The organism is Pseudomonas sp. 44 R 15, assembly GCF_900004965.1.
Taxonomy (GTDB): domain Bacteria; phylum Pseudomonadota; class Gammaproteobacteria; order Pseudomonadales; family Pseudomonadaceae; genus Aquipseudomonas; species Aquipseudomonas orientalis_A.
On the sequence record NZ_CVTU01000034.1, the window covers coordinates 1 to 47,652 of the forward strand.

The following is a 47,652-nucleotide window of genomic DNA, read 5'->3' on the forward strand; positions in this document are numbered from 1 at the left end:
GCTTACTTTTGCGCTTTTCAAAAGTGAGCCGCCGTCAGGGCGGAACCCTAAGCAGCCGTTACCGCAGAAACGGATATGTACTCAGTCTGATCCAACATCCTGGTCGGCCCAGAGGCCGCCATCGGGGGCAAGCCCCCTCCCACATTTTTGATCAGTTGCGGTCTGGGAAATCGGTGTGCAGCTTGTCCAGCAAGGCATCCTTGTCTTCCCACAGCTGGTTGATCCAGCCCTGGAACGCCAACCGATACTCCCCATCCTGCTCATAATTGCTGCCAATAAACTCGGCCGGAATCCGCACTTCTTCGAACTGCACCACCACGTCCTTCACATTCCCGCACAGCAAATCCCAATACCCCGGTCGCCCGGCCGGATAGTGGATAGTCACATTCACCAGTGACTTCAATTGCTCACCCATGGCATCCAGCACAAACGCGATTCCGCCGGCCTTGGGCTTGAGCAGATAGCGAAACGGTGACTTCTGTTGCGCGTGCTTGCCTGGCGTAAACCGCGTGCCCTCGGCGAAGTTGAAGATGCCCACCGGGTTGTCGCGAAACTTCGCACAGGTTTTGCGCGTGGTTTCCAGGTCCTTGCCTTTCTTTTCCGGGTGTTTTTCCAGGTAAGCCTTGCTGTAGCGCTTCATGAATGGAAAGCCCAGGGCCCACCACGCCAGGCCAATCACCGGGACCCAGATCAGTTCCTGCTTGAGAAAGAACTTCAGCGGGCGAATCCGTCGATTGAGCACGTATTGCAGCACCATGATGTCGACCCAGCTCTGATGGTTGCTGGTGACCAGATACGAATGCTGGTAATCCAGGCCTTCGAGGCCGCTCAGGTGCCAGCGCGTGCGCCGCACCAGGTTCATCCAGCCCTTGTTGTTCGTGACCCAGGCTTCGTGGGTGTGATTCATCAACCATTCGCTGAAGCGCTTGGCGAAGGGCAGCGCCTTGAACAGCGCGACGATAAACAGGAACGAGCACAGCAGGATCGTGTTCAGTGCCAGCAGCAGGGACGCGATCACCCCACGTACGGCGGCAGGTAGAAAATCCAGCATTTAGATATCCATAGGTCGGTTGGCGGCTTGGATCGCGGTGAGGGCGATGGTGTATACGATGTCGTCCACCTGGGCGCCGCGTGGCAGGTCGTTGACCGGTTTGCGCAGGCCCTGGAGCATCGGCCCCAGGCTCACGCAATCGGCGCTGCGCTGCACGGCTTTGTAGGTGGTGTTGCCGGTGTTCAGGTCGGGGAACACGAATACCGTGGCCTTGCCGGCGACCTGGCTGTTGGGCGCCAATTGCCGGGCCACGCTTTCGTTGGCGGCGGCGTCGTATTGCAGCGGGCCGTCGATCAGCAGTGAGCTTTGCTGTTCGTGGGCGAGCAGGGTGGCCTCGCGGACTTTTTCGACTTCCTCGCCGCTGGCCGAATCGCCGCTGGAATAACTGATCATCGCCACGCGCGGGGCGATGCCGAACGCGGCCGCCGAGTCGGCGCTTTGCAAGGCAATTTCAGCCAGCTCCGCAGCGCTGGGGTGCGGGTTCATTACACAGTCGCCGTACACCAGCACCTGCTCGGGGAACAGCATGAAGAACACCGACGACACCAGGGTGCAGCCCGGCGCTGTTTTAATCAGCTGCAGGGCAGGGCGGATGGTATTGGCGGTGGAGTGGATGACGCCGGAGACCAGGCCGTCCACTTCGTCCAGGGCGAGCATCATGGTGGCGATCACCACGGTGTCTTCCAACTGCTGCTCGGCCATCGGTGCGTTCAAACTCTTGCTCTTGCGCAGTGCCACCATGGGCTCGACGTAGCGCTGGCGGATCAGGTCCGGGTCGAGAATCTCCAGGCCTTCGGGCAAATCGATGCCGTGGGCGCGAGCGACGGCTTCCACGTCCGCCGGCTTGGCCAGCAGCACGCAGCGCGCGATGCCCCGCGCCTGGCAGATCGCAGCGGCTTGCACAGTCAGCGGCTCGCTGCCTTCGGGCAACACGATGCGCTTGTTGGCGGCCTGGGCGCGCTGGATCAACTGGTAGCGGAATACCGCAGGGGACAGGCGCATTTCCCGGGGCGTGCCGCAGCGTTGGTGCAGCCAGCGTGCATCGAGGTGGCTGGCGACGAAGTCGGTGATGATCTCCGCGCGCTCGCGGTCATCGATGGGGATTTCCTTGTTGAGGCTATTAAGCTGGTTGGCGGTGTCGTAGGAACCGGTGCTCACCGACAGCACCGGCAACCCGGCCTGGAATGCACCGCGGCACAGCTCCATGATGCGCGGGTCGGGCAGGGTATCGCTGGTCAGCAGCAGGCCGGCCAGCGGCACGCCGTTGATCGCGGCCAGGCTGACGGCGAGGATGATGTCGTCGCGATCGCCGGGTGTTACGACCAGTACGCCGGGCTTGAGCAGCTCCACGGTGTTGCGCATGGTGCGCGCGCAAATGATGATCTTGGTCATGCGCCGGGTTTCGTAGTCACCGGCATTGAGGATCTGCGCACCCATCAGGTCGGCCACGTCGCGGGTGCGCGGCGCGTTGAGTTCGGGCTGGTAGGGAATGCAGCCCAGCAGGCGGAAATCACCGCTGCGCAACAACGGCGAGTGCTCCTTGAGACGCGCCGAGAACGCCTCCATGCTTTCGTCGGTGCGCACCTTGTTAAGGATCACGCCGAGTACTTTCGGGTCTTTCGGACCGCCGAACAATTGCGCCTGCAGTTCCACGCGACCGGACAGTTCGGTGAGCACTTCGTTTTCCGGGGCCGAGACCAGGATCACTTCCGCATCCAGGCTCTTGGCCAAGTGCAGGTTGACCCGGGCCGCGTAACTGGCGCTGCGGGTCGGCACCATGCCTTCGACGATCAGCACGTCCTTGCCCACGGCGGCTTGCTGGTACAGCGTGATGATTTCTTCGAGCAACTCATCCAGCTGGCCGTCGCCGAGCATGCGCTCGACATGGGCCAGGCCCAGGGGTTGGGGCGGTTTCAGGCCGTGGGTGCGCGCCACCAGTTCGGTGGAACGCTCGGGGCCGGTATCGCCAGGGTGTGGCTGGGCAATCGGTTTGAAAAAACCGACTTTCAGCCCGGCTCGTTCCAGGGTACGCACCAGCCCAAGGCTGATGGAGGTCAGGCCCACACCAAAATCGGTGGGCGCGATAAAAAAAGTCTGCATGCGAATTCTCTGGAGGTGCATGGCTGGGGTGGCGCTCTATGCTTGAGCACCTACCGCGAATCAGGCGCCAAGGTTATCGTTATTCGTGCTGTTGCGCACACCAGCCGCAGGCAAAGGGTTGGCCTATTTTTTCAAGGCGTTGCGCGGGGTCGAGCACCCAGGCGCGCGACTGCCACGGCGGCTGGTGGCGCAGATGCTGGGTGTGGCCGCAGGACAGCTCGGCGACCCAGTGCAGGTCGTCGTCCTGGTGGAATCCGGTTATCGTCGAGACCGTTGGTCGGCCCCGTCCGTCCGGGTTCTGTTCGCTTTCGGACAAATCCTTGTTTAGACTTGTCCGTTCTTCATTCTTATGCAAAAGGTCTCGCCCCATGACGATCGCCGCTAACAAGGCTGTCTCCATCGACTATACCCTGACCAACGACGCTGGTGAGGTCATCGACAGCTCCGCCGGCGGCGCGCCGCTGGTCTACCTGCAAGGTGCGGGTAACATCATCCCTGGCCTGGAAAAGGCGCTGGAAGGCAAGGCAGTCGGTGATGAACTGACCGTTGCCGTCGAGCCTGAAGATGCCTACGGCGAATACTCCGCCGAACTGGTCAGCACCTTGAGCCGCAGCATGTTCGAAGGTGTTGATGAACTGGAAGTCGGCATGCAGTTCCACGCTTCCGCGCCGGACGGCCAAATGCAGATCGTGACCATCCGCGACCTGGACGGCGACGACGTGACCGTCGACGGCAACCACCCCCTGGCTGGCCAGCGCCTGAACTTCCAGGTGAAGATCGTTGCCATTCGCGACGCTTCTCAGGAAGAAGTGGCTCACGGTCACGTCCACGGTGAAGGCGGTCATCACCATTGATTGTGGTTTGATCAATCGGTAGCAAAAACGCCCCGACTGGTTCGGGGCGTTTTTTTTGTGCTTGAAAATATCTACCTGACACTCATGGGGTCAATGTGGGAGGGGGCTTGCCCCCGATAGCGGTGTGTCAGTCAAAGTATTTCTTACTGATACACCGCCATCGAGGGCAAGCCCCCTCCCACATTTGGATAGGTGTGCATTCCAGAAAACAAAAATGCCCCGGACCTTTCGGTACGGGGCATTTCTTAACTGTTACGCAACCTGAGGTCACGTGGCAGTTGTTACCACTTAGGCTGCAGCAGCAACGTTCAGAGCCTTGATGTGGCCATTCAGGCGGCTCTTATGACGAGCGGCCTTGTTCTTGTGGATGATGCCTTTATCGGCCATACGGTCGATAACTGGCACGGCCAGAACGTAAGCAGCTTGGGCTTTTTCAGCGTCTTTGGTGTCGATGGCTTTAACTACATTCTTGATGTAGGTACGAACCATGGAACGCAGGCTGGCGTTGTGGCTGCGACGCTTCTCAGCCTGTTTTGCACGTTTTTTGGCGGAAGGTGTGTTGGCCACCGTCGAGCTCCTCGAAAGACTTTTTAGGAAATAGCAAACAAAATAGGCCGCGAATCATGCCGATGACTTGATGGGTTGTCAAGAGCGGCTGATGCGAACTGCTGAGTGGTCGATCTGAAGAGGCGGGTGATTTATTTCCGGCGCTTGACCTGTAAACTCGCGAGCTTTGGCGCTGTGCTGTTGCAGGCGCGCAGTATCGCATAAGTAGGCGCTTTGTTCGCCTGCTCTTTATCTATAGGCGCAAACTCTTTCAATGAATCTGCTCAAATCGTTGGCTGCCGTCAGCTCTATCACGATGATCTCCCGGGTTTTGGGGTTTGTGCGTGACACCCTGCTGGCCCGCATTTTTGGCGCCAGCATGGCCACGGACGCCTTCTTCATTGCCTTTAAACTGCCCAACCTGTTGCGCCGGATTTTCGCCGAAGGCGCGTTCTCCCAGGCCTTCGTGCCGATCCTGGCCGAATACAAGACTCAACAGGGGGAGGAGGCGACCCGCACCTTTATCGCGTATGTCTCGGGCCTTCTGACACTGGTGTTGATGCTGGTGACCGTGCTCGGCATGCTCGCCGCGCCCTGGGTGATCTGGGCCACGGCTCCCGGCTTTGCCAATACCCCGGAAAAGTTCGCACTGACCACTGATCTGCTGCGCGTGACCTTTCCTTATATATTGCTGATCTCGCTGTCATCGCTTGCCGGGGCGATTCTCAATACCTGGAACCGTTTCTCGGTGCCGGCCTTCGTGCCGACGCTGCTTAACGTCAGCATGATTATCTTCGCGCTGTTCCTCACGCCGTACTTCGATCCGCCGGTGATGGCTCTGGGTTGGGCCGTCCTGGCCGGCGGCCTGGCACAACTGCTCTACCAACTGCCGCATTTGAAAAAGATCGGCATGCTGGTGCTGCCGCGCCTGAACCTCAAGGACACCGGCGTCTGGCGCGTGATGCGCAATATGTTGCCGGCGATCCTTGGTGTGTCCGTCAGTCAGATTTCCCTGATTATCAATACGGCGTTCGCGTCGTTGCTGGTATCCGGTTCGGTGTCGTGGATGTACTACGCCGACCGCCTGATGGAATTGCCGTCCGGCGTGCTCGGGGTGGCCTTGGGCACCATTTTGCTGCCGACCCTGGCGCGCACCTATGCGAGCAAGGACCGCCAGGAATACTCGCGCATCCTCGACTGGGGCCTGCGCCTGTGCTTCCTGCTGGTGCTGCCGTGCTCCCTGGCCCTGGGAATCCTGGCCGAACCCTTGACGGTCTCGCTGTTTCAATACGGGCAATTCGACGCGCACGACGCCCTGATGACCCAGCATGCGCTGGTGGCGTACTCCGTGGGGTTGCTCGGCATTATCGTGATCAAGGTGCTGGCGCCGGGTTTCTATGCCCAGCAGAACATCCGCACACCGGTGAAGATCGCGATCTTCACTCTGGTCGTCACGCAATTGCTCAACCTGGTGTTTATCGGCCCGCTGGCCCATGCCGGCCTGGCGCTCGCGATCAGTGCCGGTGCCTGTATCAATGCCGGCCTGCTGTTTTATCAACTGCGCAAGCAGCAGATGTACCAACCGCAGCCCGGCTGGGGCGCCTTTACCCTCAAGTTGCTCGTGGCGGTCGCGGCGATGTCGGCCGTGCTGTTTGGGCTGATGCACGTGATGCCGGCCTGGGACCAGGGCCATATGCTGGAGCGCTTCATGCGCCTGGGCGTGCTGGTAGTGGCTGGCGTGGTGGTGTACTTCGGGATGTTGCTGCTGCAGGGTTTCCGCCTGCGCGATTTCAATCGCAAGTCGCTGGGGTAGAGAGTTTGCCGCGATAAAACGGCTGTTTTATCGAATCGATCCATTTGGCCTGCGCTGTTGCCTGTCGTCCGGGGCCGGGTGTGGTTATAATCGACCACTTTATGAGCAAGAAGCGCGTTATGCAGCTGGTTCGAGGTCTCCACAACCTGCGCCCCGAGCACCGGGGCTGCGTCGCCACCATTGGCAACTTTGACGGTGTTCACCGTGGCCACCAGGCTATCCTGGCCAGGCTGCGCGAGCGTGCGGTCGAGTTGGGCGTGCCCAGCTGCGTGGTGATTTTTGAGCCACAGCCGCGGGAGTTCTTCACCCCGGAAACGGCGCCGGCCCGTCTGGCCCGCCTGCGAGACAAACTGCAACTGTTGGCTGAAGAAGGCGTGGACCGCGTCCTCTGCCTGGCTTTCAACCAGCGCCTGCAAAGCCTCAGCGCCGCCGAGTTTGTCGACCGCATCCTCGTCGATGGTCTCGGCGTGCAGCATTTGGAGGTCGGCGACGACTTCCGTTTTGGTTGCGACCGGGTCGGCGATTTCGATTTCCTGCAACACGCCGGCGTCAACCAGGGTTTTACCGTCGAAGCCGCGCAAACCGTCGAACTGGACGGCCTGCGCGTGAGCAGTACCCAGGTGCGTAACGCCCTGGCGGCTGCCGACTTCGCCTTGGCCGAGCGTTTGCTCGGTCGCCCGTTCCGCATCGCCGGGCGGGTACTGCACGGCCAGAAGCTGGCGCGCCAACTGGGCACGCCAACCGCCAACGTGCAACTCAAGCGCCGTCGTGTGCCGCTGACCGGGGTTTACCTGGTGAGTGTCGACATCGACGGCCAATCGTGGCCGGGAGTCGCCAACATAGGCGTCAGGCCCACGGTTGCAGGTGATGGCAAGGCCCACCTGGAAGTTCACCTTTTGGATTTTGCCGGTGACTTGTATGACCGGCGTTTAACGGTGGTTTTCCACCAGAAGCTGCGTGAAGAGCAGCGTTTCGCCTCCCTTGAGGCGTTGAAAACGGCGATCAATGCGGATGTCGCCGCCGCCCGTGCACTAGCCGCACCTAGCGCCCATCGCTAACCGAAGAGCCTTAAATGACCGACTATAAAGCCACGCTAAACCTTCCGGACACCGCCTTCCCAATGAAGGCCGGCCTGCCACAGCGCGAACCGCAGATCCTGCAGCGCTGGGACAGTATTGGCCTGTACGGAAAGTTGCGCGAAATTGGCAAGGATCGTCCGAAATTCGTCCTGCACGACGGCCCTCCTTATGCCAACGGCACCATTCACATCGGTCACGCGCTGAACAAGATTCTCAAGGACATGATCCTGCGTTCGAAGACCCTGTCGGGCTTCGACGCGCCGTATGTCCCGGGTTGGGATTGCCACGGCCTGCCGATCGAACACAAAGTCGAAGTGACCTACGGCAAGAACCTGGGCGCGGATAAAACCCGCGAACTGTGCCGTGCCTACGCCACCGAGCAGATCGAAGGGCAGAAGTCCGAATTCATCCGCCTGGGTGTCCTGGGCGAGTGGGACAACCCTTACAAAACCATGAATTTCAAGAACGAGGCCGGTGAAATCCGCGCCCTGGCCGAAATCGTCAAGGGCGGTTTCGTGTTCAAGGGCCTCAAGCCCGTGAACTGGTGCTTCGACTGCGGCTCGGCCTTGGCCGAGGCGGAAGTCGAGTACGAAGACAAGAAGTCCTCGACCATCGATGTGGCCTTCCCGATTGCCGATGAGGCCAGGCTGGCCGAGGCCTTTGGCCTGGCATCGCTGGCCAAGCCGGCGGCCATCGTGATCTGGACCACCACGCCATGGACCATCCCTGCCAACCAGGCGCTGAACGTGCACCCCGAGTTCACCTACGCGCTGGTGGACGTTGGCGATCGCCTGCTGGTGCTGGCCGAAGAAATGGTCGAGCCGTGCCTGGCGCGTTACGAGCTGCAAGGTTCGGTGATCGCCACCACCACCGGCTCCGCGCTGGAACTGATCAACTTCCGTCATCCGTTCTACGACCGCCTGTCGCCGGTGTACCTGGCTGACTACGTCGAACTGGGTTCGGGTACTGGCATCGTTCACTGCTCGCCTGCCTACGGCGTGGACGACTTCGTGATCTGCAAGAAATACGGGCTGGTCAACGATGACATCATCAACCCGGTGCAGAGCAACGGCGTGTACGTGCCGTCGCTGGAGTTCTTCGGCGGCCAGTTCATCTTCAAGGCCGACCCTGCAATCATCGAAAAGCTGCGTGAAGTCGGTGCGCTGATGCAAACCGCCACCATCCAGCACAGCTACATGCACTGCTGGCGCCACAAGACCCCGTTGATCTACCGCGCGACCGCGCAGTGGTTTATCGGCATGGACAAAGAGCCGACCCGCGGCGAAACCCTGCGCATACGCTCGCTCAAGGCCGTCGAAGGCACCAAGTTCGTCCCGGCCTGGGGCCAGGCGCGCCTGCACTCGATGATCGCCAACCGTCCGGACTGGTGCATCTCCCGCCAGCGTAACTGGGGCGTGCCGATCCCGTTCTTCCTGAACAAGGAAAGCGGCGAACTGCACCCACGTACCGTCGAGCTCATGGAGCTCGTGGCCCAGCGCGTTGAACAGGAAGGCATCGAAGCCTGGTTCAAGATGGACGCTGCCGAGTTGCTCGGTGATGAAGCGCCGCAGTACGACAAGATCAGCGACACCCTCGACGTATGGTTCGACTCGGGCACCACCCACTGGCACGTGCTGCGCGGTTCGCACCCGATGGGCCACGAGACCGGCCCGCGTGCCGACCTGTACCTGGAAGGTTCGGACCAGCACCGTGGCTGGTTCCACTCGTCGCTGCTGACCGGTTGCGCCATCGACAACCACGCGCCGTACCGGGAGCTGTTGACCCACGGCTTCACCGTCGACGAAAACGGCCGCAAGATGTCCAAGTCGTTGAAGAATGTGATCGAGCCGAAAAAGATCAACGACACCCTGGGCGCCGACATCATGCGTCTGTGGGTCGCCTCGACCGATTACTCGGGCGAGATCGCCGTCTCCGACCAGATCCTGGCCCGCAGCGCCGATGCCTACCGTCGCATCCGTAATACCGCGCGCTTCCTGCTGTCGAACCTGACCGGTTTCAACCCGGCCACCGACATCCTGCCGGCAGAGGACATGCTCGCCCTCGACCGTTGGGCCGTGGACCGCGCCCTGTTGCTGCAGCGCGAGTTGCAGGAACACTACGGCGAGTATCGCTTCTGGAATGTCTATTCCAAGATCCACAACTTCTGCGTGCAGGAGCTCGGTGGTTTCTACCTCGACATCATCAAGGACCGCCAGTACACCACCGGTGCCAACAGCAAGGCGCGCCGTTCGGCGCAGACCGCGCTGTACCACATCAGCGAAGCGCTGGTGCGCTGGATCGCACCGATCCTGGCGTTCACCGCCGACGAATTGTGGGAGTACCTGCCGGGCGAGCGTAACGAGTCCGTCATGCTCAACACCTGGTATGAAGGCTTGACCGAACTGCCTGCCGACTTCGAACTGGGCCGCGAGTATTGGGAAGGCGTGATGGCCGTGAAGGTTGCGGTGAACAAGGAGCTGGAAGTGCAGCGCGCGGCCAAGGCCGTGGGTGGCAACCTGCAAGCCGAAGTCACCCTGTTTGCCGAGGACGGCCTGACCGCCGATCTCGCCAAGCTGAGCAACGAACTGCGCTTTGTGTTGATCACCTCCACCGCAAGCCTGGCGCCTTTCGCCCAGGCTCCGGCAGATGCCGTGGCCACCGATGTGCCGGGCCTGAAGCTCAAGGTGGTCAAGTCGGCCTTCCCTAAATGCGCCCGTTGCTGGCACTGCCGTGAAGATGTCGGCGTGAACCCCGAGCATCCGGAAATCTGCGGTCGTTGCGTCGATAACATCAGCGGTGAAGGCGAGGTTCGTCACTATGCCTAACTCTGCCAGTCGTTTCGGACGCCTGGGCTGGCTCGTATTGAGCGTGCTGGTGCTGGTCATCGACCAGGTCAGCAAGGCTCATTTCGAAGGCACCCTGGAAATGTTCCAGCAGATCGTGGTGATCCCGGATTACTTCAGCTGGACCCTGGCCTACAACACCGGTGCGGCCTTCAGCTTTCTCGCTGATGGCGGTGGCTGGCAGCGCTGGTTGTTCGCGGTGATCGCCGTGGTGGTCAGTGCGGTGCTGGTGGTCTGGCTCAAGCGCCTGGGCCGGGACGACACCTGGCTGGCCATCGCGCTGGCCCTGGTGCTGGGCGGCGCGCTGGGTAACCTGTACGACCGCGTTGCCCTGGGCCACGTGATCGATTTCATCCTGGTGCATTGGCAGAACCGCCATTATTTCCCGGCGTTCAACTTTGCCGACAGCGCTATCACCGTCGGCGCAATCATGCTGGCGCTGGACATGTTCAAGAGCAAGAAAACCGGAGAGACCGTCAATGACTGATCAGGTATTGGCTGAGCAACGCATCGGCCAGAACACGGAAGTCACTTTGCATTTCGCATTGCGCCTGGAGAATGGCGACACGGTCGACAGCACCTTCGACAAAGCCCCGGCGACCTTCAAGGTCGGTGACGGTAATCTGCTGCCCGGTTTTGAAGCGGCTTTGTTCGGCTTCAAGGCCGGCGACAAGCGCAACCTGCAGATCCTGCCGGAAAACGCCTTTGGCCAGCCCAACCCGCAAAACGTGCAGATCATCCCGCGTTCGCAGTTCGAAGGCATGGAGCTGTCGGAAGGCCTGCTGGTGATCTTCAATGACGCGGCGAATACGGAATTGCCCGGCGTGGTCAAAGCCTTCGATGACACGCAAGTGACCATCGACTTCAACCACCCGTTGTCCGGCAAGACACTGACCTTTGACGTCGAGATCATCAACGTCAAGGCGCTGGTCTAAAATGTGGGAGGGGGCTTGCTCCCCTCCCACCTTTGATCTCCATTATCTGTTGAGTCAGCGTTAATATTGACTCAATGTGGCTGCAAGACACGAGGCACAGCATGCAAATCAAACTCGCCAACCCCCGTGGCTTCTGTGCCGGTGTGGACCGGGCGATCGAAATCGTCAACCGCGCCCTGGAAGTCTTCGGCCCGCCGATCTACGTGCGGCATGAAGTCGTCCACAACAAGTTCGTGGTTGAAGATCTGCGTGCTCGCGGCGCCATCTTCGTCGAAGAACTCGACCAGGTGCCTGACGATGTCATCGTTATCTTCAGCGCCCACGGCGTTTCCCAGGCCGTGCGCACCGAAGCGTCCGGCCGTGGCCTGAAAGTATTCGATGCCACATGCCCGCTGGTGACCAAGGTGCACATCGAGGTGGCGCGCTACAGCCGTGATGGCCGTGAATGCATCCTGATCGGCCACGCCGGTCATCCGGAAGTCGAAGGCACCATGGGCCAGTACGACGCCAGCAATGGCGGCGCCATCTACCTGGTGGAAGACGAGAAAGACGTCGCCAACCTGCAAGTGCAGAACCCGGAGCGCTTGGCGTTCGTTACCCAGACCACCTTGTCCATGGACGACACCAGCCGCGTTATCGATGCCCTGCGCACGCGATTCCCGGCCATTGGCGGCCCACGCAAGGACGACATCTGCTACGCCACGCAAAACCGCCAGGACGCGGTCAAGCAACTGGCCGATGAGTGCGATGTGGTGCTGGTGGTCGGCAGCCCGAACAGCTCCAACTCCAATCGCTTGCGTGAGCTGGCCGAGCGCATGGCGACACCGGCGTACCTGATCGACGGCGCCGAGGATATGCAGCGTAGCTGGTTCGACGGTGTCGAGCGCATCGGCATCACGGCGGGCGCCTCGGCTCCGGAAGTCCTGGTGCGTGGCGTCATCCAGCAATTGCACGCCTGGGGGGCCACCGGCGCCGATGAGTTGGCGGGACGCGAAGAAAACATTACGTTTTCGATGCCCAAGGAACTGCGGGTGCGCTCGCTGCTCTGAACCCGGCTCGCTCAACCACGGCATAACGCCTGCTCGGTTTTGTCACTGCGCAGGCTGACGCGCCCACTTGGCGCCAGCACTATCTGATACAGGCTTTGTGCCAGCGTCGTGTCGCACACATGCACGGTGCCGGCACGAAACCCGCCGCCCGCAAACACCGGCTCCCCCAACGCGCTGAAACGTACCTGGCTGCTGACCGGGCCGTTACCGGCTACCGGTACGCGCCCGCTGTCCTGTCGCTCCAGCAGCACCGGATTCTCGTCATCCAGATGGCCGCGACCACTGATATCCAGGATCACCCGCCAGCCCTGGCTCCAGTCTTGCTCCCTTGCATGGATGACCACTGCACGACTGCGTGCGATCGCCTCCGTGCGCGCATAACGCAGCCCGTCGGCCAGTGACCGGGCCACGCTTTGTTGCTGCTGCGATTCCAGCAAACCCTTGAAGCCGGGTATGGCCAGTTGCGCCAGAACGCCCGTGACGATCAGCCCCAGCAGTAATTCGATCAAGGTGAACCCTCGTTGTGTCATGTGCGTCCCATCCGTGGATGCGGTTGATCTTTAAGTGACAGGCATAGGTATAGCGGTTGCTCCCTGATGCTGAATGATGGCCTTTACGTCCAATGTATTTCCCTTTGTTCCGATAGCAGCAGCCGCCAAAAACCGGCGCTAGTCTTGGGGCGTACAGCAGGGTTCTGCTGTTTTTCTACGGCCCTCGACATGGACGACGACGGTAATGCCTTTGTGCAGCAACACCTTATTTCTACGCGCAGTTCATCGACCTCAAGCCGGCATGACCCTGATCGAGGTACTGGTAGCGGTGCTGGTCCTGGCTATCGGACTGCTGGGGGCCGCGGCTCTCCAGCTCAACGCGCTCAAATACACCGACAATGCACGGATGACCAGCCAGGCCAGTTTCATTGCCTACGATATGCTCGATCGAATTCGCGCCAATGCCGGGGTCGATTACGCCTGGGCCCAAGCCGAGCGCGCGCCGCCGAGCACCTCGACCGCCAGCGTGCGTGACCTGGACTTGCACGATTTCGAAGCCAATATCGTAGGTTTTGCCGGCGAAGACGCCAAAGGTGCCGTGGCGGTCAGCGGCAATGAAGTCACTATCAGCATCACGTGGGAAGACGTCAGGTTGGAGAGCAGCCTGGGTGCGCGGCAAACCTTCACCCTGAGCAGCCGTATCGCCAGTGGGCAAGGCCGATCGCAATGAACCGTCCCGCACGTGGTTTCGGGCTGGTGGAGTTGCTGCTGGCGCTGGCCGTCGGGCTGGTGCTGATCCTTGGCGCGAGCCAGGTGCTGATCGGTACGCGGCTGACCCAGGCCAGCCAGCAGGCCGCTACGGTGCTGCAGGATGATGCGCGATTCGTGCTGAACAAGCTGGTCCAGGATATTCGCCAGGCAGGCATGCTGGGATGTTTGGCCCCGGCGTTTATCGACAACGCCCCGGCGGCCTTTGATCGGCCGATTGGCTGGCAAATGTCGGCAAGCGCAACGTCACTGACGCTGGTGACCGCCAATACCGGCGACGGTGCCGGCAAGCCAGACTGGACCGTAGTGTCCGACTGCAGGGATGCGGCACAGGCTTACGCCGGCACGCCGCCTGTGATCGCGCCCGGCCAGATTCGGTTTGCCATACGAGAACTCACCTACACCCATGAGGCGGGGCAGTTGAAAATCAGTACGCCGTCGGCACCGGCCAAGGCGGTGCTGATAGATAACGTACGGGCCTTCGAGATCAGTTTCGGGGTAGCGGCCAGGCCTGAATCGACGGACGTGGCGCGCTACGACAGCCACCCGGCCGACGCATCGTTGATCCGAAGCGTGCGCATCCGCATGACCCTGCAGGACCCGACCGGGCGCGTGAAGGATCAGGCCTATAGCGTCGTGGCCGCACTGCGCAACCGGCTGGAGTAGGGCGATGATCCTGAGTGGGGGGAGCCCTGTGCGCCAGGCGGGAATGGTATTGCTGATCAGCCTGGTCTTTCTGCTGTTGCTGTCACTGGTGGGGTTGTCATCCATGCAGGCCGCGATCTCTCAGCAGAAGGTCGCCGGTAGCCTGTGGCAACGTAATCAATCGTTCCAGACGGCCGAAAGTGGCCTGCGGCTGGGGGAGTCGGCAGTGCGCAGGGGCGGACCTGCGCTGCCACTTTGCCACTCGATCATCCACTGCGCGCCGCCCGCGGAGGCATTTTCGGTGGTTGGCCCTGGGCCAAATCCGGTCTCTGCGGTGAATTGGGTGGCGTTCAAGGACGGGGTATATGGCATTCAATCCCTGGGCGTGGGGATGGGCCAGGCGCATTTACCGCCGCTTATCCCGGCCGCGCTCTTTCGGGTGACGGCCGTGGGGCTGGGTGGCCAGTCGCGCACGGTGCTTGAGACGGTGTATGCGCGGGTGGGGGAGGGCGACGGCGCGCGGTTTCGGCGAGTCTTATGGCGGCAACTTCAATAAGGAGCAATTCAATGGGCATGGATAGCCAGGGCTTTACCCTGATCGAGCTGTTGATCGCGGTGGCGATCATCGCGTTGCTGGCCGGGATCGCTTACCCCGGATACACCGGCCAGGTAAAAAAGGTGTATCGGGTGCAAGTCGTCGCGCTGCTGAGCGAGCAGGCTCAACATCTGCAGCGTTTTTACACGCGCAACGGCACTTTTATTGATGCAGGCGGCGTCAGTACAGGCAATGATCACTATAGAATCAGCGCCGTATTGAACCCTCATGATTTTGTCTTGCTCGCCACGCCTGCCCCGCACTCAGTCATGGCGGACGACGCCTGCGGCCAATTCAGCTTGACCAGCACCGGTATGCGCAGCAATCCGGGAGCGGTGCCGCAAATGCCGCTCAAGGCATGCTGGGGGCAGTGATGAGAGTGCTGGATGAATGGGCGCCGGGCGCGCTTTTCCCTTTTTATCGGCTGGATCAAATGATGGCTAAGCAACAGCGAGTAGTGATTGTCGGCGGCGGCGTGATTGGTTTGTTGACGGCATACAACCTGGCGAACCGGGGGCAGGCCGTCATATTGCTGGAGCGCGGTGGGCTTGGGCAGGAGTCCTCATGGGCTGGCGGCGGGATTGTTTCGCCGTTGTATCCATGGCGCTATAGCCCGGCGGTGACCGCCTTGGCCCATTGGTCCCAGGATTTCTACCCGCAACTGGCACAACGGCTGTTCGCTGCGACCGGCGTCGATCCCGAGGTTCACACCACAGGTCTGTATTGGCTCGACCTGGATGACGAAGCCGATGCCCTGGCCTGGGCTGCGCGTGAGGGCAGGCCCTTGAGCAAAGTGGACGTATCGGCGGCCCATGATGCCGTTCCGGCGCTGGGCGGCGGATATTCGCAGGCGATCTTCATGGCCGATGTGGCCAATGTGCGCAACCCGCGCCTGGTCAAATCCCTCAAGGCGGCGTTGTCGGCGCTGCCCGATGTGACGATTTACGAGCAGTGCGAAGTCGATGGCTTTATTTTGCAGGGCGACACCGTGGTCGGCGTGAATACGAGCGCTGGCGCCATGACGGGTGATCAGGTCGTGCTCGCAGCGGGTGCCTGGAGCGGGGATTTGCTGGGAAAACTGGGCTTGGCACTGCCTGTTGAGCCGGTCAAGGGCCAGATGATCCTCTACAAATGCGCGTCTGACTTCTTGTCGAGCATGGTCCTGGCTAAAGGGCGCTATGCGATCCCGCGGCGGGATGGGCATATTTTGATTGGCAGCACCCTGGAGCATGAGGGATTCGACAAAACGCCGACGATAAGCGCGCTGGAAAGTCTCAAGGCCTCGGCGGTGGAACTGCTTCCCGCCCTGGCGGACGCCGAGGTGGTGGGGCACTGGGCGGGGTTGCGGCCCGGCTCGCCGGAAGGTATCCCGTATATCGGCGAGGTACCCGGCTTCAACGGCTTGTGGCTCAATTGCGGGCATTACCGCAATGGCCTGGTGCTTGCCCCGGCGTCCTGCCAGCTATTTGCCGACTTGCTGCTGGGGCATGCGCCGATCATCGACCCTGCACCTTACGCGCCCGCCGGTCGAGTCAGCGCTGGATAGACTTCGGCCCCTGCTGCAGATGCGCCTGGGTGCAATACCATTGCTGGCCCGAGCTCAGCGCCCGATCCTGCGGCACGTGCACGCCGCAATGGGCGCAACGCACCATCAAGGCGGCATTGGGTTCGCCGGTGCGCGGTTGCCTGGCGGCAGGGTTTTTGAATTTGCGCCAGAGCCATACCGCGGCGGCAATGACGGCGATCCAGAACAATAGACGAAGCATGATGGGCAGTTTCTCGATAAGGAATGCGCCAGTTTAGCCAAGGTGGCCATGGGCGCACAGCGCAATAAATACTCGCCCATGAAAAAGGGAGCTCCTGAGAGCTCCCTTTTTGCGTTGCGTCGAACGGTCAGTCGAACACGCCGAAGGTCATGTAGCTGAACCACGAGCGGTCCTGGTTGTTACCCAGGGCTTGCGGCTCTTCTTCTTCGATCACGTCGCCGTTCTCGTCGTGCGGCTTGAGGTCCGAAGGAATCGCGTCCTTGGCATCCTGGTACTGCTTGATCACGTCCTGGTTGGCGCGTGTTTCGCCTGGCGGCAGCGGCGGACGGGACTCGATCAGGCCCAGGGTGTACTTGCTCAGCCACGAACGGTTGTCGGCTTCGTCAACCTGAGGCACGAACTGGCCGTCTTTCAGGCTCGGGTGGTCCGGGTAGTTGAGCTTCAGGGTTTCCAGGCTGGTGGTCGCCAGCTGATCCAGGTGCAAGCGCTGGTAAGCCTCGGTCATCACGGCCAGGCCGTCACCCACGGAAGGGGTCTCCTGGAAGTTCTCCACCACATAGCGGCCACGGTTGGCAGCGGCCACGTACGCCTGACGGGTCAGGTAGTAATGGGCCACGTGGATCTCGTAGGAAGCCAGCAGGTTGCGCAGGTAGATCATGCGCTGCTTGGCGTCCGGCGAGTAGCGGCTGTTCGGGTAGCGGCTGGTCAGCTGGGCGAACTCGTTGTAGGAGTCGCGTGCCGCGCCCGGGTCGCGCTTGGTCATGTCCAGCGGCAGGAAGCGCGCCAGCAGGCCAACGTCCTGGTCGAACGAGGTCAGGCCCTTCATGTAGTAGGCGTAGTCCACGTTCGGATGCTGCGGATGCAGGCGGATAAAACGCTCGGCAGCGGACTTGGCAGCTTCCGGCTCGGCGTTCTTATAGTTGGCGTAGATCAGCTCGAGCTGGGCCTGATCGGCATAGCGTCCGAACGGATACCGCGACTCCAGTGCCTTGAGCTTAGCGGTGGCGCTGGTGTAGCTATTGTTATCCAGGTCTGTCTGAGCTTGCTGGTAAAGCTCGACTTCGCTCAGGTTTTCGTCGACGACGTCCTTGGTTGACGAGCAAGCAGCAGTCATGGCGAGGATGGCGATCAGCAGCAGGTGTTTCACTTGCATGGCGGCTTGCGTCCCTATGACGGCCGCTGTCTTGGGCGGGGCCGTCCTGTTATGATGAGCGCCCCGTTGAAAGCCTCGGGGCAAAAGACGCCGTATTTAACCACAAGCGCGCAGCCGAAACCAAAGGCTGTGCCACGCCTAGTCTGAGCATGTCCGATAAAATTGAACTTCGCGCAGAGGTGCCGTCCGAATTGGGCGGCCAACGCCTCGATCAAGTCGCCGCACAATTATTCGCTGAGCACTCGCGCTCGCGCCTTTCCGCCTGGATCAAAGACGGCCGCCTGACTGTGGATGGAGCGGTTATCCGCCCGCGAGACACAGTGCATGGCGGTGCGATTCTTGAGCTGACTGCCGAGCAGGAAGCCCAGGGAGAATGGGTCGCCCAGGACATCGAGCTGGATATCGTCTATGAAGACGATGACATCCTGGTCATCAACAAACCCGCAGGCCTGGTGGTTCACCCGGCGGCCGGGCACGCTGATGGCACCTTGCTCAATGCCCTGTTGCACCACGTGCCGGACATCATCAACGTGCCGCGCTGCGGCATCGTGCACCGTCTGGACAAGGACACCACCGGCTTGATGGTGGTGGCCAAGACCATTCAGGCGCAGACGCAACTTGTTACTCAATTGCAGAGTCGCAGCGTCAGCCGGATCTACGAATGCATCGTGATCGGCGTCGTGGTGGCCGGTGGCAAGATCAATGCACCCATTGGTCGCCACGGCCAGCAGCGCCAGCGCATGGCGGTGATGGAGGGCGGCAAGCAGGCCGTCAGCCACTATCGCGTGCTGGAGCGTTTCCGTTCCCACACCCATGTGCGGGTCAAGCTGGAAACCGGTCGAACTCACCAGATCCGCGTGCACATGGCCCACATCAACTTCCCGTTGGTCGGCGATCCGGCCTACGGTGGTCGCTTCCGCATTCCGCCTGCGGCCAGCCAGACCATGGTCGAATCGCTCAAGACGTTCCCGCGCCAGGCACTGCATGCACGCTTCCTGGAGCTGGATCATCCGACGAGCGGTCAGCGCATGAGCTGGGAATCGCCGCTTCCGGACGATCTGGTCTGGCTGTTGTCGCTGCTCAAGCAGGATCGCGAGGCGTTTGTCGGATGAGTGACTGGCTGATTCCTGACTGGCCTGCGCCGTCTCAGGTCAAAGCCTGCGTCACCACCCGTGCGGGCGGCGTCAGTGTGGCGCCGTTCGACAGCCTCAACCTGGGCGACCATGTGGAGGACAGCCTTGAGGCCGTCCTGGAAAATCGTCGTCGCCTTACCGCAGCGTTCGATATCCAGCCGGCCTGGTTGCGCCAGGTCCACGGCACCACGGTGGTCGAGGCCGATCCGGGCCGGATCGCCGAAGCCGATGGCAGTTGGACCAGCACACCGGGCATCGCCTGCACCGCCATGACGGCCGATTGCCTGCCTGCATTGTTCTGCAATCGAGCAGGCACCCGTGTTGCGGCGGCTCATGCCGGTTGGCGTGGGTTGGCGGCAGGGGTGCTGGAGGCGGCGTTCGAAAGCCTTGAGAGCCCGCCCGCCGACGTTCTGGTCTGGCTCGGTCCGGCCATCGGCCCGCAGGCCTTTGAAGTCGGTCCCGAGGTGCGTGAAGCGTTCATGCAGCAACTGCCGGCAACTGCCCAAGCCTTTGTTCCCAGCCGTAATCCCGGCAAGTTCATGGCCGACATCTATCAACTTGCACGCCTGCGCCTCGCCGCGCAGGGTGTTACCGCTGTCTACGGTGGCGGCTACTGCACCGTGACCGACCCGCGTTTCTTTTCCTATCGACGCAGCCCGCGTACGGGCCGATTCGCCTCCCTTGTCTGGCTTGACCGCTAGACTGTCCTGATCTGTATCAACCATCCACTGCTTGAATCCCGCAGAATCCACCCCATCTATAGGGGTATCTGGCAGGTTTCTTCATTCAGGATGTGTTTGTTCATAGCTCCGGCCTGCTCAAAAGGAAGGTGACTAATGCGTATTGATCGTTTAACCAGCAAATTGCAGTTGGCCTTATCGGACTCCCAGTCCCTGGCCGTCGGTCTCGACCACCCGGCGATTGAACCGGCGCACTTGATGCAGGCGCTCCTCGAGCAGCAAGGTGGTTCTATCAAACCCTTGTTGATGCAGGTGGGCTTTGACGTCAACAGCCTGCGCAAGGAGTTGAGCAAAGAGCTCGACCAACTGCCGAAAATCCAGAATCCCACCGGCGACGTGAATATGTCGCAGGACCTGGCGCGGCTGCTGAATCAGGCCGACCGCCTGGCCCAGCAAAAAGGTGACCAGTTCATCTCCAGCGAACTGGTGCTGCTCGCCGCCATGGACGACAACAGCAAGCTCGGCAAGTTGTTGCTGGGCCAGGGCGTAAGCAAGAAAGCCCTGGAAAACGCCATCAACAACCTGCGTGGCGGCGAGGCAGTGAATGACCCCAATCATGAGGAGTCGCGCCAGGCCCTGGATAAATACACCGTTGACCTGACCAAGCGCGCCGAAGAGGGCAAGCTTGACCCGGTCATCGGCCGTGACGACGAAATCCGTCGCACTATCCAAGTGCTGCAGCGTCGCACCAAGAACAACCCGGTGCTGATCGGTGAGCCTGGCGTGGGTAAAACCGCCATCGCCGAGGGCCTGGCCCAGCGCATTATCAATGGTGAAGTGCCGGACGGGCTCAAGGGCAAGCGCCTGCTGTCCCTGGACATGGGCTCGTTGATCGCCGGCGCCAAGTTCCGTGGCGAGTTCGAAGAGCGCCTGAAATCCCTGCTTAATGAATTGTCCAAGCAGGAAGGGCAGATCATTCTGTTTATCGACGAACTGCACACCATGGTCGGCGCGGGCAAGGGCGAGGGCTCCATGGATGCCGGCAACATGCTCAAGCCTGCCCTGGCGCGAGGCGAGTTGCATTGCGTCGGTGCGACCACGCTTAACGAGTACCGCCAGTACATAGAAAAGGATGCGGCGCTTGAGCGACGTTTCCAGAAGGTCCTGGTGGAAGAGCCCAGCGAAGAAGACACTATCGCCATCCTGCGTGGCCTGAAAGAGCGCTATGAAGTTCACCATAAAGTCGCGATTACCGACGGTGCAATCATTGCGGCGGCCAAGCTGAGCCATCGCTATATCACTGATCGCCAGTTGCCCGACAAGGCCATCGACCTGATCGACGAAGCGGCCAGCCGCATCCGTATGGAGATCGATTCCAAGCCGGAAGTGCTCGACCGCCTGGACCGCCGCCTGATTCAACTGAAGGTCGAATCCCAGGCGTTGAAAAAAGAAGAGGATGACGCGGCGAAGAAACGCCTGGAGAAACTCCAGGAAGAAATCGTGCGTCTGGAACGCGAGTATTCGGACCTCGAGGAAATCTGGACCTCGGAAAAAGCCGAGGTGCAGGGCTCTGCGCAAATCCAGCAGAAGATCGAGCAATCGCGCCAGGAACTGGAGGCCGCGCGCCGTAAAGGCGACCTGAACCGCATGGCCGAGTTGCAGTACGGGGTAATCCCGGACCTGGAACGCAGCCTGCAGATGGTCGACCAGCATGGACACAGCGAGAATCAGTTGCTGCGCAGCAAGGTGACCGAGGAAGAAATTGCCGAGGTGGTCTCCAAGTGGACCGGTATTCCGGTGTCGAAGATGCTTGAAGGCGAACGCGACAAGCTGCTGAAGATGGAAAGCCTGCTGCATCAGCGTGTGATCGGTCAGGAAGAGGCCGTGGTGGCGGTGTCCAACGCGGTGCGGCGTTCCCGCGCCGGGTTGTCCGACCCGAATCGCCCGAGTGGTTCGTTCATGTTCCTTGGGCCTACCGGCGTGGGTAAGACCGAGCTGTGCAAAGCCCTGGCTGAATTTCTGTTCGATACCGAAGAGGCCATGGTGCGCATCGACATGTCCGAGTTCATGGAGAAACACTCGGTGGCTCGCCTGATCGGCGCCCCACCAGGCTACGTGGGCTATGAGGAGGGCGGTTACCTGACCGAAGCCGTACGGCGCAAGCCCTACTCGGTGATCCTGCTGGATGAGGTCGAGAAGGCGCACCCGGATGTGTTCAACATCCTGCTGCAAGTGCTGGAGGATGGTCGCCTGACCGACAGCCACGGACGCACGGTGGATTTTCGCAACACGGTGATCGTGATGACCTCCAACCTGGGCTCGTCGCAGATCCAGGAGCTGGTGGGCGATCGCGAGGCACAGCGGGCCGCTGTCATGGACGCGCTGACCACCCACTTCCGGCCGGAATTTATCAACCGGGTGGACGAAGTGGTGATCTTCGAGCCGTTGGCGCGGGATCAGATAGCCGGCATTACCGAGATCCAGTTGGGACGCCTGCGTGCACGTCTGGCCGAGCGCGAGCTGGCCCTGGAGCTGAGCAGCGAGGCGTTGGACAAGCTGATTGCGGTGGGCTACGACCCGGTATACGGCGCGCGGCCGTTGAAGCGTGCGATCCAGCGCTGGATCGAGAACCCGCTGGCACAGCTGATCCTGTCGGGCAGCTTTATGCCGGGCACCAGCGTCGAGGCGACGGTGGAGAACGACGAAATCGTCTTCCATTAAGCCCTGCGGCCAGTGCGATAAGAGGAGGCCCCGCATTGCGGGGCCTTTTTTTTCGATAGGGCGTTGAACTGTAAGGCAAAGGCTTGTAAAGTGCGCCCCGCAGCAACGTCAGCCCACGGGTTTCTTCTCCCCAAGAAGAAATCAGAAAGAAGCGCAAATCATTGTCTTAAAAGCAATTTAAAGGGTTGACAGGGGTTTTTAAGATTGTAGAATAGCGCGCCTCAGAGACGCTAACGTAGCGATACGGACAGGGTCGAAGAGAAGCTACACAGCGGTAAATGTTGTAGTTTGAAATATGTTGTACTTTGAAATATTTAGTTCCGTGATAGCTCAGTCGGTAGAGCAAATGACTGTTAATCATTGGGTCCCAGGTTCGAGTCCTGGTCACGGAGCCAATTTCAAACCGGGGTATAGCGCAGTCCGGTAGCGCGCCTGCTTTGGGAGCAGGATGTCGGGAGTTCGAATCCCCCTACCCCGACCATATTTGGGTCGTTAGCTCAGTTGGTAGAGCAGTTGGCTTTTAACCAATTGGTCGTAGGTTCGAATCCCACACGACCCACCATTTTTGAGACCAGTTTACGCTGGAATCAGATCTTAAGATCAGAGGCCAAAAGCGCTGATCGAAGAAGGCGACTGAAAGGTCGCCTTTTTATTACCGGGGTATAGCGCAGTCCGGTAGCGCGCCTGCTTTGGGAGCAGGATGTCGGGAGTTCGAATCCCCCTACCCCGACCATATTAAAAATCCTCGTATCGAAAGATACGGGGATTTTTTTTGCCTGCGCGAAACTCAGGACCGATTGAAACACTGTGGGAGGGGCGATGCGACGATTCGACTCGCCCCCGATTACGCCAGGAGAACTACCTGTGATGCTTGCTCGCCAAACGCTATCGCAGCAGCCCCGATAGCAAGATACGAAAGCTGGCGATTGCCTGTGTCGATGCCTTGTGTGGATCCGCCGCGCCAGCGATCCACAGAGAAGCGTTCAACGCTGCACCATTGACCAGATAGGCAGTCGCCTGTGCATCTACCGGTTTGACGACGTTCTGGTCGATCAACGCTTGAATGCTACGCATAGTGCTGGCCAGGCAGGCGCTCTGGCTGGCCGTCCGCGCCGGATCGCCAAGAACCGCAGGGCCATCCAGCAGAACGATACGTTGAATTTCCGGGTTAAGTGCCAGCTTGATCCATTCGACACTTTCCTCGACGAACCCCTCCCAAGGCGTACTGGCCTGTTCTACAACTGCACGCAGGTGCGCAGAGGACTCTTCGTCTATCTGGGCAATAACGGCTTCCAGCAGGCCTTTCTTACCGCCGAAGTGGTGGTAGAGCGCACCGCGTGTCAGTTCGGCATCCGCTGTCAGATCCTCCATGGCGGTCTCGGCGTAGCCCTTTTCTGCAAAGGCTTTGCGGGCTGCAGCGATCAACTTGCTGCGTGTTGACGCAATCATCTCCGCACGTTTTTGTCGCGCCATCAGGCTCTCCTTATCAATCACGGGTACATTGACATGCAGTGTGTATGTTAATACATTAATCACATACATTATGTATGTGAGTGCGGCGAAAGCTGCCCACCGGATCATTTGGTCAACCTGAGCGGGAGAAATGTAATGACAACGCTATCGAATCAGCAGGTCGTGCTGGCGGCGCGCCCGGATGGGGACCTGAAGCCATCCGACCTTCGCCTTGAAGATGTCGCAGTACCCATACCAGGCGAGCGCGAAGTTCTGCTGGAGACCATTTACCTCTCCATTGACCCCTATATGCGCTGGTGGATGAGGGCGGAAAAATCCTATAACGAGCCTATCGAGATCGACCAGGTCATCGTCGGCGCCACGGTGTCCCGGGTGAGGGAGTCCCATCATCCCGATTGGCCAGTCGGTGCGTGGGTATTGGCTTTTTCCGGGTGGAAACGCTTTGCCATTTCAGATGGCAGCGACCTGCGTCAACTTGATCCAGACCTGGCACCGCCTTCCACCGCATTGGGCGTACTGGGAATGACAGGTTTCACGGCCTATGCGGGTTTGCGCAACATTGGCAAGCCCAATCCAGGTGAAACCGTAGTGGTTGCTGCTGCGAGCGGCGCGGTTGGCTCTATGGTCGGACAAATCGCCCGCCTGCGTGGCGCTCGAGCGGTAGGCATTACTACCGGTGCGAAAAAGCTCGCCTACTTGAAGGACGAGCTGCATTTCGATGCAGTCGCCGATTACAACGCGCCGGACTTTGCAGAACAACTGGCCAACGCCTGCCCGGACGGCATTGATGTGTACTTTGAAAGCGTCGGCGGAAAAATCTGGGATGCTGTACTGCCGCTCTTGAATACTTACGCTCGCGTTCCTGTCTGCGGGATTATTTCTCAATACGAGAAACCGTCCGGCGCTCAGGAAAGCATTGATCGTCTATCCAATACGATGGCGCAGATAATGAGCAAGAGCCTTACCCTGCGCGGTTTCATCCAGACGGAATACGCTGAAGAGCAAATGGCAGATTTTCTCGAGGAGGCGGTCCAGTGGATCACCGACGGCAAGTTGAGTTATCGCGAGCAGATTACCCATGGGTTGCATACAGCGCCGCAAGCCTTGGTTGACCAACTCAAGGGACGTAATTTTGGTAAAACGATTGTTCAGCTAGGCGAGCCATGACTTGCCCGCCAATGGAGTGATGGGCTGCGTAATTCTTTTTCAAAGCGTCCAGTGTTTTGAAGGGAAGCATCCAGGGTGGGAAGTTGCAGATAACAGCTTGGCGGTATAGAGCGCCTTAAGGACAGCGATATGATCCGGTTAGCCGAAGCAAGTGATGAGTTCGAGATCAGACATTGCGCTGAACAAGCCTACGCGCGTTATGTGCCCGTGATCGGGCGCAAGCCAGCCCCGATGATCGCCGATTTCATCACGCAGATAGTGTCCGGATTGGTCTATGTTGCGCTTGACGATCAAGCCAGATTTCAGGGCTTTATTGTGTTCTACGTCAAGGACGGATATTGCCTATTGGAAAACGTGGCAGTCCTCCCGAGCGCAGCCGGGCGGGGGGTTGGAAGGGCGCTGATCAGCTTTTGTGAAAAAGCCGCCAGCGCGCGCGGTGTGAACGCCGTTCATCTCTATACCAATGCGAAGATGGCAGACAACCTCTTGATATATCCCAAGCTTGGTTATGTAAAAGTAGCTGAGCGCACGGAGTATGGTTTCGATCGCGTTTACTTCGAAAAAAGCCTTACATAACCAGGCGCGTCTTGCCAGAGGCTGGTCCGGATGGCGATTTTGCGCGAGGTAGGTGGGGGCTTCACCGCCGTCTGTAGGAGCGAGCTTGCTCGCGAAAAACTCACAGGCACCGCGTTCATTCAGGAAACACGCGTTATCGTTGACGTTTTTCGCGAGCAAGCTCGCTCCTACCCCATTGTTTTATCTTGTCAGTGCAGTTTCAGGCGCGGCTCAGTCCCGCGTCCGATCTTGCTGCCCAGCATCAGCATCGCCGTGCGGAAAAAGCCATACAGCGCCATCTGGTGCATACGGTACAGCGACACGTAGAACATCCGCGCCAGCCAGCCCTCGAGCATCACACTGCCGGTCAGGTTACCCATCAAGTTACCCACGGCGGAAAAGCGCGACAGCGAGATCAGCGAGCCGTAGTCGGTGTATGTGTAGGTCGGCAGCTCCTTGCCTTCAATCCGCAGCTTCAGCGACTTGGCGAGCAATGAAGCCTGTTGGTGAGCGGCTTGCGCGCGTGGCGGCACATTGCGGTCGGTGCCTGGTTGCGGGCAGGCGGCGCAATCGCCAAAGGCAAAGATGTTTTCGTCGCGGGTGGTCTGCAGCGTCGGCAACACCTGCAGCTGGTTGATGCGGTTGGTCTCCAGGCCATCGATGTCCTTGAGAAAACCCGGTGCGCGGATCCCGGCAGCCCAGACTTTGAGGCTGGCCGGAATCACCTGGCCGCTGCTGGTGATCAGCGCGTCGGCGGTCACTTCGCTGACGGCCGAGTTGGTCAGCACGGTCACTCCGAGTTTCTCCAGAGTCTTGTGCACCGGCCCGCCAATCCGCTCCGGCAGCGCGGGCAATACCCGTGGGCCGGCTTCGATCAGGGTGATGTGCATGTTTTCCGGCTTGATGCGGTCCAGGCCATACGCCGCCAGCTCATGGGCGGCGTTATGCAGTTCGGCGGCCAGTTCAACACCGGTGGCGCCGGCGCCGACGATGGCGACGCTGATTTGTTCGACCGTGTCGGTCTGCCCGGCGTGGGCGCGCAGGTAATGGTTGAGCAACTGCTGATGAAAGCGCTCGGCCTGTTTACGGGTGTCGAGGAACAGGCAATGTTGCGCGGCGCCCTCGGTGCCGAAATCGTTCGTGGTGCTGCCCACTGCAATGACCAGGCTGTCGTAGCCCAGGACGCGCGCAGGCACCAGTTCCCGGCCTTCTTCGTCGAGGGTGGCGGCCAGTTGGATTTTCTTTTGTTCGCGGTCAAGCCCGCTCATACGCCCCAGTTGAAACTCGAAGTGGTTCCATTTTGCCTGGGCGACGTAATTGAGTTCGTCTTCCGAAGAGTTCAGCGAGCCGGCCGCCACTTCGTGCAGCAACGGCTTCCAGATATGCGTCAGGTTGGCGTCCACCAGCGTGATGCTGGCTTTGCCGCGTTTGCCCAGGGTCTTACCCAGGCGGGTCGCCAGCTCCAGGCCGCCGGCACCGCCGCCGACGACAATAATACGATGGGTCATGGGGATATCTCGCAAGGCTAAAAGAAATCGGAGCAGTTACCCCCGCGAGCGCCAGGCAGCTCATAGCGTCAGGTAACTCAAAAGGCGGCTCAGCAAACCGAGCCCGATCACCACCACCAGCACCACACCAAGGAGCAGCCACGGCCTGAAAGGCTTGCGCTCGACTCTGTGCTGGGAGAGTTGCAGGTACTCTTCGACATGCTGTTGGTCATCGGGTTTCAGGCGGCTGCTCATAAAGGCCTCGTCAGGTAGACGTTGCAAAAGGGCGTCACGTTACAGCCTGTGGATCAAAGGCTGATGCCCACATCGAACACTATGCTGCGGCCCAGGTTGTTGCGCAAGAAATCCGGCGCGTCCGGATGAGCGAACAGCACCCGCGCAAAGGTCGGCCCCACCAGTGACAGGGAGCGCCAGCCCTGGCGCAGATATTCGGTGGGCGGCGGAAAGTGGCTGTTGAGGTCCAGCACTTCGCGCTTGAGGCTGGCGAAGGCGATGAGGTCCAGCTCCCCCAGGTCCATGCCGCGTTCCTTGTAGTTGTGCGCTTTCTTGCGCAGTGTCGGTGCCAGGCGCAACAGGAACTCATGGGCGGGAATGCGTCTTGGCTTGGCTTCGCGACGCACCAGTTGGCTTAAGGAGAAAGCGCTGCGCCTGCGCAGCAATTCGTCGCGCCATTCGTCGTTCAGGCGGCGGCCTTCGTCCAATACAAAGAACACTTCAAAACTGGCGTCGCGAAACAGCACGTCCGGCGGCTCGGTGCCTGCGGCGTGGAATTCTTCGGCGCGATAGGGCACGTTCAAGCCTTGCAGCAGGCGCTGGCAGACCCAACGCTCACGCTCCCATTTGCGGGCATTGGACAGGAATGCGTTGGCTTGTTCGGCTGCTACGGTGAGCAAGCGCAAATAATCTGAGTCATCCATCTGCCTAGCTTAGCGTTCAAATGATGACCGCAGGAAGACTCGCTACGACACTGGAGACGTCTGGGAGGCGATGTCCCAGCTGCGCGGCGATGGTGCGGCGCATTGGCGCAAGTTTTCAGGCGTTACATCATGCACTTAAACAGTGCGCTAAGTTGCATGAGAGATAAAAGACTGCCACGAATATCGCATAACGGCTTCCAGGCGTTTGCTATCAAGTGAATTTGGGTAAGTCTAGGCAACACAGGCGGCTTGGGTTAGAGTCGAAACAGTGAATTTTCTATGGATAGATAAGAAGCGCCCCATGAAGACCCCGCCACTTAATGCTGTAAAAGCGTTTGAAGCAGTCTCCCGGCATTTAAGTGTAACTAAGGCCGCAGTGGAGCTGTGCGTCACTCAAGGGGCCGCCAGCCAGCAGATCAAGAACCTTGAAAACTACGTAAACTGCCCACTGTTCATTAGGGATGCCAAGGGCCTGACGCTGACTGACGCCGGACAGCGGCTCGCTGGCGTTGCGCAGAAAGCACTGGGCGAATTGGCCGCTGTCGCCGAAGAAATTATCGGGACTCAAAGGACCACTCTTTCTATCTCCGCCCCGCCTTCATTTGCCGTTAAGTGGCTCATTCCAAATTTAAACAAGTTTTACGAACAACATGTGGATCTCAATGTTGTGATTGATGCGTCTTGCGAAGTGAGGAGTTTTCGCAGCGATGGTATCGATGCGTCCATCAGGTTCGGCAAGGGTGAGAATCCTCCACCCAACAGCACGGTGCTCGGCTGTTCGGATATTATTATTGTTGGAAGCCCTGCCTATATAAATAAATCACCGGCGATCAATCATTACGCCGATCTGTATGATCACAAGTTAATCAGTTACGAATCAAAAACTGAAGACCACAGGAAACTTCATAAAAGCTGGAGGGGCGTCTTCAGTGAGCTAGGTTTATCCCTGGACCTCAGCAAGACTGCGTTGATCTTTACCGAGGGGCATATGGCGTTAACGGCGGCCATTCATGGACAAGGATTGGCGTTAATAGAATCCATCCTGGTCGAACATGAGTTACGCAGCGGTCAGTTGGAAAAAGTCTTGGGCACTCGCTTTTCCGGCGATAATTGCTATACCTTTCTGAAACCTGAGTACTCTCAGAAAATGCAGGCACTGGACAAGTTTGAAGCCTGGTTGACCCATTCACTCGCCGGTTCGCTAAGAAGCTTGTAAAACTTGGGCCGCAGCGCAGACTATTAGCCACCCGGTTCGCTGCTGTTTGCCCTTTAGTAAATCTAATACCCCCTGAAGAAATACTCCATCGACTCTGTTCCAAGAGTCTCGTATTTTTTGAAACAGACGTAGGCTTGATTAAATAGCCTTTGACTCATCTCCGTGATCGCCCGAAGCAAATTGTGTCAACAGTGTGCGGGTATTCATGCCGTACACGCACATTCCTCTATTTAAAAATAACGTTCGGCGGTTTCGTCGAATCAATAAATAAACAGCATTTGGCGCCCGCCTGATTCTGAATCAACTTTCCAAACCTATAGGAGCGACACCGTGGCACAACGAGCAACCATTATCCTCTCGGAGGAAAATATCGGTCAAATCGCCGCCGCAGTCGGCCTCGACACCTTAATGGACGAAACGATTGCCAGGTTACGTCAGGCGCTTACGCTTTTTGGCAATGGTGAAGTGGAGATCCAGCCGCGTACCGGGTTTGTCTATGAAACGCCGGAAATGGGCCTGATTGAATTCATGCCTGCTTACCGACGCGATAAGAACGTTGCGCTCAAAGTGGTTGGCTACCACCCGGGCAATCCCTTCAATCGTGGCATGCCGACGGTCATGGCGACCAACTCCTTATACGACGTCAGGGACGGTCACCTTATCGCTGTAGTTGACGGCGTATTCGCGACAGCGGTGCGGACGGGTGCGTCATCGGCCGTTGCGTCAAAATTGCTGGCTCACCCTGAAAGTAAAACTCTGGGGCTGATTGGCGCAGGCGCCATGGCCGTGACCCAGGCCCATGCGCTGAGTCGAATCTATGATTTTGATGCGGTCTTGGTACACGACATAGATCCGAACGTAGAGGCTACGTTCGCCAAGCGCGTCGCCGCCTTGGGCATCACCCCGACCATTGTTTCCAAGGAAAGGGTTCTGGCCGAGTCCGACATCATTTGCGTGGCGACCTCCATCGGGCTTGATGCCGGGCCGGTTGTCCACGCGGGCGGCATGAAGCCGCATGTGCATATCAATGCCGTAGGGGCCGACACACCCAGAAAATATGAGCTATCGACGCAATTGCTGAAAAGCTCGTTCCTGGTGCCTGATTATCTGGAACAGGCGTTGAACGAGGGTGAGTGTCAGCAATTGACTGAAGAGGAATACGGTTGCATCGGTCCTGAATTACACAGGATCGTCAAAGCGCCGCAGGACTATGCGCATTACCAGATGAAGCCAACCATTTTCGACAGCACCGGCGTTTCGTTGGCGGATCAGATCATGACTGAAGTCTTGATCGACCAGGCGCAGGCGCTCGGACTGGGCCAACGCATTCTGATTGAAGCCGGATGTGATGACCCGATGAACCCTTACCGCTTTTCGAATTTCACCCACGGTCTGCATGTGGTTGAAAGCGCAGCACCCGATCGTTCCATAAAGTCAGCGTGAGTGAGAAAGGACAGGCCATGAGCAGCGTGCATGCAGTCGATCGAAAAACACTTTACGTCGCCGTCTGCTTTGGGCTCCTGTCAGCGCTCATCTGGGGCGCCTGGCCTGTCCTTTCCCGTTTTGGTGTGCAAAAAACGCTGTCGGCTTATGACATAGCCGCCCTGCGTTTCATGGTGGCCGGGCTGATCCTGCTGCCTTTTGTCCTGAAAAAAGGAACCGGGACCCTCGGTTTGCCGAAGACGCTGGTTCTTACGGTGGGCCAGGGTATTCCCCACGTACTGCTTGGCATCATCGGACTGGCTTATGCGCCCGCCGGACATGCCGGTGTGCTTATTCCCAGTGCGATGATTGCGGTTTCCACTCTCGGAGGCTGGTTCATACTGCGCGACCGCCCAGCGAAAGCCGTTCTCATCGGAATTCTGGTGGTCATGGCGGGGGCAATGCTCTCGGGCTGGCGGAGTATGACGGACAGTGGAGGGCAGGTCTGGCTGGGGGATCTGTTGTTTATTGCAGCCGGCGCGTTATGGGGGGTTTATACCATTGCTTCGCGCGCGTGGGATGTCGATGCCTTTCAGGCGACAGCGCTGGTATCCGTAGTATCCATGCTGCTGTACCTGCCTCTGTATGTTCTTTGGGGAACACCGGGCATTCTTGCTGCTCCGTTGTCCGAAATCGTGTTCCAGGGACTGTTTCAAGGCGTGTTTGCCGCCATTGTCGCGCTGCTGTTCTATACCAAGGCGGTGACCGTGCTGGGGGCGACACGCGGCTCCATTTTCGGTGGGCTGGTCCCGTGCATCGCCAGTGTGCTGGGAATCTTCGTCCTTTGCGAAGTGCCCAGCACACTTGAAGTCGTCGGCGTAATCCTGGCGAGCGCAGGGATGATCTATGTCTTCGGATATCGAAAATAACCTGTGCTTGAAGCAACGCCGTCAGCCATGGCGGACGGTCATTGACCGGCGCGGTTGAATGGCTTGAGCTCGCCGGACATGACCTTGCGATAAAACGTCCAATAATCCGGCTCGATCACCTCCATGCTGGCACGAGAGCAGTCATGTAGCGTCTGGCAACGCCCCATGGGTACGCTCGCCAGACTGTGGTGGGCGGTGTGCAGGTTGTTTGCGTTTGTATACCAACGGGCCAGCCAGGATGCCTCGATGCTTCGGGTGTTCCTGTTGAAGTTCGGTTCGGTGTAGGCATCCAGGCCGAAATGCTCCGGTAGTTCGATCAGGTAGTGGGCGGGCTCGGCGATCAGCACCATTGGGATGAGCCAGGCCAGTACCAAAAACCATGAGCCGGTCAATAAAGTGAAAGCGACCGCCGCAGCGACGATGAACAAATACGCACAATATTCCTGTCTCGTCTGCTTTTGCGCTTTGCTGTCTTCTATATCCTGCAGTGTTGCTCCGGTGATGCTTTTAAACATGAGCGCGCCCACGCGCATGAATCTGCCTGGATTGATGGCGGCACTTGCCAACTTCCAGGGGCTGTCCATGCCTTTTTCCGGGTAATTGAAAAACTCACTGTTTTGTGGAGTGCCCCAGATGCCGGTGATGGCGAAGATGATGATATTTATAGTGGGAAAAAGAGTTGAGCATGAACAGGCCACAGATAAATCCCAATCCCCGGTTCAATTGTTGTGATTTAAAGGCGTGCCCATGCAGCAGTTCATGTTGCAGCTCGGTAAAGTGAGCGTAAACCAATCCCAGGATGATCATGCTTAAGGCTTTGGCGTACCAGGGCAGATCAACCGCGCCATTTTCTTCGAGCAGCAGTGCGGTCATGGCGAGTGCAATAATCAATGCCGCGTTGATATAAATGAGCGAGGTGCGTACCGGTGTTCGTCTCATCAGTGTGTTTTTTAAAGTCGTATCAAGTTTCGGTGCGCCGCGGTCACTCGCTAGCACGTGCTTATCGATCAAAAGCGGGTAAGTAATGCTGTCTGTCATAGATGCGCCCAGTACTCACAAGAGGTCTTGTTTTCCTGCTCCTTCGATTGGTTTAAAAGACCTCAAGGTTTTATTTGAAGGGGACAGCGGCTGCAATGCAGTAATACTACGGCTGGTATTAGTTTCTCTATCGATCAACAGCGCACTGCAGTGCCTGTTTTTTCCGTGCCAGCTTCTAAACGGTTTACTCGGCAACCCGAACGTTGGCGATGTAGACTGACTATCCGGCAATGACTCTGGACACAAGACGTTTATGCGCAGGATCGACGCAGCCAGGCCCATGAAAGGTCGCGAGTCGCTGAGGCAGGTGAAACGGTGATCGCCTCGACGGTACTGGCGCCGCAAACGCTCGGCATCGGCTGGTTGTTGTATGCCCCGCTGGTGATCTGGGCGATTGTGCGTACGCCCTGGGTCGAACTGTTTGCCGACCGACGTCGCCAGCATTTGCTGTTCGGCACGGTGTTCGCGCTGTTCATGTTGTGGCTGGTGCGGCGGGATTTCGATACGGGCGTGTCGTACCACTTTATTGGCATGACCGCGGTGACCCTGTTGCTGGATTGGCCGCTCGCAATCGTCGGTGGGGTGGCCGCGCAGTTGGGGTTGGTATGGCTGGGGCGTCAGGACCTCGCCGCTGTCGGCGTCAATGGCCTGTTGTTGATTGGCCTTCCGGTATTCATCACTGAGCTTTGCGCGCTGCTCGTGGAGCGGGCGCAATCGCGAAACCCCTTTGTGTATATCTTCTGTTCCGGCTTTTTCGCTGCGGCGCTGTCGGCGTTGCTTTGTCTGTTGGTCGGCCTGGGGTTGCTGTGGTTCGATGGTCGATTTGCGATGCCGCAATGGCTGGAGGATTTCGTCGGCTACCTGTGGCTGATCATCTTTCCCGAAGCCTTTATCAACGGCATGGTGATCAGTGCCCTGGTGGTGTTTTGCCCGGAATGGCTTGAGACTTTCAACCGCACCCGCTACCTCTCGGCGCCGTGGAAGGATGACGATTCAGCGCGTTGATCCAGATCAAAAAGGCGCCGAGCGCACAGGCCCATGCTCTGCGAAGTTTCAGGAGCACCAATCATGAGTGTGTACGAATGGGCACGGCAGGAACTGCGCAGAAGCCAGGATGCCGCGCAGGAAATCGGTTTTGATCCAGGCCTGACCCTGCGCGCCATGCTCAGCGCGGTGGTGCAGCAGAGCAAGGGCGTTCGCAGCTTTGAAGACTTGGCCGACGAGTTGCAATACCTTGCGGAAAACCTCGACGACCAGCAGGAATATGCCTTTATGCGGCCTTAGTGGCGCGGCGGCAGGTCTTCGGAAAACAACTCGTCTTCGGCGTCCGGGGCTACCGGGATCTTGTGTTCTTCAGCGGCCCAGGCACCCAGGTCGATGAGTTTGCAACGGTCCGAGCAGAACGGCCGGTTGAGGTTGTCGGGTTTCCATTCCACGGGTGCACCGCAGGTTGGGCAATCGACGGTCAAGGGTTGGCTCATGATCGGCCTCCACGCAAAGTAAGGTAAAAGTGGTGCAGTCGCTCGACCTCACCGTGCAGCCAGGCAAGGTCCTGGTCATTGACCAGTACGTCATCGGCATGGTTCAGGCGGTCTTCGCGGCTCGACTGGGCCTTGAGAATCGCCTGCACCTGTTGCTCGCTGATGCCGTCGCGCTGCAGGGTACGCTGAATCTGCAGGGATTGCGGCACGTCGATCACCAGGATGCGCTGGGTCATGCGGTATTGGCCGGACTCGATCAGCAGCGGTGACACCAGGATCGAGTAGGGCGACCGGGCGCGTGCCAGGTGATCGCGAATCTCGTCAGCGATCAGCGGGTGCAACAGGCCCTCGAGCCAGCGACGTTCTTCGGGTACTTCAAAAATCAATGTTCGCAATGCGGCGCGGTCCAGTTGGCCGTCCGCCTGCAGCACAGCGCTGCCGAAATGCTCGGCTATGCGCGCCAGCGCCGGCCGGCCGGGCTCGACCACCCAGCGGGCGGCATGATCGGCATCGACCAGGTCGACACCCAGCGTGGTGAAGTGCTCGGCCGCAGCGCTTTTACCGCTGCCGATACCGCCTGTGAGGCCGAGAATCCAGGGTGTTGCAACAGGAGTGGTCATGTGAAACCGACAGACTGCAGATAGAAGTCGGTTATTTGACCACCCCAGAGCAATGCAATCCAGCCGGCAATTGCCAGGCAGGGTCCAAATGGCATGGGTGCCGACACGTGCGTCTTGCGCCAGCGCATCAGCAGCAACCCGGCAAACACGCCGAGCAGTGACGCCATCAGCAGCGTCATCGGCAGTATCTGCCAGCCGCCCCAGGCACCGAACAGCGCCAACAGCTTGAAGTCGCCATGGCCCATGCCATCCTTGCCGGTCACCAGCTTGAACAGCCAGAACACGCTCCACAGGCTCATGTAGCCCAGCACCGCGCCCCATAACGCATCGGGCAATGTTGCGAACAGGCCCAGACTGTTAAGGATAAGCCCCAGCCATAGCAGCGGCAGCACGAGGGCATCCGGCAGCAGTTGGTGATCTACATCGATCAGGCTCATGCCCAGCAACCCCCAACTCAGCAGCATCACCGCGCCCGCCTGCCAGCCAAAGCCGAAGTGCCAGGCTACGGTGGCGGATATCAGCGCACAGGCCAGTTCGGTGAGCGGATAGCGTGCGCTGATGGATGCACGGCAATGGCTGCAGCGGCCCTTGAGCATCAGGTAGCTGAGCAGGGGGATATTTTCCCAGGGGCGAATCGGCTGGTCGCAGTGTGGACAGCAGGAATTCGGGCGCATCAGGTTATAGACCGGCCCCGCCGGCGCGTCGGGCAGGCCGAGGATCTCACGGGCCTGGGCGCGCCATTCGCGCTCGAGCATCTTGGGCAGGCGCCACACCAGCACATTGAGAAAGCTGCCAACGATCAGCCCCAGCACCAGCGCCATGCCGACAAACGCCCAGGGCTGCTCGCCCGACAACGCGCTCAAAATGTCGAACCCAGTTGAAACACCGGCAGGTACATCGCAATCACCAACGCGCCGACGATGCTCCCCAGTACCACCATGATCAGCGGTTCCATCAAGCTTGTGAGGTTATCGACGAGGCTCTCTACGTCGGCCTCGTAATGGTTTGCGACCCTTTCCAGCATGTGGTCCAGGGTGCCGGACTCTTCGCCGATGGCCGTCATCTGGATCGCCATGCCTGGAAACAGGCCGCTGGCGGCCATGGACTGATTCAACTGCATGCCTGTGGATACATCGTGGCGCATATGTTCGATTGCCTGTTTGAAAGGGCCATTGCCGACGGCGCCGGCCACTGAGCCGAGCGCCTGCACCAGGGGAACACCTGCCGCAAAGGTGGTTGCAAGCGTGCGGGCGTAGCGGGCGACGGCAGCTTTGTTCAACAGTTTGCCTGCCAGGGGGACTTTCAACAAACCCGCCTCCAGCCGGTAGCGAAAACGCGCAGAACTACGGTAGGCGTGGCGCAGCCCGCCGATGAGCGTGCCCAGGCCCAGCGCCAGTATCCACCAGGCCTGTTGCAGAAAGTCGGAGAGGGCGATGACCCCCAGGGTGAAGCCGGGCAATTGGCTGTCGACTCCGGCAAACAGGTGCTGGAACTGCGGCACCACCTGTATCAACAGCACGGCGCTGACGAGGCCGGCCACCACCAGCACGGCAAGCGGGTAGGTCATGGCTTTCTTGATTCTGGTCTTGAGCCGTTGGCTTTTTTCCAGATGAATGGCCACGCGCTCCAGCAGCGTTTCCAGGGCTCCGGCCTGTTCGCCGGCGGCAATCAGGTGGCAGTACAGGTCATCGAAATAACGCGGATATTGGCGCAGCGTGCCAGTCAGGCTGTTACCAGCGGCGACGTGTTGCTTCATACCCTTGACCAGCTCGCGCAGTGTGCGGTTTTCGACGCCCTCGCCGATAATGTCGAAGGCTTGTAACAGCGGGATACCGGCCTTCAACAGCGTCGCCAGTTGGCGGGTGAAAAGGGCGATGTCAGCCGGCAGTATCGGCGCCGTCAGGCGTGGCAGGCCTGACGATCGCTTGCGCACATGTTCGGGGCAGATTCCCTGCTGGCGCAGTCGTGTCTTGACCCACGCAGGGTCATGCCCCGAAATTTTCCCGCACACCCTGCGGCCGTTGCGGTTGATGCCCTGCCAGGCGTAGATCGTCGAGGTGTCGTTCATGTCGCGTTCGCACATGCAGATTAAGAATTTACAGCTTAGCCAGCGGGCGGATACAGGCAGGCTGGCGTTGGCCGATAAAATGTCAGATTGTGCTTCTGGTATGCGATTGGCCGCGCAGGGATGAGTACACTGGCGCCGCTGCACAATACGGGGCGCAGGATGCGCCTTGTCATGGTTCTATTCTGGAGAGTGAAAGTGATGCATCAGAAAGGCTTTACCTTGATCGAGTTGTTGATCGTCGTGGCAATCATCGGCATTTTGGCCACGATTGGCTTGCCCATGTACACCAAGCACCAGGCCAAGGCCAAGTTCACGGCGGGGTTGGCCGAAATCAGCGCGTTGAAGGCCGGCTACGAAGATGTGATTAACCAGGGCACCGTACCCACGCTGCCGTTGATTGGCGGCAAGAGCCCCACCGCCAATTGCAAGGTCGATGTGACAGGAGATGTCGCCACGGGCAGCGGCTCCATCAGCTGTGAAATCCTTGATGCGCCTGCGCCCGTACTGGGCAAGACCATTACCTTGACGCGCAGCGCCACCAGCGGCTGGACCTGTGCAACCACGGCCGAGGCGCAATACGTCGCCAAGGGTTGTGGCGCCAACGGCGCATGACGTCTGGCGGGTGGTGAGCGAGCCGGTTGCCGCATGCCCAATGCGGTGCTAGCTTTAGCCCACCGCCCGTGTAGCTCAGCCGGTAGAGCAGCGCACTCGTAACGCGAAGGTCGCAGGTTCGATTCCTGTCTCGGGCACCAAGGCAACACTGTTTCACTGGCATGTTTCAAGGGCCCGTTTCAAAAGGCCTGTTTCAAAGGCACAGTTTTCAGATGATCCCAGAATGGTTCTGAAGGCCAGACGAGCCGGCATTCGCGCCTGCTCTTTCGTATCTGCGCAACCTTGATGACCCAGATGCATCCCCATTCCTCGATCTAAGAGAACGACATGACCACGACTGAGATGACCCAGGAAGTTCGGCACCAAGCAGCCCTCGACAAATACCTCGAGGCAACGCCGCAGCTCAAAGACGAGATCAAGGACCTGAGCGCTGACGACCAGCGTGATCAGATTCAGTGGGCATTCGAGGACGAGGCGGAGAGCCAGAATCTCCAGCCTTGGGAACTGACCCTCAAGTACACCTGCGCACCGGAAGAATTCGAAGCCGCACGCCTCGCCTTGCACAAGGAGGCCGCCGAAGTGCTGGGGGTCGAATGGGACGAGTATTGCGAGATGAATAATCTCGTAGTCTAAACGCTGCCGGTAGGAGCGAGCTTGCTCGCGAAAAACGTTAACGATAACGCGTGACATCCGAGTGCACGCGGCGTCGTTGAGTTTTTCGCGAGCAAGCTCGCTCCTACTGCCTAGGCTCTTTAGATACTCAGCCGCATCGACAAATCCACAGCCTTCACATCCTTGGTCATCGCACCAATGGAGATGTAGTCCACGCCGGTCTCGGCAATGGGCAGCAGCGTGCTTTCATTGATGCCGCCGCTGGCTTCCAGCCTGGCCTTGCCCGCGTTCAGCCGCACGGCTTCGCGCATGTCGTCCAGGCTCAGCTCATCGAGCATGATGATGTCGGCACCCGCCGCCAGTGCTTCGCGTAACTCCTGCAGGCTTTCCACTTCGATCTCCACCGGCTTGCCGGGGGCGATTTTGTGGGCCGCGCTGATGGCCTGGGCAATGCCCCCGCACGCGGCGATATGGTTTTCCTTGATCAGGAAGGCGTCATACAGCCCGATGCGATGATTGTGGCAACCGCCGCAGGTCACCGCGTACTTCTGCGCCAGACGCAGGCCCGGCAACGTCTTGCGCGTGTCCAGCAGCTTGACCTGGGTGCTGGCGACGAAATCCGCCAGGTATCGGGCGCGGGTGGCGACACCTGACAGCATCTGCAGGAAATTCAGCGCACTGCGTTCACCGGTGAGCAGCGAGCGCGCCGGCCCTTCAAGGTGAAACAGCGGCTGGTTGGGACTGACGCGCTCACCGTCGGCCACCTGCCAATGCACGGCGACGCGGGGGTCCAGTTGGCGGAAGACCGTATCCACCCAGGCGGTCCCGGCAATCACGGCCGCATCGCGGGTAATGATCGTGGCCTTGGCCAGCCGTTCGGCCGGGATCAACTGTGCGGTGATATCACCACTGCCGATGTCTTCCAGGAGTGCGCGGCGCACGTTGGCTTCTATTTCGGCGGCGAGGTCGGCAAGACGCAGGTTCGGCATAACAGGCTCCACAGACTAAGTGCCGCGATTATAGGGGCTGTGTGAACTGGAACCCAGACGCGTCACTCATTTACCGCGCCGGGCAGAGTTTACTGGCGCAATGTCCATGATTTGCCGATAATCTCGCGCCTTGCAATTGGCGTCATAGCTTTGACGTCCTGATGGTGATCGGGTATTTGCAATGCCCAGCGGGTCAGGCCCCGTTCCTGCCCATCTCAACACCCGCCGTTTCAGGAGGCCAGGATGCACAATGACGGGAAGGTGGTGCCTATCAAGCAGGCACAGGCCACGCCATCGCCGCTCGCACGTCTGCCGGTGGTGGTGCTGCAGGTGCGTGACAAAGCGGCGCAACAGTTGCAACAGGGGTTGCAGGAACTGTTCGATAACGCCGACGACACCCTGTTTGAAATGGCCGACAAGGCCCGCAGCACGGTTGACCAGCATATTTTCTTTCAGGCCATGCGCGACCTGCGCCTCAAGCGCAAGAACTTCGAGCGCGTGTTCATGGAGCAACTGTATGCCGCCTTCGCCAACCTGAGCCAGGCCGATAGCGGTGCGTTGCACCCGGTGCCTGTGGTGTCCTATGAGGTGGCCGGCGCTATCCGGGCCGATGACCGGGAAAAGGCCGTGGCACTGGAGGCAATGCTCGGTCGGGTACGCCACCGTGATGGCTTGGCGCTCGGGCAACTGAGCGCGCGCCTGAGTGAAGTGTTGGGCAGGCCCATGACCGATCATGAGAACCCTCTGGGCCCTGCACGGCTTTGCCAGTTTTTCTTGCAGGCGGGCCGTAGCCTGGGGGTGGAGATCCGGGTCAAGCTGATCATGCTCAAGCTCTTCGAGAAATACGTGCTCAGCGATGCCGACCACCTGTATGGCGAAGCCAACCAACTGCTGGTTGCCACCGGGGTCCTGCCCGGACTCCAGAGCGTGCCGTCCCGTCGTGCCGGTGGCCGCGCGGCGTGTGAGCTCCCGCAACCGGCGCGTCCGCCGGCCGCCGAACCGCCTTGTGACGAAAGCGGCCAGCAAGCCTTTGCCGCCCTGCAAGCCTTGCTGGTGGCGGTGCGCGGCAGCGTAGCGCCAACCCTTGAAGCCAGTGCGCAACCGCAACCCATCGCCAGCCGAGACTTGCTGCGCCTGCTGTCGCATTTGCAGCAATACGTACCGGAGCCTGGCGCCGAGGACGATTTCGACCTGCGCAACCAGCTCGAACAGTTGCTGACCCGGGTCAGCGTCAAGAGCGGCAAGTCGCGGGTGGTGGAGGCGGCCGACGAAGATGTGATCAACCTCGTCGCGCTGCTTTTCGAGTTCATCCGCAATGACCGCAGTGTGCCCCACGCCTTCAAGGCCCTGATCGCTCGCTTGCAGATCCCGATACTGAAAGTCGCCGTGCTCGACAAGAGCCTGTTCAGTTGCGCCGGTCACCCGGCACGCCGCTTGCTCAATCAGATCGCCAGTGCCGCCATGGGGTGCAGCCCGCACGACGGCGATCAGAACGACAGCCTGTACCTGCGTATCGAACAGGTCATCCAGCGCCTGTTGAATGAATTTGCCGAAGATCCGCTGATTTTTTCGCAGTTACTGGCGCCATTCAGCACCTTCATCGATCAAGAGCAGCGGCGCAGTGAGTTGCTCGAACAGCACACCCGTGATGTCGAGGAAGGGCGCCTGCGTACCGAGGTCGCTCGCCAGCGCGTGGCGCACGCGCTGAACCGGCGGCTATTGGGCAAGGTCCTGCCGCCGTTCGTGGTGCAATTTCTGCAACAAACCTGGAGCCAGGTGCTGTTGCTGGCCTCTCTCAAGCACGGCGAACACTCGGTGCAGTGGCAGACCGGGCTGCGCACCATGGATGAATTGATCTGGAGCGTCGGCCTGCACGAAGACACCGAGGCAGGCCGGCATCTGCTGGCGCAATTGCCAGGGTTGCTCAAGTCGTTGCGCGACGGGTTGGCCAGTGCGGCGTTCGATCCTTTCAGCACGCGGGAGTTTTTTTTACGCTTGCAGACCGTACATGTTCAAACATGCGAAGGCGGGGGCGACGACGGGCTGATTGAAGTTCGCGAGCCCTTTGTTCTCGGCACCCCACTGTCGGACGCCGGCGAGGACTGGCCGCATGATGACCCGGACCTGCTCAAGGTGCTCCCGTTGCGGGTCGGCGGTTGGGTGGAGTTGCGCCAGGACGACGACACGGTATTGCGCTGCAAGCTCACGGCGATCATGGCGCCGAACCATCGTTATATTTTCGTCAGCCGCACGGGGCTCAAGGTCCTGGAGCAAACCCCCGGGCAATTGGCTGCGGCTTTCAAGCGCGGCGCCCTGCACAGCCTGGACGAGGGGCTGCTGTTCGATCGCGCGCTGGCGGCGGTGATGGGCAACCTGCGTCAACTCAATCGCGGCAAGTGATCGCAACCGCAGGGCGGAACGCGGCATACTGGTAACACTTTGTCTCAGTCAAGGAGCCTGTATGCAGTTGGACCCCGTCAGCGGTTGGTTCGAGGGCATTGGCCATTGCCCTTCGCCCAACTTCAACGAGCGCCCGGCAGGTGAGGTATCGTTGTTGGTGATACATAACATCAGCTTGCCTCCGGCGCAGTTTGCCACCGGTAAGGTGCATGAGTTTTTCCAGAATCGCCTGGATGTAACGGAGCATGCCTACTTTGAGGGGATAGTCCACCTACGGGTCTCTGCGCATTTTCTGATTGAGCGTGACGGTACAGTGACGCAGTTTGTGGCATGCCGGGACCGGGCCTGGCACGCGGGCGTCTCCAGCTTTGAAGGGCGTGACACCTGCAACGACTTCTCGTTGGGAATCGAGCTGGAAGGCACAGATGATCTGCCGTTCACCGATGCCCAGTACCAGGCGCTGATTGAGCTGACGCGTCAGTTGCTCGCAGCTTATCCTGCGATCACCCCCCAACGTATCTGCGGTCACAGCGACATCGCCCCAGGCCGCAAAACCGATCCGGGCCCGGCTTTTGATTGGAAGCGCTTTCGTGGCGCGCTGCAGGATGGAGGACACAAACTATGAGTTTCCTGGTGCTGGTGCTGGCAGTGTGGATCGAGAAGTTCTCGGCCTTGCGCCAGCGGTTGCAGCGCGACGGCGGCTGGCTGCGCGAGCTGGCCAGGCTTGAATCGAGCCCGCGCATGGGCAAGCGGCCCTGGCTGATCCTGCTGGCGCTGGTGGTGCTGCCCGCGGCGCTGCTGGGCTTGTTGCTGCTGGTGCTGGAACCCGTGGCCTATGGCTTGTTGGCGTTGCCGGTGCATGTACTGGTGGTGATCTACAGTCTGGGCCGTGGCGATCTGTTGGCCGCGTTGGGACCGTTTCGTGATGCCTGGCGGCGGGGTGATCTGCAAGCCGCCGAGCACGTGGCCGAACGTGACCTGAAGCTGGGTGCCGACAGTGGCGAGCAGTTGCTCGAGCGGGTTCAAGGCCATTTGCTGTGGCAGGCGTACCAGAGCTTTTTCGCGGTGATTTTCTGGTATTTCCTGCTGGGCCCGGTGGCGGCTCTGGCCTATCGCCTGCTGGCGCTGGCCAGTGAGCACAGCCAGAACCCCCTGGTGGCCGAACGCGCCACGCAAATGCGCCACGCCTTTGACTGGCTGCCGGTGCGCCTGCTGGCCGCGAGCTTTGCCCTGGTGGGCAACTTTGTCGGGGTCAGCCGGGTCATGCTCCACGAATTGCTCAGCTGGGATATCAGCGCTGCACAACTGGTGGGAAAAGTTGGCCTGGCCGCTGCGGAAATACCGCCACCGGTAGTGGGCGCCGAAGGCATCAGCAGTCTTGATCAACTGTGGGAATTGCTGCTGCGTGCGGCGGTGCTGTGGTATGCCGGATTTGCAATCTGGACGGTGTTGCCCTGAGACCGCCATCGGGGGCAAGCCCCCTCCCACATTTGACCGAGCAGGGATCAGCCAAAATCGGGGAGGCGCAGTCAGCGTGCGAGGGGGCTTGCCCCCGATAACCTATATCCATACAACTTCGTAGGCTATAGCCGCCAACACTAACCACGATGCGAAGCGAGTCGCCCTTGATCTTGATCTGCTTTTGATCCTAGGCGCCCCGTTAAACCACGCTGGCCGAACGCAGGCTTGAATCCGTGGGTAACCCGGCAGGACGCCGGGTTAGCCGCCCCGCGCCATGGATGGCGCGTGGCGGCGGCCCACGGATTCAAGTCTGCGTTCGGGCACACCGAGCCTAGGCGAGGTGCCGAGTGGTGGGGCAAGAGCGTTTTGCTTACTTTTGCGCTTTTCAAAAGTGAGCCGCTGTAAAAGCGGAACCCTAAGCAGCCGTGACCGCAGAAACGGATATGTACTCAACCCAATCCAACATCCTGGTCGGCCCTAAGGCCGCCATCGGGGGCAAGCCCCCTCCCACATTTGGATTTGTGGGGTATCAGTAAGATAGGCTGCTGTGCCCCCTACGGGTAGCAACGGGGAGCAAGTTCGGCGTCACGCCAAAGTTGTGTAGATACCTATGGCGCGTTCCGCACGTAGGAATTTTCGGTGGGATTTAACCCCGTCACACGTGGCCCTTATCCTGATTTCGCTACTGTCCTTTCAATATGCCGTGAATGAGTGAACATTTGAATCATCTGGTCACGGTCTCAAGGAGGCACGGCGATGGCCGCTGTCATCGGCATCAAAGGGCATTGCGCCCACTGCGACATGACGTTTGAACTCAAACCCTGGCAACTGAACGCCATCGCCATCGACGAACCCTTCGTCTGTACCTATTGCCACACGTGCCTGCAGCTGTGTTGCCGCAAGCAGTTGCGTCGCTTTCGTGCCCTGGACCACTGGGCGCTGGTGCCGCCCGGCATGATCATGCTGACCTGCGCGACCCTCCTGGCAGCGCTGTTTGCAGAGTGGCTGGGGCTGCTCAGTGTGATCGGGCAATTCAACATTTCGCTGACGACGCTGTTGATCCACTTTCTGGTGCTGCGCTACGTGCGGCATCGGCAACGGATGACCTTGAACCTGCAAGTCGTCAGCCGCTTACCACTGGAACAGCTCGCACGCATTGCGTGTGCTCGCCTCAGCCAGCCGTGACGCGCTGATGCCCATGCGCTCGGCCAGGGCGCTGCAGATGTCCGGCAAGTGGTGTGGGCTGTTGCGCCGGCCCGGATACATGGCCGGCGCCATATCCGGCGCGTCCGTCTCCAGCACCACCGCTTCCAGTGGCAATTGGGCCAGCACCTTGTGCATGCGCAAGGCCTGCGGCCAGGTCGCGGCACCGCCCAGGCCCAGCTTGAAGCCAAGCTTGATGTACTCGCGGGCCTCTTCCCGGCTGCCGGCGAACGCATGAATGATGCCGCCACGCGGCAGGTGGATGCGTTTGAGTGTGGCGATCACCGCCGCGTGACTGCGGCGTACGTGGAGCAAAGCGGGGAGGGTGAAATCCACCGCCAGTTTCAACTGGGCTTCGAACAGCGCTTGCTGGCGCGCTCGGTCCAGGTGCTCAAGAAAGTAATCCAGGCCGATTTCACCCACGGCGCACAGTTGCCGGTGGCCCTGCAGGCGCGTCAGCCAGTCGCCCAATTCCAGCAGGTCGGCAGGGCAGTGTTCATCGAGATACACCGGGTGCAGGCCGAAGGCGGCGAACAAGCCTTCATCCTCCATCACCAGATCCCACAACCTTTGCCAATTGCGCTGATAAACCCCGAGCACCACCATACGTCGCACACCGAGTTGACGGCTGTGGGCGAGGACCTGCGGACGATCACTGTCGAAGTCCGCGAAATCCAGGTGGGTATGGGTGTCGATCAGCTCCACACTCAGGCCTCGTGAATACGCTGCTTGAAGGTTCGGCTGATGCCGTGCACGCCGGGTTGGTAATGTTCTTCTTCAATGGCCGCCAGGGCCAGGCGCAGGGCGGTGTCGGCGATCAGTTGATGCTGCTGGGCCATGGCGTTGACCGGCAGCGGCAGGAAGTCCAGCAACTGGGTATCGCCGAAGGTACCCAGGCGCAGTGGCCGCGACTTGAGCGGGAAGTCGTGCAGGGCGTCAAACACGCCTTGCAGCAGTACGTAGGACGTGGTCACCAGCGCGTCAGGCAGATGCCCCAGGCGCTGCAGTAATTGCTCCATCAGCTGTCGCCCGCAGTCGCGGCTGAAGGCTTCGCCCTGTTCGACGATCACCTCGCCGGTAAAGCCTTGCAGGGCTTCACGAAAACCCGCAGCACGTTCCTGGCTGATGCTCAGCTCCGGATGGGCGCCGATCAGCGCGATTTGCTTGGGCAACGGTTGCAGCAGGCTGCCGGTGAGCTGCTGGCAGGCTTGGCGGTCGTCGCTGACCACCGAGCAGAACTGGCTGGGCTCCATCACCCGGTCGATGGCGATTACCGGCAAGCCTTTGGCTTGCAGTTCGCGATAGCTGTCATCCTCGGCCGGCAGGCAGCTGGCGACAAACAGCGCATCGCAGCGCCGCGCGCGGAACAGTTGCAGCAATTGGCGCTCACTGTCAGCCTCATCGTCGGAGCTGGCGATCAGCAATTGATAGCCGCGCGCCCGTGCGCCTTGTTCGAGTAACTTGGCAATGCGTGCGTAACTGGGGTTCTCCAGGTCCGGCAGGATAAAGCCCAGGGTGCGCGTGTGCCGGCTGCGCAAGCCGGCGGCTTGCGGGTTAGGCGTAAAACCGTGGGCCTGGACCACGGCCCGCACCCGCTCCACCGTCGCGTTGCTGATACGTTGTTGTTCGGCCTTGCCATTGATGACATAGCTGGCGGTTGTGACCGACACACCGGCCAGACGTGCGATATCACTGAGTTTCAAACCGGGTTTCCTTGTTTTTTTGAGCGTGCCCCGACATTTTGTCCAATCGTAACCGATTCCCGCATACGACCAATGTCCCACAACAGGCGCCGAGTGGCCCTTCAAGCTTGCGCAATTAACGCGTAATCTGCCATAAATTCTAGATTAAACGTTTCAGCAAGGGTATTTTTACGATGTTCGCCGCTGAGTGGCTACTGCCAACTGACCGCTCAGTCAGTTACTTTTGAACACCGCTAAGCTGATTTATTCAAAACAATACCTAGTGCGCACCCCGCACTAACTAGGAGAACGGCATGCTCGAGCTCACTGTAGAGCAGATATCCATGGGCCAGGTGGCGGTGGATAAATCTGCGGCCTTGCACCTGCTCGCGGAAAAACTGGTGGCCGATGGCCTGGTTGCCGAAGGTTATCTCAGTGGCTTGCAAGCCCGTGAAGCCCAAGGCTCGACCTTTCTTGGCCAAGGCATCGCCATTCCTCACGGCACACCGGAAACCCGCGACCAGGTGTTTTCCACCGGCGTGCGTCTGTTGCAGTTTCCCGAAGGCGTGGACTGGGGCGACGGCCAGGTGGTGTACCTGGCGATCGGGATTGCCGCCAAATCCGATGAACACTTGCGCCTGCTGCAATTGCTGACCCGCGCCCTGGGTGAGACCGACCTCGGCCAGGCGCTGCGCCGTGCCGGTTCTGCCGACGCCTTGCTGAAACTGCTGCAAGGCGCGCCGCAGGAACTGGCACTGGATGCACAGATGATCAGCCTCGGCGTGTCGGCCGATGATTTCGAGGAACTGGTGTGGCGCGGCGCGCGCCTGTTGCGCCAGGCCGATTGCGTGAGCAACGGGTTTGCCGCCGTGTTGCAGCAAGTCGATGCACTGCCCCTGGGCGATGGCCTGTGGTGGCTGCACAGCGAGCAGACGGTCAAGCGCCCGGGCCTGGCCTTCGTCACGCCGGACAAACCCATGCGCTACCTGGGCCAGCCGCTCAATGGCCTGTTCTGCCTGGCCAGCCTGGGCGAAGCGCATCAGGCGTTGCTCGAGCGCCTGTGCGCCTTGCTGATCGAAGGGCGCGGCCAGGAATTGGGCCGCGCCACCAGCAGTCGTGCCGTGCTTGAGGTGCTGGGTGGCGAACTGCCGCCCGACTGGCCGAGCGCGCGCATCACCCTGGCCAATGCCCACGGGTTACATGCACGCCCGGCGAAGATCCTCGCGCAACTGGCGAAAAGCTTCGATGGCGATATTCGCGTGCGCATTGTCGATGGTCCGGTCGGCGCGGTATCGGTTAAAAGCCTGAGCAAGCTGTTGAGCCTCGGCGCGCGGCGTGGCCAGGTGCTGGAATTCGTCGCCGAGCCGAGCATTGCCGGGGACGCGCTGCCGGCCCTGTTGGCCGCAATTGAAGAAGGCCTGGGGGAAGAGGTCGAGCCTTTGCCGACCGTCAGCGCCCAGCCCGCCACCGTCGACATCGAACCGGTGATCAGCGCGCCGCTGTCCGGTAGCCAGATCCAGGCAATTGCCGCCGCGCCCGGTATCGCCATCGGCCCTGCGCATATCCAGGTGCAACAGGTCTTCGACTACCCACTGCGCGGTGAGTCCTGCGCGGTTGAGCGCCAGCGCCTGCAGGCTGCGCTGAGTGATGTGCGTCGCGATATCGAGGGTCTGATCGAACGCAGCCAGTCCAAGGCGATTCGCGAGATCTTCATCACTCACCAGGAAATGCTCGACGACCCGGAGCTGACCGACGAAGTCGACACCCGTCTCAAGCAAGGCGAAAGCGCCGAAGCGGCCTGGATGAGCGTGATCGAAGCGGCTGCCCGGCAGCAGGAGTCGTTGCAGGATGCCTTGCTCGCCGAGCGCGCTGCCGACCTGCGCGACATCGGTCGCCGCGTATTGGCGCAACTGTGCGGCGTCGACACTGCGCAGGAACCCAATGAACCCTACATCCTGGTGATGGACGAAGTCGGCCCTTCGGACGTCGCGCGCCTGGACCCGGCCCGTGTCGCCGGCATCCTCACGGCCCGTGGCGGCGCCACGGCCCACAGCGCCATTGTCGCCCGCGCGCTTGG

Annotated in this window: 48 protein-coding genes, 5 tRNA genes and 1 pseudogene; 34 read left to right on the forward strand and 20 right to left on the reverse strand. The window is 60.0% G+C overall.

Translation table 11 applies throughout. The features are described from left to right. Positions 1–151: 151 nt before the first annotated feature. The 3 genes from BFP93_RS02715 to BFP93_RS02725 form a co-directional block, all read right to left on the reverse strand. Complete coding sequence (locus BFP93_RS02715) at positions 152–1,051, reverse strand: acyltransferase (RefSeq protein WP_065888014.1); 900 nt, start codon at positions 1,049–1,051, stop codon at positions 152–154. Next, a complete protein-coding gene (gene pta, locus BFP93_RS02720) occupies positions 1,052–3,151 on the reverse strand; it encodes a phosphate acetyltransferase (protein WP_065888013.1) in 2,100 nt (699 codons plus the stop codon). Positions 3,152–3,230: 79 nt separating this feature from the next. Beyond that, on the reverse strand, positions 3,231–3,521 hold the full coding sequence (locus tag BFP93_RS02725) for a DUF3565 domain-containing protein (protein WP_122561932.1): 291 nt from the start codon (positions 3,519–3,521) through the stop codon (positions 3,231–3,233). Between BFP93_RS02725 and BFP93_RS02730 the strand changes: the two genes are divergently transcribed. After that, positions 3,520–4,005, forward strand: coding sequence for an FKBP-type peptidyl-prolyl cis-trans isomerase (locus tag BFP93_RS02730; protein ID WP_003171645.1), 486 nt, complete (start codon positions 3,520–3,522; stop codon positions 4,003–4,005). The two genes, BFP93_RS02725 and BFP93_RS02730, sit on opposite strands and share 2 nt — an antisense overlap. 288 nt (positions 4,006–4,293) lie before the next feature. Here the strand turns inward: BFP93_RS02730 and rpsT are convergent, their stop codons facing one another. After that, on the reverse strand, positions 4,294–4,572 hold the full coding sequence (gene rpsT / locus BFP93_RS02735) for a 30S ribosomal protein S20 (RefSeq protein ID WP_003171647.1): 279 nt from the start codon (positions 4,570–4,572) through the stop codon (positions 4,294–4,296). Between the two features lie 253 nt (positions 4,573–4,825). On the opposite strand from rpsT, the gene murJ reads away from it, so the two are divergent. The 6 genes from murJ to ispH all read left to right on the forward strand — a co-directional run bounded on the left by murJ (position 4,826) and on the right by ispH (position 12,270). Further along, entirely contained in the window at positions 4,826–6,364 is a 1,539-nt protein-coding gene (gene murJ / locus BFP93_RS02740) for a murein biosynthesis integral membrane protein MurJ (protein ID WP_065891863.1), read from the forward strand. A 119-nt stretch (positions 6,365–6,483) separates the two neighbouring features. Further along, on the forward strand, positions 6,484–7,422 hold the full coding sequence (gene ribF, locus BFP93_RS02745; protein ID WP_065888011.1) for a bifunctional riboflavin kinase/FAD synthetase: 939 nt from the start codon (positions 6,484–6,486) through the stop codon (positions 7,420–7,422). Positions 7,423–7,436: 14 nt separating this feature from the next. Then, the gene (gene ileS, locus BFP93_RS02750) at positions 7,437–10,268 is read left to right on the forward strand and encodes an isoleucine--tRNA ligase (protein WP_065891864.1); all 2,832 of its coding nucleotides are present in this window, start codon (positions 7,437–7,439) and stop codon (positions 10,266–10,268) included. Next, positions 10,261–10,773 (forward strand): signal peptidase II, encoded by a 513-nt coding sequence (gene lspA, locus BFP93_RS02755; RefSeq protein ID WP_065891865.1) that lies wholly within the window; start codon positions 10,261–10,263, stop codon positions 10,771–10,773. The genes ileS and lspA overlap by 8 nt, the downstream gene beginning before the upstream one ends. A gap of 7 nt (positions 10,774–10,780) precedes the next feature. Further along, the gene (locus tag BFP93_RS02760; protein ID WP_170875978.1) at positions 10,781–11,221 is read left to right on the forward strand and encodes an FKBP-type peptidyl-prolyl cis-trans isomerase; all 441 of its coding nucleotides are present in this window, start codon (positions 10,781–10,783) and stop codon (positions 11,219–11,221) included. A 101-nt stretch (positions 11,222–11,322) separates the two neighbouring features. Then, the gene (ispH, locus tag BFP93_RS02765) at positions 11,323–12,270 is read left to right on the forward strand and encodes a 4-hydroxy-3-methylbut-2-enyl diphosphate reductase (RefSeq protein WP_057725850.1); all 948 of its coding nucleotides are present in this window, start codon (positions 11,323–11,325) and stop codon (positions 12,268–12,270) included. Here ispH and BFP93_RS02770 read toward each other — a convergent pair. Continuing rightward, positions 12,224–12,800: pseudogene (locus BFP93_RS02770) on the reverse strand (GspH/FimT family pseudopilin). The gene ispH and the pseudogene BFP93_RS02770 sit on opposite strands and share 47 nt — an antisense overlap. A 205-nt stretch (positions 12,801–13,005) precedes the next feature. Here BFP93_RS02770 and pilV point away from each other — a divergent pair. From pilV to thiO, 5 genes are all read left to right on the forward strand, one after another. Next, a complete protein-coding gene (gene pilV, locus BFP93_RS02775; protein WP_065891867.1) occupies positions 13,006–13,491 on the forward strand; it encodes a type IV pilus modification protein PilV in 486 nt (161 codons plus the stop codon). After that, positions 13,488–14,195, forward strand: coding sequence for a PilW family protein (locus BFP93_RS02780; protein WP_065891868.1), 708 nt, complete (start codon positions 13,488–13,490; stop codon positions 14,193–14,195). The genes pilV and BFP93_RS02780 overlap by 4 nt, the downstream gene beginning before the upstream one ends. Before the next feature lie 4 nt (positions 14,196–14,199). Next, the gene (locus BFP93_RS02785) at positions 14,200–14,730 is read left to right on the forward strand and encodes a pilus assembly PilX family protein (protein ID WP_065891869.1); all 531 of its coding nucleotides are present in this window, start codon (positions 14,200–14,202) and stop codon (positions 14,728–14,730) included. Between the two features lie 11 nt (positions 14,731–14,741). After that, positions 14,742–15,143 (forward strand): type IV pilin protein, encoded by a 402-nt coding sequence (locus tag BFP93_RS02790; RefSeq protein WP_065891870.1) that lies wholly within the window; start codon positions 14,742–14,744, stop codon positions 15,141–15,143. Between the two features lie 62 nt (positions 15,144–15,205). Then, positions 15,206–16,315, forward strand: coding sequence for a glycine oxidase ThiO (thiO, locus tag BFP93_RS02795; RefSeq protein WP_065891890.1), 1,110 nt, complete (start codon positions 15,206–15,208; stop codon positions 16,313–16,315). On the opposite strand, the gene BFP93_RS02800 is transcribed toward thiO, so the two are convergent. Both BFP93_RS02800 and BFP93_RS02805 read right to left on the reverse strand, forming a co-directional pair. After that, positions 16,302–16,535, reverse strand: a complete 234-nt coding sequence (locus tag BFP93_RS02800) for a PP0621 family protein (protein ID WP_065888002.1) — start codon at positions 16,533–16,535, stop codon at positions 16,302–16,304. The two genes, thiO and BFP93_RS02800, sit on opposite strands and share 14 nt — an antisense overlap. Positions 16,536–16,662: 127 nt before the next feature. Then, positions 16,663–17,688, reverse strand: coding sequence for an outer membrane protein assembly factor BamD (locus BFP93_RS02805; RefSeq protein WP_065888001.1), 1,026 nt, complete (start codon positions 17,686–17,688; stop codon positions 16,663–16,665). A 149-nt stretch (positions 17,689–17,837) separates the two neighbouring features. Between BFP93_RS02805 and rluD the strand changes: the two genes are divergently transcribed. From rluD to BFP93_RS02840, 7 genes are all read left to right on the forward strand, one after another. Beyond that, complete coding sequence (gene rluD / locus BFP93_RS02810; protein ID WP_065888000.1) at positions 17,838–18,800, forward strand: 23S rRNA pseudouridine(1911/1915/1917) synthase RluD; 963 nt, start codon at positions 17,838–17,840, stop codon at positions 18,798–18,800. Next, positions 18,797–19,522, forward strand: a complete 726-nt coding sequence (gene pgeF, locus BFP93_RS02815) for a peptidoglycan editing factor PgeF (protein ID WP_065891871.1) — start codon at positions 18,797–18,799, stop codon at positions 19,520–19,522. The genes rluD and pgeF overlap by 4 nt, the downstream gene beginning before the upstream one ends. 135 nt (positions 19,523–19,657) lie before the next feature. Then, a complete protein-coding gene (gene clpB, locus BFP93_RS02820) occupies positions 19,658–22,222 on the forward strand; it encodes an ATP-dependent chaperone ClpB (protein ID WP_065887998.1) in 2,565 nt (854 codons plus the stop codon). Between the two features lie 319 nt (positions 22,223–22,541). Further along, positions 22,542–22,617 (forward strand) — tRNA-Asn (locus BFP93_RS02825). A gap of 9 nt (positions 22,618–22,626) precedes the next feature. Continuing rightward, a tRNA-Pro gene (locus BFP93_RS02830) sits at positions 22,627–22,703 on the forward strand. A gap of 5 nt (positions 22,704–22,708) precedes the next feature. Continuing rightward, a tRNA-Lys gene (locus BFP93_RS02835) sits at positions 22,709–22,784 on the forward strand. 94 nt (positions 22,785–22,878) lie between these two features. Next, positions 22,879–22,955 (forward strand) — tRNA-Pro (locus BFP93_RS02840). 152 nt (positions 22,956–23,107) lie between these two features. On the opposite strand, the gene BFP93_RS02845 is transcribed toward BFP93_RS02840, so the two are convergent. Continuing rightward, positions 23,108–23,695: a TetR/AcrR family transcriptional regulator gene (locus BFP93_RS02845; protein WP_065891891.1), complete on the reverse strand. Its 588-nt coding sequence runs from the start codon at positions 23,693–23,695 to the stop codon at positions 23,108–23,110. A gap of 135 nt (positions 23,696–23,830) precedes the next feature. Here BFP93_RS02845 and BFP93_RS02850 point away from each other — a divergent pair, with 135 nt between their 5' ends. Further along, positions 23,831–24,862, forward strand: coding sequence for an NADP-dependent oxidoreductase (locus BFP93_RS02850; protein WP_083205591.1), 1,032 nt, complete (start codon positions 23,831–23,833; stop codon positions 24,860–24,862). Positions 24,863–24,991: 129 nt separating this feature from the next. Then, entirely contained in the window at positions 24,992–25,438 is a 447-nt protein-coding gene (locus BFP93_RS02855) for a GNAT family N-acetyltransferase (RefSeq protein ID WP_065891872.1), read from the forward strand. Positions 25,439–25,626: 188 nt separating this feature from the next. Here BFP93_RS02855 and BFP93_RS02860 read toward each other — a convergent pair whose 3' ends face one another. From BFP93_RS02860 to BFP93_RS02870, 3 genes are read right to left on the reverse strand one after another with little or no spacing between them, the layout of a single operon-like run. Next, positions 25,627–26,925, reverse strand: coding sequence for an NAD(P)/FAD-dependent oxidoreductase (locus BFP93_RS02860; RefSeq protein WP_065891873.1), 1,299 nt, complete (start codon positions 26,923–26,925; stop codon positions 25,627–25,629). 60 nt (positions 26,926–26,985) lie between these two features. Then, positions 26,986–27,159 carry a DUF3094 family protein gene (locus tag BFP93_RS02865; RefSeq protein WP_065887994.1) on the reverse strand — a complete coding sequence of 58 codons (174 nt, stop codon included), beginning with the start codon at positions 27,157–27,159 and terminating at the stop codon, positions 26,986–26,988. Positions 27,160–27,212: 53 nt separating this feature from the next. Next, a complete protein-coding gene (locus BFP93_RS02870) occupies positions 27,213–27,842 on the reverse strand; it encodes a DUF1780 domain-containing protein (protein ID WP_065887993.1) in 630 nt (209 codons plus the stop codon). Positions 27,843–28,143: 301 nt separating this feature from the next. Here BFP93_RS02870 and BFP93_RS02875 point away from each other — a divergent pair, with 301 nt between their 5' ends. The 3 genes from BFP93_RS02875 to BFP93_RS02885 all read left to right on the forward strand — a co-directional run bounded on the left by BFP93_RS02875 (position 28,144) and on the right by BFP93_RS02885 (position 31,409). After that, complete coding sequence (locus BFP93_RS02875) at positions 28,144–29,058, forward strand: LysR family transcriptional regulator (protein ID WP_065891874.1); 915 nt, start codon at positions 28,144–28,146, stop codon at positions 29,056–29,058. Between the two features lie 330 nt (positions 29,059–29,388). After that, positions 29,389–30,501 carry an ornithine cyclodeaminase family protein gene (locus tag BFP93_RS02880; protein ID WP_065891875.1) on the forward strand — a complete coding sequence of 371 codons (1,113 nt, stop codon included), beginning with the start codon at positions 29,389–29,391 and terminating at the stop codon, positions 30,499–30,501. Between the two features lie 17 nt (positions 30,502–30,518). Then, a complete protein-coding gene (locus BFP93_RS02885; protein ID WP_065891876.1) occupies positions 30,519–31,409 on the forward strand; it encodes a DMT family transporter in 891 nt (296 codons plus the stop codon). Positions 31,410–31,447: 38 nt separating this feature from the next. Here BFP93_RS02885 and BFP93_RS02890 read toward each other — a convergent pair whose 3' ends face one another. Further along, on the reverse strand, positions 31,448–31,993 hold the full coding sequence (locus BFP93_RS02890) for a fatty acid desaturase (protein ID WP_065891877.1): 546 nt from the start codon (positions 31,991–31,993) through the stop codon (positions 31,448–31,450). 25 nt (positions 31,994–32,018) lie between these two features. Further along, positions 32,019–32,447 carry a fatty acid desaturase gene (locus BFP93_RS02895; protein WP_065891878.1) on the reverse strand — a complete coding sequence of 143 codons (429 nt, stop codon included), beginning with the start codon at positions 32,445–32,447 and terminating at the stop codon, positions 32,019–32,021. A 315-nt stretch (positions 32,448–32,762) separates the two neighbouring features. Here BFP93_RS02895 and BFP93_RS02900 point away from each other — a divergent pair, with 315 nt between their 5' ends. Both BFP93_RS02900 and BFP93_RS02905 read left to right on the forward strand, forming a co-directional pair. Then, the gene (locus BFP93_RS02900) at positions 32,763–33,452 is read left to right on the forward strand and encodes an energy-coupling factor ABC transporter permease (RefSeq protein WP_065891879.1); all 690 of its coding nucleotides are present in this window, start codon (positions 32,763–32,765) and stop codon (positions 33,450–33,452) included. A 63-nt stretch (positions 33,453–33,515) separates the two neighbouring features. After that, positions 33,516–33,731, forward strand: coding sequence for a hypothetical protein (locus tag BFP93_RS02905; RefSeq protein WP_003171680.1), 216 nt, complete (start codon positions 33,516–33,518; stop codon positions 33,729–33,731). On the opposite strand, the gene yacG is transcribed toward BFP93_RS02905, so the two are convergent. From yacG to BFP93_RS02925, 4 genes are read right to left on the reverse strand one after another with little or no spacing between them, the layout of a single operon-like run. Then, a complete protein-coding gene (yacG, locus tag BFP93_RS02910; protein ID WP_065887991.1) occupies positions 33,728–33,928 on the reverse strand; it encodes a DNA gyrase inhibitor YacG in 201 nt (66 codons plus the stop codon). The two genes, BFP93_RS02905 and yacG, sit on opposite strands and share 4 nt — an antisense overlap. Continuing rightward, entirely contained in the window at positions 33,925–34,548 is a 624-nt protein-coding gene (gene coaE, locus BFP93_RS02915; protein WP_065891880.1) for a dephospho-CoA kinase, read from the reverse strand. Before coaE ends, yacG begins: the two co-directional genes overlap by 4 nt. Next, positions 34,545–35,411, reverse strand: coding sequence for a prepilin peptidase (locus BFP93_RS02920; RefSeq protein WP_065891881.1), 867 nt, complete (start codon positions 35,409–35,411; stop codon positions 34,545–34,547). Before BFP93_RS02920 ends, coaE begins: the two co-directional genes overlap by 4 nt. After that, entirely contained in the window at positions 35,408–36,616 is a 1,209-nt protein-coding gene (locus BFP93_RS02925; protein ID WP_065891882.1) for a type II secretion system F family protein, read from the reverse strand. The genes BFP93_RS02920 and BFP93_RS02925 overlap by 4 nt, the downstream gene beginning before the upstream one ends. A 198-nt stretch (positions 36,617–36,814) precedes the next feature. Between BFP93_RS02925 and BFP93_RS02930 the strand changes: the two genes are divergently transcribed. The 3 genes from BFP93_RS02930 to BFP93_RS02940 all read left to right on the forward strand — a co-directional run bounded on the left by BFP93_RS02930 (position 36,815) and on the right by BFP93_RS02940 (position 37,861). Beyond that, complete coding sequence (locus tag BFP93_RS02930; RefSeq protein ID WP_065891883.1) at positions 36,815–37,228, forward strand: pilin; 414 nt, start codon at positions 36,815–36,817, stop codon at positions 37,226–37,228. Between the two features lie 64 nt (positions 37,229–37,292). Then, positions 37,293–37,368, forward strand: a tRNA-Thr gene (locus BFP93_RS02935). 187 nt (positions 37,369–37,555) lie between these two features. After that, entirely contained in the window at positions 37,556–37,861 is a 306-nt protein-coding gene (locus BFP93_RS02940; protein ID WP_065891884.1) for a DUF6388 family protein, read from the forward strand. A gap of 119 nt (positions 37,862–37,980) precedes the next feature. Here BFP93_RS02940 and nadC read toward each other — a convergent pair whose 3' ends face one another. Further along, positions 37,981–38,829 (reverse strand): carboxylating nicotinate-nucleotide diphosphorylase, encoded by an 849-nt coding sequence (gene nadC / locus BFP93_RS02945; protein ID WP_065891885.1) that lies wholly within the window; start codon positions 38,827–38,829, stop codon positions 37,981–37,983. Between the two features lie 243 nt (positions 38,830–39,072). On the opposite strand from nadC, the gene BFP93_RS02950 reads away from it, so the two are divergent. The 4 genes from BFP93_RS02950 (at position 39,073) to BFP93_RS02965 (ending at position 43,875) form a co-directional block, all read left to right on the forward strand. Next, a complete protein-coding gene (locus tag BFP93_RS02950; protein WP_065891886.1) occupies positions 39,073–41,229 on the forward strand; it encodes a DUF1631 domain-containing protein in 2,157 nt (718 codons plus the stop codon). 61 nt (positions 41,230–41,290) lie between these two features. Then, positions 41,291–41,854: a 1,6-anhydro-N-acetylmuramyl-L-alanine amidase AmpD gene (ampD, locus tag BFP93_RS02955; RefSeq protein WP_065887983.1), complete on the forward strand. Its 564-nt coding sequence runs from the start codon at positions 41,291–41,293 to the stop codon at positions 41,852–41,854. Continuing rightward, positions 41,851–42,687: a regulatory signaling modulator protein AmpE gene (gene ampE / locus BFP93_RS02960; protein WP_065891887.1), complete on the forward strand. Its 837-nt coding sequence runs from the start codon at positions 41,851–41,853 to the stop codon at positions 42,685–42,687. The genes ampD and ampE overlap by 4 nt, the downstream gene beginning before the upstream one ends. Positions 42,688–43,446: 759 nt before the next feature. Beyond that, positions 43,447–43,875, forward strand: a complete 429-nt coding sequence (locus BFP93_RS02965) for a hypothetical protein (RefSeq protein WP_065887981.1) — start codon at positions 43,447–43,449, stop codon at positions 43,873–43,875. On the opposite strand, the gene BFP93_RS02970 is transcribed toward BFP93_RS02965, so the two are convergent. Continuing rightward, entirely contained in the window at positions 43,822–44,598 is a 777-nt protein-coding gene (locus tag BFP93_RS02970) for a TatD family hydrolase (RefSeq protein WP_065891888.1), read from the reverse strand. The genes BFP93_RS02965 and BFP93_RS02970 overlap by 54 nt on opposite strands. Before the next feature lie 2 nt (positions 44,599–44,600). Next, positions 44,601–45,596, reverse strand: a complete 996-nt coding sequence (gene cra / locus BFP93_RS02975) for a catabolite repressor/activator (RefSeq protein ID WP_065891889.1) — start codon at positions 45,594–45,596, stop codon at positions 44,601–44,603. A gap of 293 nt (positions 45,597–45,889) precedes the next feature. Between cra and fruB the strand changes: the two genes are divergently transcribed. Next, positions 45,890–47,652 (forward strand): fused PTS fructose transporter subunit IIA/HPr protein (gene fruB / locus BFP93_RS02980; protein ID WP_141687936.1); only part of this gene is annotated, 1,763 nt, incomplete at its 3' end.

What these genes read in the sequence shown, in the direction of transcription:
- BFP93_RS02905 (WP_003171680.1), top strand. Translation starts at nt 33,516, where the DNA reads ATGAGTGTGTACGAATGGGCACGGCAGGAACTGCGCAGAAGCCAGGAT.
- BFP93_RS02925 (WP_065891882.1), bottom strand. Translation starts at nt 36,616, where the DNA reads ATGAACGACACCTCGACGATCTACGCCTGGCAGGGCATCAACCGCAAC.
- BFP93_RS02715 (WP_065888014.1), bottom strand. Translation starts at nt 1,051, where the DNA reads ATGCTGGATTTTCTACCTGCCGCCGTACGTGGGGTGATCGCGTCCCTG.
- ileS (WP_065891864.1), top strand. Translation starts at nt 7,437, where the DNA reads ATGACCGACTATAAAGCCACGCTAAACCTTCCGGACACCGCCTTCCCA.
- BFP93_RS02930 (WP_065891883.1), top strand. Translation starts at nt 36,815, where the DNA reads ATGCATCAGAAAGGCTTTACCTTGATCGAGTTGTTGATCGTCGTGGCA.
- lspA (WP_065891865.1), top strand. Translation starts at nt 10,261, where the DNA reads ATGCCTAACTCTGCCAGTCGTTTCGGACGCCTGGGCTGGCTCGTATTG.
- BFP93_RS02870 (WP_065887993.1), bottom strand. Translation starts at nt 27,842, where the DNA reads ATGGATGACTCAGATTATTTGCGCTTGCTCACCGTAGCAGCCGAACAA.
- ampE (WP_065891887.1), top strand. Translation starts at nt 41,851, where the DNA reads ATGAGTTTCCTGGTGCTGGTGCTGGCAGTGTGGATCGAGAAGTTCTCG.
- BFP93_RS02850 (WP_083205591.1), top strand. Translation starts at nt 23,831, where the DNA reads ATGACAACGCTATCGAATCAGCAGGTCGTGCTGGCGGCGCGCCCGGAT.
- nadC (WP_065891885.1), bottom strand. Translation starts at nt 38,829, where the DNA reads ATGCCGAACCTGCGTCTTGCCGACCTCGCCGCCGAAATAGAAGCCAAC.
- BFP93_RS02730 (WP_003171645.1), top strand. Translation starts at nt 3,520, where the DNA reads ATGACGATCGCCGCTAACAAGGCTGTCTCCATCGACTATACCCTGACC.
- BFP93_RS02965 (WP_065887981.1), top strand. Translation starts at nt 43,447, where the DNA reads ATGGCCGCTGTCATCGGCATCAAAGGGCATTGCGCCCACTGCGACATG.
- BFP93_RS02785 (WP_065891869.1), top strand. Translation starts at nt 14,200, where the DNA reads ATGATCCTGAGTGGGGGGAGCCCTGTGCGCCAGGCGGGAATGGTATTG.
- ispH (WP_057725850.1), top strand. Translation starts at nt 11,323, where the DNA reads ATGCAAATCAAACTCGCCAACCCCCGTGGCTTCTGTGCCGGTGTGGAC.
- BFP93_RS02855 (WP_065891872.1), top strand. Translation starts at nt 24,992, where the DNA reads ATGATCCGGTTAGCCGAAGCAAGTGATGAGTTCGAGATCAGACATTGC.
- BFP93_RS02790 (WP_065891870.1), top strand. Translation starts at nt 14,742, where the DNA reads ATGGGCATGGATAGCCAGGGCTTTACCCTGATCGAGCTGTTGATCGCG.
- BFP93_RS02865 (WP_065887994.1), bottom strand. Translation starts at nt 27,159, where the DNA reads ATGAGCAGCCGCCTGAAACCCGATGACCAACAGCATGTCGAAGAGTAC.
- BFP93_RS02890 (WP_065891877.1), bottom strand. Translation starts at nt 31,993, where the DNA reads ATGGACAGCCCCTGGAAGTTGGCAAGTGCCGCCATCAATCCAGGCAGA.
- BFP93_RS02845 (WP_065891891.1), bottom strand. Translation starts at nt 23,695, where the DNA reads ATGGCGCGACAAAAACGTGCGGAGATGATTGCGTCAACACGCAGCAAG.
- BFP93_RS02725 (WP_122561932.1), bottom strand. Translation starts at nt 3,521, where the DNA reads ATGGGGCGAGACCTTTTGCATAAGAATGAAGAACGGACAAGTCTAAAC.
- rluD (WP_065888000.1), top strand. Translation starts at nt 17,838, where the DNA reads ATGTCCGATAAAATTGAACTTCGCGCAGAGGTGCCGTCCGAATTGGGC.
- thiO (WP_065891890.1), top strand. Translation starts at nt 15,206, where the DNA reads ATGGCTAAGCAACAGCGAGTAGTGATTGTCGGCGGCGGCGTGATTGGT.
- BFP93_RS02875 (WP_065891874.1), top strand. Translation starts at nt 28,144, where the DNA reads ATGAAGACCCCGCCACTTAATGCTGTAAAAGCGTTTGAAGCAGTCTCC.
- BFP93_RS02780 (WP_065891868.1), top strand. Translation starts at nt 13,488, where the DNA reads ATGAACCGTCCCGCACGTGGTTTCGGGCTGGTGGAGTTGCTGCTGGCG.
- coaE (WP_065891880.1), bottom strand. Translation starts at nt 34,548, where the DNA reads ATGACCACTCCTGTTGCAACACCCTGGATTCTCGGCCTCACAGGCGGT.
- BFP93_RS02950 (WP_065891886.1), top strand. Translation starts at nt 39,073, where the DNA reads ATGCACAATGACGGGAAGGTGGTGCCTATCAAGCAGGCACAGGCCACG.
- pgeF (WP_065891871.1), top strand. Translation starts at nt 18,797, where the DNA reads ATGAGTGACTGGCTGATTCCTGACTGGCCTGCGCCGTCTCAGGTCAAA.
- yacG (WP_065887991.1), bottom strand. Translation starts at nt 33,928, where the DNA reads ATGAGCCAACCCTTGACCGTCGATTGCCCAACCTGCGGTGCACCCGTG.
- clpB (WP_065887998.1), top strand. Translation starts at nt 19,658, where the DNA reads ATGCGTATTGATCGTTTAACCAGCAAATTGCAGTTGGCCTTATCGGAC.
- pta (WP_065888013.1), bottom strand. Translation starts at nt 3,151, where the DNA reads ATGCAGACTTTTTTTATCGCGCCCACCGATTTTGGTGTGGGCCTGACC.
- BFP93_RS02940 (WP_065891884.1), top strand. Translation starts at nt 37,556, where the DNA reads ATGACCACGACTGAGATGACCCAGGAAGTTCGGCACCAAGCAGCCCTC.
- BFP93_RS02805 (WP_065888001.1), bottom strand. Translation starts at nt 17,688, where the DNA reads ATGCAAGTGAAACACCTGCTGCTGATCGCCATCCTCGCCATGACTGCT.
- pilV (WP_065891867.1), top strand. Translation starts at nt 13,006, where the DNA reads ATGCCTTTGTGCAGCAACACCTTATTTCTACGCGCAGTTCATCGACCT.
- BFP93_RS02885 (WP_065891876.1), top strand. Translation starts at nt 30,519, where the DNA reads ATGAGCAGCGTGCATGCAGTCGATCGAAAAACACTTTACGTCGCCGTC.
- BFP93_RS02860 (WP_065891873.1), bottom strand. Translation starts at nt 26,925, where the DNA reads ATGACCCATCGTATTATTGTCGTCGGCGGCGGTGCCGGCGGCCTGGAG.
- BFP93_RS02800 (WP_065888002.1), bottom strand. Translation starts at nt 16,535, where the DNA reads ATGCTTCGTCTATTGTTCTGGATCGCCGTCATTGCCGCCGCGGTATGG.
- murJ (WP_065891863.1), top strand. Translation starts at nt 4,826, where the DNA reads ATGAATCTGCTCAAATCGTTGGCTGCCGTCAGCTCTATCACGATGATC.
- ampD (WP_065887983.1), top strand. Translation starts at nt 41,291, where the DNA reads ATGCAGTTGGACCCCGTCAGCGGTTGGTTCGAGGGCATTGGCCATTGC.
- BFP93_RS02895 (WP_065891878.1), bottom strand. Translation starts at nt 32,447, where the DNA reads ATGACAGACAGCATTACTTACCCGCTTTTGATCGATAAGCACGTGCTA.
- ribF (WP_065888011.1), top strand. Translation starts at nt 6,484, where the DNA reads ATGCAGCTGGTTCGAGGTCTCCACAACCTGCGCCCCGAGCACCGGGGC.